We start from the raw sequence: 45,064 nt of genomic DNA, 5'->3' as shown, positions 1-45,064 counted from the left end.
GGGGGTCAGGCTGGGCTTCGGGCATGCCTTTCACGAACCGGAGCAGGCGTGATCGCATTCCCGGGCCGGCCGGCCCGGCCCGGGTGGTCAGCCGGTGAGCGCGGCCAGTTCGGCGGTGAGGTTGCGGCGGGCCGGCGCCTCCCAGTGCGCGGCCCCGTACGGGGTGCGGAAGAGGCGGGGCAGGTCGAGCAGCTGCCGCAGGACGGCGGCGCGGCCGGCGCGGAAGGCGTCGTCGGGGACGAAGCCGTATTCGGCGCGCACGGCGGCGGCGTACGCGGCGTAGGCGTCGGGGTCGGCGGCGAGGACGGCCAGGTCGGCGTCGCAGAGGACCTCGCCGTTGGTGTCGCCGGGGGCGGGGTCGTGGGTGGTGGTGAGCCGGACGAGGCGGGCCACCTCGGCGGTGCGGTCCTCGGCGATGCCGAGTTCGCGGAGGGCGCGTTCGGCGAGGGCGGCGCTGCGCTCCTCGTTCTCGGAGCGGTCGGGCCGGTAGACGGCGTCGTGGAACCAGGCGGCGAGCTCGACGGCGGCCCGGTCGGCGGCGGGCGCGTCCGCGGAGAGTACGTCGATCCGGGCGAGGACGTCGGCCAGGTGGGCGGTGGTGTGGTAGCGCCGCTGGGGCTCCGACCAGGCGGCGAGGAGGCGGTCGGCGTAGGGGCCGGCATCGCGGTCGGCGGGGGCGCCGGCGGAGGCGGCGGTGGCGAGCCAGCGGGAGCGGAGGCGGTCGGCGGAGTCCATGCGGACATTGTGGGTGGTGGCGTGAAGGTGCTGGTGATGGGTGGGGGTGCCCCGTACCCTTGATATTGGACTAGACCTATTTTTCCCATCAACAGTTTTCCCGAGGAGTGGGCCCAATGAGCAACCGTGCAGTCCTGGAGGTGATCGCCCTCGACGCGGAGGACGCGGTCGCGGCCCAGGCCGGTGGGGCGGACCGGCTGGAACTGGTCAGCGACATCGCCGCCGACGGGCTCACCCCCGCCCGCGAGGTGTTCGCGCGGATCCGGGCCGCCGTCGACATCCCCCTGCGCGTGATGCTCCGGGCCGCCGACGGCTTCTCCGCCGGCTCCGCGGAGGACCTGGAGCGGCTCGGCGCGCAGGCACGCGCGCTGCGTGCCGAGGGTGCGGGGGAGTTCGTCCTCGGGTTCCTGAACCCGGACGGCAGCCCCGACGTCGCCGCCGTCGAGGCGGTCGTCGCCGAGCTTGACGGCTGCCCGTGGACGTTCCACCGGGCGATCGACCGGGCTGCCGACCGGGAACAGGCGCGGAAGGCCCTCGCGGACGTGGCCGGGCTGGACACGTACCTGACCGCGGGTTCCGCGGACGGCGTCGACGACGGGCTGGCGGTGCTCGCCGCGGAGGCAGGGCGCAGCGGCGAGCCGGGCTACGGGGCACGGCTGATGGTGGGCGGCGGCCTGCGCCTGGAGCACCTGGAGGGGCTGCGGGCGGCCGGTGTCGACGCCTTCCACATCGGCGGCGCGGCCCGCCCGGACGGCTGGGGCGGCCCCGTCTCCCCGGTGGCCGTCGAGGCCTGGCGCACGGCCCTGGCGTAACGCCGTTCCCCCGCGGGCGCGGACCAGCGACGGCGTATCGGCACCCCCGCAGGCGGTGCCGGGCCAGGCGAGGCCTCAGTCCGGCGCACGGCCTGCGTGAAGGGCCCGCCGCGGGTGTGGCTCGTCGGGGCGCGGGCCCGGGGCGGGCCGGCGCCCCGACGGGATGCACGTGACGTCTACGGCCTCGCGCCCAGCGACGGCGTATTGGCACCCCGGCGGGCGGTGCCGGGCCAGGCGAGGCCTCAGTCCGGCGCACGGCCTGCGTGAAGGGCCCGCCGCGGGTGTGGCTCGCCGGGGCGCGGGCCCGGGGCGGTCGCCCGGCCGACGGGGCCGACGTCCGGTGCACGGTCCTGCGGGACGCACCCGCCGCCGAGGCTCGGCGCACCGTTCCGGCGTGACGCCTTCTCCGCGCGTGCGAGCCGCCGGGGCGTGCCGGCGTAACGGCGCCCGCGCGGGTGCGGGCGGCCGGCGCGCGGGCCGCCGGGCCTGCCGCCGCGGCGTCAGCCGGCCAGTGCGGCCGGCAGGGGCCGGGAGTGGACGGCGGTCAGGCCCGACACGGCTCGGGTGAGGCAGACGTACAGGCGGCGCAGGCCCGTCCGCTCGTCGGGCTCGCCCGCCACCACCGCGGCCGGCTCGTCCAGTACCACGTAGTCGTACTCCAGGCCCTTCGCCAGCGACGCCGGGACGAGCGTCAGCCGAGACTGAGCCGTCGTCTCCTCGCCCGGGGACAGCCACGCCATCCCGGCCGCCTCCAGCGCCTCCGCCAGCTCGGGGATGCGGGCGTCGGCCGCGATCAGGCCGATGGACCCCTCCCGTTCCAGCGACGCGCGGCAGGCGGCCAGCACCTCGTCCGTCTGCCGCTCCGGGTCCCCGACCTGCGCCACCACCAGCGAGCCGGGCGTCTCGCGCACCGACGAGACCGGCGCCAGCCCCGGCGAGATCGACGGCAGCAGCCGCGACGCGTACGCGATGACCTCCCGCGGCACGCGGAAGCCCGCCGTCAGCTCCTCGACCTGCGCGTCCGGCTTGCCCAGATGGGTCAGCGCCTCCGCCCAGCCGCGGGTCGCCCACGGCGTGGTGCCCTGCGCGAGGTCGCCCAGGACGGTCGCCGAGCCGGTCGTGCAGCGCCGGCCGACCGCCCGGTACTGCATGGGCGACAGGTCCTGCGCCTCGTCGAGGACCACGTGGCCGAGTGACGGGGTGCGCTCCACCAGGTCGGCGGCCTCGTCGATCAGCACCAGGTCCGCCGGCGACCACTTCGCCGACCGCACGCTGCGCGGCGGCTTCTCCCACAGCAGCAGCCGCTGCTCGTCCGCGGTGAGGACCCCGTCCGCGTGCGCGGCGAGGAACTCCGCGTCGGACAGCAGCCGCAGCACCAGCTTCGCCGGGTCGACCGCCGGCCAGACCGCCTTGACGGCCGCCTTCACCGCCGGGTTGCGGGCCACCGCGTCCTGGACCCGGTCGTCGGGCGCCTCGCCCGCCTGCTCCATCCGCACCAGCACCGTGTGCGCGATCCGCTGCGGCAGCGCGTCGCGGGCGGCCCCGTAGCGCATGTCCCGCGCGAGGAGCTCGGAGACGATCTCCTGGAGTTCGTACGCCGGCACCCGCCACCGGCGCGAGCCGCGGACGACGACCAGCGGCTCGGCCGGCTCGGACACGTGCGAGCGGACCGCCCGCCGCAGCACCTCGGCCATGCGGGCGTCGCCCTTGACGACGGCCGTCGCCGCCGCGTCGGCGCCGCGCACCTCCAGGCCGTCGCGGGCCACCAGGTCGTCGACGGTGGCCTGCTCGACCTCCAGCTCGCCGAGCGCCGGCAGGACCTGCTCGATGTACTGCAGGAAGGAGCGGTTCGGGCCGACGACGAGGGTGCCGGTGCGGGCGAGCCGCTCCCGGTGCGCGTACAGCAGGTAGGCGACGCGGTGCAGGCCGACGGCGGTCTTGCCGGTGCCCGGCCCGCCCTGGACGCACACGGAACCCGCGAGCCCGGAGCGGACGATCTCGTCCTGTTCCGGTTGGATCGTGGCCACGATGTCGCGCATCGGGCCGACGCGGGGCCGCTCGATCTCCTGCTGGAGCAGGCGGCTGACGGTCGCCGCCTCGGCCGGGTCGGACAGGTGCTCGTCCTCGTACGCGGTCAGCTCGCCGCCCGTGTAGCCGAAGCGGCGGCGCAGGGCGACGTCCTGCGGGTCCGCCTTGGACGCCCGGTAGAACGGCTGGGAGACCGGCGCACGCCAGTCGATCACCATGGGATCGCCCTCGGTGTCGTGGACGTGGCGGCGGCCGATGTAGAACTGCTCGCCCTCCCCGCCCTCGGCCAGGTCCGCGCCGGGCGCGTGCAGGTAGTCGAGGCGGCCGAAGAAGAGCGGGGTGTGCGCGAGGTCGGCGAGGGCCTTGATGCGGTCGTCGATCTGCGCCTGGAGGACGAGCGCGTTGACCCAGTTCGCGGTCACGTCGCGGATGTCGAGGGCCTCCACGTCGGCGCGCATGGCGCGCAGGGCGGCGCGGGACGCGGCGAGGTGCGCCTGTTCGCGGGCCAGGGGGGCCACGGCGCCGGACGCGGCGACTGCGGGCGCGGGGGCGGCGGGGACGGCGGACTCGGGGACGGCGGACTCGGGGGCGTGCGCGGGCACGGCAGGGCCTCCAGCTGCTGGTCTGCGGGGTTCGGGTGCGACAGCGGTGCGATGCGAATGCCCGCCGGTTTCCGTGCGGCGGGCGCTCTCCCCGATGGGGCTGCGGGAGGCGGCGGAAGCGGAGATTGTAATCAGCGCCCGGCAGTCACGCGAACGGAATTCGCCGTCCGGAAGGGCCCGCGGCGCGTTACCCCGTACGGGTCCCCTACCTCGGAGTGTCAGACCTGCGGGTGGGGGCGGCGGTCCGGCATGGGCCGACAGGAGGAGGCCGGACCCCGTGCGGTTCAGCCCCGGGAGCGATGCGCGCCCGGCCCCTGTGAACGCACCATGGAGACATGAGCACCGCAACCTTCTCCCCGGTCCACGGGGGCCGCCCGAGCGGCGCCACCGCAGCCACTTCCGGCCCCCACCGCCACCTCATAGGAAACGCGCTGCGCGCCGTGAAGGTGTTCGCCGCCGCTGCCGTGAGCGTCGTCGTCATGGGCGAATTCGCCGAGGACGCGGGCGTAGCCCGCCGCTGACCCCGGCGGCCCCCCGAACCCGCCTCGTGCGGCTCACCCGCACCTTCTCGGTGGCCCGCCCGCGCCTTCGGTGGTCCGCCTCCGCCTTCTCGGTGGCCCGCCCGCACTATCCGGGCAGCCCGCCCGTCTTTCGGCGGTCGGCCCGCGTCTCCGGGGCGGTCCGTCCGCGCCTCGTCGGCGGTCGGCTTCCGCCTTCTTGGCGGTCCGTCCGCGTTCTTCCCGGTGGTCGGCCCGCGCCCTGTCGGCGGTCCGCCCGCATCTCGGGGGTGGCCCGCCCGCGCCTCGTCGGCGGTCCGTCCCCGTCCTGTCAGCGGTCGGCCCGCGTCTTCGGGGTGGTCCGTCTGCGCCTCGTCGGCGGTTGGCCTCCGCCTTCCGGGCGGTCTGTCCGCTTTCCTCTGGGTGGTCGGCCCCGCGACTTGTCGGCGGTCGGCCCCTTCGAGGTGGCTGTTCGCACCTTGTCGGCGGTTGGCCTCCGTCTCCTGGGAGGTCCGCGCCGCGTCTTCTGTACCCCACAGGCGCCTTACGGGGTTCCCCCCTCCGCCTCTTGGGCGTCTGCCCGCCTCCTGAGCAGCCCGCCCTGCCTCGTGGGCAGGTCGCCCGCTTCTTCGGCGTCGCGCGGGCACGTCTTCGGCGGCGGCCGGCCCGGTCGTCGTTGACGGCCGGATTCCGGCGGGGCTCCTGCGTTGATCCACTAGGGTCGCGCGCGTGACCCTCCGCGCCCCTTCCCGCCCCGCGCCGGCACTCCTGGCCGGCGTGCTGGTCACGGCTCCGCTTCTCGCCCTCGGCGTCCTGTGCGTCCTGCTGCGGGTCCCCGCGGCGGACTCGCTCGTCGCGGGCCTTGCCGACGGGCTGTCCGCCGCCGAGTGGCGCCCGCCCGCCGCGTATCCGCCGTTCGCCGCGATCATGTTCACCCCGGCGGCCTGGCTGCCGACCGGCATCCTCAAGGCCGTCCTCGTCCTCGGCAACGCGGGGCTGCTCGCCCTGCTCGTGCTGCTGTCCTGCCGCCTCGCAGGGTTGCGGCCCGGGCCGGCAGGCGTCCTCGCCGCAACCACCGCCGGGCTGTGGGTGGAGCCGCTGTTCCAGACCCTGCTGCCCGGCCAGGTCAATCTGGCGCTGGCCTGCCTGGTCCTGTGGGACCTCGGCCGGCCGGGCGGCGCGCTCGGCAAGGGCTTCGGCGTCGGCACCGCCGCCGGGATCACCCTGGCGCCCGCGGTGTTCGTGCCGTACCTGTTGCTGACCGGCCGGGTCCGGGCCGGGCTGACCGCGCTTGCCGCCTTCGCCGGGACGGCATTGCTCGGGCTGCTCGTCCTGCCCGAGGAGTCCGCGGCGTTCTGGGCCCGTCTCGCCGCGGCCGGCCCGAACCTGCTGCCGTACTGGCCGCACCTGTGGGTCTGGGCCGTCCCGGCCCTCGCCTACGCAGCCCGCGCCGCCCTGCCCGCCGCAGCCGCGCCACACCACGCGGTGCCCCGGCCGGCCGAAGAGGTCGAGCCGGTCGGGGCAGCCGGGCCGACCGGGCCGGTCGGGCGGGCAGGAGGGTCCCGACCCGCCTGCCGCGGCCAGCGGTGGGGGCAGCCGGCCCGGTAGGGCGGCCGAGGCGTCCCGCCCAAAGCGCGCCCCGCCAAGGCGCACGCCATCGGGGTGTGCCCGGTCGGCCCGCGAGGTCAGGCCGCCCGTGGCGACGGCAGTAGGCCGCCGAGCCGGTCGGGCGGGGCGGGGTGTTTCCGGTCCGCCTGCGGTGGTCAGCCCAGAGAGCAGGCGGCTCCATAGGGGCGGCCGAGGCGTCTCGCCAAGGCGCAGGCCACCAGGGTGTATCCGTTGGCTGGCAGGTCAGGCTTCTCGAGCAGGCCTCGGTGTCCGGGTCCGCTCAGCCGCGTCCCGTGGCGATGACAGCCGGACTGGCCAGGCCGCCCGGGGCCCGCCGGGCCCGCCGGACCGGTCGAGGGGGCGGGGTGTCACGGCCCGGCCCACCTGCTGCGGCCGGCGGTGGGGGCAGAAACAGCCCATAGAGGCGACCGAGGCATCGCGCCATGGTGCGCTCGCCGAGGCGTGCGCCAACCAGGGGGTCCGGTCGGCCGGCGAGGCCAGGCCCGGTCGAGCAGGCCGGGGTGTCTGGGTCCGCCAGGCCAGGGCCCGTGGGCGCGGCAGTAGGCCTGGCCGGGCCCACTGGGTCGGCCAGGGCCGCCGGGCCGGTCGTCAGGGCGGGGTGTTTCCGGTCCGCCTGCCGCGCCCAGCGTTGGGAGCGGTCGGCCCGGCAGGGGCAGCCGAGGCGCCCGGCCAAGGCGCGCCCCCGGTGCGCCGGTCAGCCGGTGGGGCCGGGCCGGTCGGTGGGGTTTTCCAGCCCCTGGCGCAGTCAGCGGTGCGGGCAGTCGGGCCGGTAGGGGCAGCTGAGGCGCCCGGCCAAGGCGCGTCCCCCGGGTGCGTCCGGTCGGCCGGGGCCGACCGGCCGCGGCCAGCGGTGGGGGCAGGCGGCCCGGTAGGGGCGGCCGAGGCGTCCCGCCAGGGTGCACCCCGCCAAGGCGCGCCCCATCAGGCGGCGGCCGGTTCGGGCCGGGTGGCGCGGCTCGTCCCGCCGCAGCGCGCGGTGCGGGCGGCCGGCCCGGCTGTCCGGCCGGGCCATCCGCCGCCGGCCTCCGGGCCGCCGCCGCGCCGCCCGCTCCGGGGCGGCAATGGCCGGTTCGGCCCGGGGCCGCCGAAGTGGTCCGCTCGCGCGCCGGGGCCGGTCGGGGCGGCGTGTCCGAACGCGGGGCCGGGCGGGGGCCGTCCCTTCCGCCCGAGCGCGGGGGCGTGCAGGCGCGGGCCGTTCCGCCCTGGTGCGGGGAGGGCGGGCGCGGGGGCCGCCCCGCTCCGGGGTCGGTGCGGGGGGCTGGGTCAGTCCTCCGTCAGTACGTCGTCGGCGTCCATGATCCGGTAGGCGTAGCCCTGCTCGGCCAGGAAGCGCTGCCGGTGTGCGGCGAAGTCCTGGTCGATCGTGTCGCGCGCGACGACCGAGTAGAAGCGGGCCTCGTGTCCGTCCGCCTTCGGCCGCAGCACCCGGCCGAGGCGCTGCGCCTCCTCCTGCCGGGACCCGAACGTTCCCGACACCTGGATGGCGACGGTCGCCTCCGGCAGGTCGATGGAGAAGTTAGCGACCTTCGACACCACCAGGACGCTGATCTCGCCCTCGCGGAACGCGTCGAACAGCTTCTCCCGCTGCGCGTTGGAGGTCTCGCCCTTGATGACGGGCGCGTCGAGGTGCTCGCCGAGCTCGTCGAGCTGGTCGATGTACTGCCCGATGACGAGGGTCTGCTCGCCGCGGTGCTTGCGGACCAGCGCCTCGGTGACCTTCCGCTTCGTCGCCGTCGTCGCGCAGAAGCGGTACTTCTCCTCCGTCTCGGCGGTGGCGTACGCGAGCCGCTCCGACTCGGTCAGGTTCACGCGGACCTCGACGCAGTCGGCGGGTGCGATGTAGCCCTGCGCCTCGATCTCCTTCCACGGGGCGTCGAACCGCTTCGGCCCGATCAGCGAGAACACGTCCGACTCGCGGCCGTCCTCGCGGACGAGCGTGGCGGTCAGGCCGAGGCGGCGGCGGGCCTGGAGGTCGGCGGTGAACTTGAACACCGGCGCGGGCAGCAGGTGCACCTCGTCGTAGAGGATCAGGCCCCAGTCCCGGGAGTCGAACAGCTCCAGGTGCGGGTAGACGCCCTTCCTCTTGGTCGTCAGGACCTGGTAGGTGGCGATGGTGACCGGCCGGATCTCCTTCCGGGTGCCGGAGTACTCGCCGATCTCGTCCTCGGTCAGCGAGGTGCGGCGGACCAGTTCGTGCTTCCACTGGCGGGCCGAGACGGTGTTGGTGACCAGGATCAGCGTCGTCGCCTTGGCCTTGGCCATCGCTCCGGCGCCGACGAGCGTCTTGCCGGCGCCGCACGGCAGGACGACGACACCGGAGCCGCCGTGCCAGAACCCCTCGACGGCCTGCTGCTGGTAGGGGCGCAGCGCCCAGCCGTCCTCCTCCAGCTCGATCGGGTGCGCTTCGCCGTCGACGTAGCCGGCGAGGTCCTCGGCGGGCCAGCCCAGCTTGAGCAGCGTCTGCTTGATCTGCCCGCGCTCGGAGGGGTGCACGGCGACGGTGTCGGGGTCGATGCGTGCGCCGACCAGCGGGGCGACCCGCTTGGAACGCAGGATCTCCTCCAGCACGGGCCGGTCGGTGGTGGTGAGCACCAGCCCGTGCACGGGGTGCTTGGACAGGGTGAGGCGGCCGTAGCGCGCCATGGTCTCGGCGACGTCGACGAGGAGGGCGTGCGGGACCGGGTAGCGCGAGTACTCGACGAGCGCGTCGACGACCTGCTCGGCGTCGTGCCCGGCGGCCCGCGCGTTCCACAGGCCGAGCGGGGTGATCCGGTAGGTGTGGATGTGCTCGGGGGCCCGCTCGAGTTCGGCGAACGGGGCGATGGCACGGCGCGCGGCCCCGGCGAGCTCGTGGTCGACCTCAAGCAGGAGTGTCTTGTCGCTTTGGACGATAAGAGGCCCATTCACCTGGCGTGAGTCCTTCCGGCAGAGTGACCCCCCGTTTGCGGACGGCCAAACCTCCAGTCTGCCGCATCGCGGCCCGCGCCGGGGCGTACGCCTACCGGGCGGCCGGGGCCCGGCGGGGATGGTGCGGCGGGCGGAAAAATCGTTGGCGGGCCGGGGAAGGCCGCTGCCTAGGGTCGGCGCATGACTGATCGTGTTTCCCTTGTGCCGGACGGGTTCGAGGTGCCGCTGGAGCTGGCCGGCGACGGGTTCCGGCTGGAGCCGCTCGGCGAGCAGCACAACGAGCGGGACCTCGCCGCCTGGAGCGGCAGCATCGACCACATCCGTGCCACGCCCGGCTATCCCGACGGCTCCTGGCCGCCGGCCGAGGGCATGACCGCCGAGCGGAATCGCGCCGATCTGGCCCGGCACGCGCGGGACTTCGCGGACCGGTTCGGGTTCACGTACAGCGTCCTGGACGGCGACGACGTCATCGGCTGCGTCTACATCTACCCGAGCGACAAGCACCCGGACGGGGTGGAGGTCAGCTCCTGGGTGCGGGCCGACCGGGCCGAGCTGGACCGGCCGCTGTACGCGGCGGTGTCCCGGTGGCTCGCGGAGGCGTGGCCGTTCGAGCCGGGGCGGATCGTGTACGCCGCCCGGTGAACGCCCGGAGGGCCCGGCACGTGGGTGCCGGGCCCTCCGGGGCGCCGCGGGGTGTCAGGGGTGTGCGGCAGGGTGTCGAGCCGGGTCGGGTCGGTGGGTCAGGAGTGGGTCGCCTTGCGGCGGCGGGCGCCGAGCCAGGCAGCGGCCCCGCCGGCGGCGATCAGCGCCGCGGAGAGCGCGGCGAACAGGCCGGTGCGGGAGTCGGCTCCGGTCGCGGCGAGGGAGCCGGAGGAGCCGCCGGTGGTGGTCGTGGTGGTGGTCGTGGTGCCGGCCGTCGCGGTGGCCGTCGTGGACGGGCTCGGCGACGGGGAGGCGGACGCGGACGCGGACGTGCTCGCCTTCGGCGTCGGCGAGGGCGACGGCGAGGCCGGGGCGGCCGGCGCCAGCTGGATCTTGGTGACGGCGGAGGCGAACGGCACCGTGTTGCCCTCGGCGTGCGCGAACTCGGCGGTCACGTTGAACTCGGTGCGCTGCGTCGCCTTCGCCGTCGGGCCGAGCTTGACCTGGAGGCGGACGGAGCGCTCGCCGGAGGCCGCGCCGAAGCCCTTGGCGGTGCGCGGCAGCTCGAAGTTGCCGCTCTCGCCCTTCAACTGCCGCCACGTTCCGTCCACCCGGGCCCGCACCTCCAGGCCATCGGTGTCGGCGGGCTTGGGGCCGCCGATCCGCAGGAACGTCGCCAGTTCGGTGTCGAAGGTGCCTTCACCGTTGGCGCGGTACTTGAGGTCGAGCTCGCGGCAGTCGGCGCCCGTGCTGCCCTCGCAGGGGGTGGCCGGGGTGAACTCGGTGGTGAACTTCCCGGCCTTGACGGCCGGGTCCGTCTTGAAGGTGAGGGAGGCGCGACCGCCGGGCGCCAGCTCGCGGGCGTAGGTGGAGGCCTCCATCGTCAGGTCGCCGTTGTTGGTGGGGTAGCCCTTGCCGAGGCCGACGGTGACCTTCCAGCTGAGCTTGCCCTTCGCGGGGACCTCGAAGCCGTCGCCGACCTTCTTGCCCTGCGGGTGGAACAGGCCCTGCCAGCCGCCGTCCTGCTGTCCGACGGCCGCGTCCGTCGCCGGGGCGTCGACCGCCTCGACCTTGAAGGACACGTCCTCCGCCCGGAGGTGGCTGGGGCCGGCGGGCAGGCCGTGGATCCACGGGTGGAAGGGCGCGGCCTTGTCGGAGGGGTTGGTCACCGTCAGCTCGAAGGTGCTCGCCGTGCCGCCGCGGGTGAGCGGGCCGCTCGGGGCGGGCGTGCCCAGCGAGATCTTCAGGGCGCCGCCCTCCTCGGCCGGAGCGGCGTACGCGGCCGGCTGCATCAGCACGGTGCCGGCGACGGCGGCGACGAGTGCGGTGGCGGCAGCGGCGAAGGCGGGGCGGCGGGCGGCGGTGCGAGCGGACATGGCGGTTCTTTCCCGGGGATCGGATGGGGTGGGTGTGCCGAGAGCGGCGGACTCGCCGGGGCGGGGGTGCGGGGTGCGGGAGGTCACTCCCGGCCGGGCCCTGCCTCCGGGGCGGCCGCCTTTGCGATGTTCCGATCTTCACACGCGGCTGATCCCCATTCCAACCCCCGTTTGTCACTGCTGTGCAACAGCCCCGGAGGTAGCAGCCACCGCCCCTGACCTGCAAGAACGGTATGAGCCAGTCCGCTTTCGGCGGGTCCCGTCCTACGCTCCCAGGTGCTCCAGCGTCCCCGCCGGATACGGCGTCTCGACGGGCAGCAGCGCCCGCGCCGCGCCCAGGTCGCCGGCCTGGACGAGCGCCCGGATCTCCGCGGCCAGCGGCGTCACGTCGCGGATCGAAACGGTCCACTCGTCGGCGTACGCGCGCGAGGCGGGCCCGGACAGGCCCAGCTGGAGCGAGCGGTGGGGCAGCGGGTTCAGGCGCAGGTCCCGCTCGGGGTCCCACTGGACGCGGACCGGCGAGCGGCGCACCGCCTCCTGCCACGCCTCGCGGTCGCGGTGGGTGCGGGGCTCGTAGTGCGAGAGGCAGGCCCGGCGCAGTGCGTCGTCGAAGCCCTCGCGGGTGATCTCGACGGCGAGGACGGTCTCCTGGTCGGTCTTGGTCGCCCAGCCGCAGCGGTACATCATCCACAGGAACGACGGCTTGATCCAGGTCATCCGCTCGCGCTTCCAGGCCGGCGGGAAGCGGCCGTCGCGGGCCGCGGGCAGCCCGAGGGAGGGCGCGTACGCCTGGTAGACGGTGACGGTGCCGGCGGTGTGGGCGGCGCGGATCTGCCGGTACGGGACGGGGGCGGCGGCCTTGTCCGGCGCCGGGCCTGCGGTGTCGTGCATGGGGCCAGCCTGCGGGGCGGCGGCGTGCGCCGGCCACCGGTTTTCGCTGCGGTCCCTTCTCCCGCGGGCCCGTTGACGTGCCCTCAGACCTGGTCGTCGGCGAGTTCGGCGACCCCGGTGATGCGGTGCAGGGCGAACGTGCGGACCTCGTCGGCGGTGTGGTCGTAGCCGGTGACGAAGCCGCCCTCCACGCGCACCGGCGCGATGACGCGCTGGCTGGCCGCGCCCTCCGCGTTCACGTACCCGATCCACACCACCGACCCGGTCAGCGCGGCCGCCTGCACGGTGGCGAGGGTCTCCGCGGCGCTGGTGCGCGGCAGCTCGCCCGCAGCGGCCCCGCCCCCGCCGGCCGTCGCCGCGGCCGCCGCCGGCTCCTTGCGCACGGCCGTCGCCGCCAGGTCCCCGGCGCGAATGGCCCGTACGGCCGCGGCCAGCAGGGTCTCGTCCGGCAGCGGCGGCCCCTCCGGCACCGGGACGGGCTTGGCGCGCGCCGGGGTGCGGCGGGCGTCGGCCCGCGCCACGAGCACGTCGCCGGTGTGCGATTCGGCGGCCGGGGCGTAGCCCATGGCCCGCAGTCCGTCGAGCAGCGCGCCCGGATCGGCCTGCGCGGCGAGCACGGTCGGCGCGAGGCGGCGCAGGCCCAGGGAGGCGGAGCGCTTGTCGGCGAGGATCTCGCCGAGCAGGGCGTCGTCGTCGCAGCGGACGTACGAGGATGCGGCGCCGACGCGCAGCCGGCCGTGGCGCCGGGCCACGTCGTCGATCAGGTACGACAGCGGTTGCGGGACGGGGGTGGCGCTGTGCTCGGCGAGGAACGCGTGCAGGTCGGAGGCGGTGTGCCCGCCGTCGAGGGCCCGGCGCACCGAGCCGGGCGTGAACCGGTAGACGGTCGCGCCGCCCTTGGACTCCACGTCGGCGAGGACGGCCAGCACGTCCGCGAGCGGCCGGGCCAGCGGGCCGGGCGCGACCGCCGTCAGGTCGGCCTGGAGCAGGACGCGGTCGACGGGCTCGGGCAGCAGCGGCGCCAGCGGCTGCGCCGGGTCCCGGTGCTCCAGCAGGGCCCGGCCGGGCGCGGAGAGCGCCCCGCGGCCGGTGACGCCGAGGAGTTCGGCCTCGGTCAGGGTCAGGCCGGCGAGGCGGGCCCGCAGCTCGCTCGTCCCGCGGACGGGCCGCTCCCAGGAGAGCCGGTCGAGGAGGGACTGCGGGTCGGGGGAGGCGCCTTCGGGGAGAGCGGCGAGGAGTTCGAGGACGCGCCGGCGGACCTCGGGGGCGGCGGACCGGTCGAGGCCGGGGCCGAGCGGGGCGAGGGTGCGGCCCTTGGGGTCCTGCTCGCCGACGGCGCCCGCGGCGCGGGTGGCGGGCAGCCACGCCCCGGCGAGGGCCGACCACCGCTCGGCGGGCGGCAGCTCTCGCCAGTCGTCGAAGGCGGGAGTGGGGCCGTACCGTTCGTCGACCTCGCCGTCGGCGGCCAGGAGCCCGGCGGCGTAGGCGAGTTCGATCCAGAAGGCGGCGGTCGGCTCGTCCGCGTCGAGTGCGGCCGCGGTGCGCTTCAGGTCGCGTACGGACAGCCCGCCGGCGCGCAGGACGGGCGGTCCGGCGTGCTCCCAGGACTTCACCAGCTCCTCGACGGTCGCGAGCGCGGCCAGGGCCTGCCCGGCCGCGTTGGCGTCGACGAGCGGGGGACGGTGCTCGCGCTGCACCGCCACCTCCGGCGCGACCGGCTCCGGGGTGCGGTGCGCGAGGCCGCCGCGCAGGTGGAGGGCGACCTCGCGGGGCAGCACCACGGTCCGGGTCGTCGCGGGCAGCAGCAGTCCGCGGTCGCGCAGCCAGCGCACGGGCGGCGCCGGGTTCGCGGTGACCTCCCCGTACGGCGGCCCCCACACGAGCCGGTCCAGCACCTGGCGGGCCTCCGGCGGGGCCTGGTCCAGCAGGGCGGACATCCGCGCCGGATCGGTGAACAGCCCGGTCAGCGCGGCCACCGCCGACACGGGGTCGTGGGTGGCGGGCAGCCCGGCCGCCGCGACGATCTCCTGGATCCGCGTCGGCGACATCCCCGCGGTGGCCTCGGCGACGGTCGGGCCGAGACCGGTAGGGGAGGGGCGGGAGGCGGAGGGGGCGAGGAGCTCGCGGGCGGTGCGCACCAGCCGCAGCTGCTCGTCGCCGCCCCATACGAGGGCCTGGTCGCGCAGCGTCGCGAGGGCGCGGGGGAGCGCGGCGCGGGTCCCGTTGCCGGGGGTGCCCCCGCCGGTGCCGGCGAGGAGGGATTCCAGCACCCCGTACGGGCAGGGGTCCGGGGCGACGGCGAGCGCCTCCGCGGTCTGCAGCGCGAACCGGTCCAGCCGGTCGAGGGCGCGCACCACGGAGGCGCGGGTCCCGGCGCGGGTGGCGAGCTGCGTCACGTCGCCCGGGACGGGGCTGAGGAGGTCCGGGCGGGCGTGCAGCAGGGCCGCCAGCGCCGCGTCGTCACGGGCGCGCAGCGCCTCGGCGAGGGAGCGCGGGGCGCCGTTCGCTGCGGTGCTGCTCGGTTCAGGCACGGTCGCCTCCTGGTCGCATGGGCCGGTCCCCATCCGGCCAACGGTATCCGCTGCGCCGTCGCGGGCTCCACGGGCGCACGCGCTACATTGCGGGCAGGGCGCCGGGGAGGATGCGGGCATGGGGATCGAAAGCGACCACCTCGTCTACGAATACCTGAGCCGGGTCGGGGACTTGGCACAGCAGCGGCAGCTGCCGTCGGGCGACCGGATGCGGCTGGTGGCGGGGCTGCGGGACGAGATCGACCGGCGGCGGGCCCGGTACGAGCCGGAGACGCCGGCCGCGGTGCGGCGCATCCTGGAACGGCTCGGCACCCCGGAGGAGGTAGTCGACGGCGCGGGCCCCGGTCCCGGCCAGGCCGCGGACCCGGAGGAGGCCGCGGCGTCCGTACCCGCCCAGCGGGGACCCGACCGCCCGGACCGCCCGGCCCGCCGACTCCGGGCCAAGCCCGCGCCGCCCGAACCGCCCGCGGCGCAGGCGCCGGCGCCGCCGCACCTGGCGGGCCTGGCCGAACTCGGCTCCGACGACGGTGCGGAGCCCGACTGGTGGCGGGTCGCGCCGGGCCCGTACGGGACGGGACCGCAGGTGGAGGGCTTCGCCGGCGGCATCGAGATCCCGGAGCTGTTCTCCCGCCCGGAGGACCGGAACGGCGAAGGCGCGGCCGCGGCGAAGGTGCCGCCGCAGCAGGAGCAGAAGGAGAAGCAGACCCTCCTGCGCCACCTGTGCGAACGCCGCCGCGCCCGCAAGGCCGCCCCGGCCGCCCCCGCCGCTCCGGCCGCTCCGGCCGCGGCGCCGGCGCGCCCGAAGCCGCACGCGTTCCTGCTGCTCGCCGCGGCCGTCCTCGTCGCCGGCGCGGCCGCCGGCTCCTGGCTGCTGCTCGCCGGCGGCTGGCTGCTGGCGTACGCCTCGCGCGTGCTCGGGCCGGCGGAGCGCAAGGCGGTCGTCTTCGGGGTGCCGGGCGCGGTGTTCGCCGGGGCGGTGGTGTGGCTGTGGGGCCGGCTGGAGGGCCGGTGGGGCGCACCCCTGGCCGACGGCAGCGCGGGCGCGGTGTTCCAGGACATGTGGCCCTGGCTGGCCAGGACGGCCGCCGTCGCCTCGGCGGCCTACCTCCTGTGGCGCTCCCGCCGCCGCTGACGGCGTACGCCCTGAGCCTTCCCGCCCCTGACGGCCCGCGCCCCGAGCGGGCATCCGCCGCCGGGCCTTCACCGGTACCGGTCCGGCCTCGCGCCCCGGTCCGGCGCCCGCCGCCGGGTAGGCGCCCGCGCCGCGAGCCGGCATCCGCCGCCGGGCCTGCCGTGAGGCGGTATACCGGTACCAGGACGGATCCCGCCCTGCCGGCGCCCGCGCCCCCTTCGGCACAATGGCGCGCATGACCTCCGAGACGACCGCCGCCCCCGCCGGGTCCGCCGACACGGGCGTGCCCGCCCCTCTGACGGTCGGGTTCGACCTCGACATGACCCTCATCGACTCGCGGCCCGGCATCAGGGCCGCGTACGTGGCGCTGTCGGCGGAGACGGGTGTGTACGTCGACGCCGACGCCGCGGTGTCCCGGCTGGGGCCGCCGCTCGCCGAGGAGCTGGCGCACTGGTTCCCGCCGGAGGAGGTGGAGGCCATGGCGGACCGCTTCCGGGCTATCTACCCGGCCTTCGCGATCGAGCCGACGCACGCCCTGCCCGGCGCGCGGGAGGCGGTGGAGGCGGTGCGGGAGCTCGGCGGCCGCACCGTCGTCGTCACCGCCAAGCACGAGCCGAACGCCCGCCTGCACCTGGACCACCTCGGGATCCGCCCGGACGCGGTCGTCGGCTGGCTGTGGGCCGAGGCGAAGGCGGTGGCGCTGCGCGAGCACGGGGCGCAGGTGTACGTCGGCGACCACGTCGGGGACGTCCGCGGGGCGCGGGCGGCCGGCGCGGTGTCGGTCGCGGTGGCGACGGGGCCGTGCCCGGAGCGGGAGCTGCGGGAGGCGGGGGCGGACGTCGTCCTGCCCGACCTGACGGCCCTGCCGGCCTGGCTGGCCGAATTCGCCCGTATCCGGAACCCCTGACGGCCCCTCGGTCCGGGCCCTCGCCGGACCCGGGCCCGCACGCGGGCTACGCCCGCCCGTCCGCCCCGACGGCCGCGCGGGCTGCCCGGCGCTGGGCCGCCGCCGACCGCAGGACCCCGGCGGCGGAGATCGCGAAGCCGACGCCCATCAGCATGCACACCGCCCAGGCGTACGGCGGGAACGGGTCGATGTCCAGGAACAGCGGGGCCATCGTGGCCAGCGTGGCCAGGGCGCCCGCGATGAACACGACGCCGCCGGCCTTCACGAGGCCGTCGCCGGGCCGCGGTTCGTCGGGGTGAGGAGTAACAGTCACCCCACCAGGGTAGTTCCCTGGCCTGAGCGGCCGACAGCCGAAGACCCGGTGAAGGACCGGGGAACGTCTTGTCACCTGCTCAACGCCCACTAGCCTGGAGTCGGCGGGTCACCCATGGCCCGCTGCGCTGTTATCCGGAGCCGCCGCGGCGGCCCCGGACCCGACGAGCACAAGGACAGAGGACGGACGTGCCCACCGGCAAGGTCAAGTGGTTCAACAGTGAGAAGGGCTTCGGCTTTCTCTCCCGAGACGACGGCGGCGACGTCTTCGTGCACTCGTCGGTACTCCCGGCCGGGGTCGACGCCCTCAAGCCGGGCCAGCGGGTCGAGTTCGGCGTCGTCGCGGGGCAGCGCGGCGACCAGGCGCTGTCCGTGACGGTCCTGGACCCGGCGCCGTCGGTGGCGGCCGCGCAGCGGCGCAAGCCCGACGAGCTGGCGTCGATCGTGCAGGACCTCACCACCCTGCTGGAGAACATCACGCCGATGCTGGAGCGCGGCCGCTACCCCGACAAGGGCCACGGCACGAAGATCGCGAACCTGCTGCGCGCGGTCGCCGACCAGCTGGACGTCTGAGCCGCCGCCGGCCCCGCGCCGGCCGCCTCCCGCCCGCCCCGGTGCCCCGCCGCTCTCCGCGAGCGGCGGGGCACCGGCGTACGCACGCACGGGCGCGGGGCGCGGCCTACGGGAAGGCCAGCGCGTCCGGCGCCACCGCCGGGACCAGTCCCTCCGCCGCGGCCCGCGTCAGCAGTCCGCGGACCGCCGCGTACCCGTCCTCGCCGAGGTCGGCGGTGAACTCGTTCACGTACAGCCCGATGTGCTGGTCGGCGACGGCCGGGTCCAGCTCCTGCGCGTGCGCGCGCACGTACGGCCGGGAGGCCTCCGGGTCGTCCCACGCCATCCGCACCGAGGTCCGCGCCGACTCCGCCAGCGCGCGCAGGGTCTCGGCTCCCAGCGAGCGCCGGGCGATGATCGCGCCGAGCGGGATCGGCAGGCCGGTGGTGGTCTCCCAGTGCTCGCCCATGTCGGCGAGGCGGTGCAGCCCGTAGTCCCGGTACGTGAACCGCGCCTCGTGGATGACGAGCCCCGCGTCGACGCGGCCGTCGCGCACCGCCGGCATGATCTCGTGGAACGGCAGCACGACCACCTTGCCGATCCCGTCCGGCAGCACGTCCGCCGCCCACAGCCGGAACAGCAGGTAGGCCGTGGAGCGCTCGCTCGGCACCGCGACCGTCCGCCCCGCCAGGTCCAGGCCCGGCTCGCGGGCCAGCACCAGCGGCCCGCAGCCCCGGCCGAGCGCGCCGCCGCACGGCAGCAGCGCGTACTCGCCGAGCACCCACGGCAGGACGGCGTACGACACCTTCAGCACGTCGAGCTCGCCGCGCTCGGCCATGCCGTTGGTGACGTCGATGTCGGCGAAGGTGACGTCGAGGGCGGGCGCGCCCGGCACCCTCCCGTGCGCCCACGCGTCGAAGACGAACGTGTCGTTCGGGCACGGCGAGTAGGCGATCCTCAGCGCGGCGCCCGGGTCACGGTCGGCCGCGGTGCTCACGGCGGTGCTCATGCTGCTCTCCCCAGTGGACGAGTACGGGCCCCAGCGCGCGGAATCCCGCGGTGAGGGCGGCGAGCGCGTCCCCGATCCGCCAGGCGTCGCGGTCCCGCGGGCCGACGGCGTTGGAGATGCCGCGGACCTCCAGGACCGGCAGCCCGTGCGCGGCGGCGGCCTCGGCGACCCCGAAGCCCTCCATGGCCTCGGCGCCGGCCTGCGGGTGCCGGGCGGCGAGGGCGGCGGCGCGCTCGGCGGTGCCGGTGACGGTGGAGACGGTCAGGACGGGCGCCGGCAGCGCCCCGGCGGCCTCCGCGGCGTGCGCGGCGAGCTCGGCGGGCGGCAGGTGCACGCTCCGCCCGAAGCCGAGCTCCTGCACGGGGACGAAGCCGTCCGCGGTGTCGGCCCCGAGGTCGGCGGCGACGATCGCGTCGGCGACGACGAGGGAGCCGGGCGGCGCGGCCGGCTGGAAGCCCCCGCCGATCCCGGCGGAGACGACGAGCGCGTAGTCGCCGAGCGCGAGCGCCGTCGCCGTCGCGGCCGCCGCGGCGGCCGGGCCGACACCGCCGGCGAGCACGTCGGCGGCGAGCCCCGGCAGGTCGCGGCGCAGGACGCGGTAGCCGCCCGGCAGGGTGCGCGGCTCCGGCACCGCCGGATCCGGATGAGGGGTGAGCCCGGCGGCGACGGAGTCCGCCTCCGCCGCCACCGCGGTCACGATGAGCGCGCGCACCGGTGCCTGCGCGGCTACTTCAGCTTGACGTTGTAGGCCCAGACGGCGAGCGGCTTGCCCTCCGCGCTGACCTGGACGATGTTCAGCTTCTTCGAGGACGGGGCCTCGCCCTGGCCGCCGGTGGCGAAGATGTCGGCGCCGGGGAAGCTGCGGTAGGTGTTCGAGGACGGCTCGGTGATCGGCTGGCCGTCCAGGACCGCCTGCCAGCGCTTGCCGTCCTCGACGACCTCGGGCTCGACGCCCAGGCGCAGCGTGTCGCCGCGGCCGTACTCGACGGTCTTGGCGTCCTGGATGTCGGTGAGGCACTCCTGGACCTTCTCCATGGAGAGTTCCTTGGAGTCCTGGCAGGCGGCCTCGGCGGACACCGACGACGTGCCGACCGTCACGGTCGCGAGCGGCGTCGGCTTGTCGCAGGCCGAAAGGAGGAGGAGGCCGGCGGACACGGCTCCGAGAGCCGCGACGCTGCGGCGGCCCTTACCCGAGATAAGCGGTGCGGTCATGAGCCGAAGGCTATCGGGCCGGTCGCCCCGGCCGCCGCACGGGGTACCGCCGACCTGCGGCGTGCCGCCGCGCTCCGTCCCCCGCCCGCCGCAGCCTCCACCCGCCTGCCCGCCTGCCCGCCTGCCCGCCTGCCGCCCGGCCGCGCCTGCCCGCCCGGCCGCGCCTGCCCGCCCGCGCCTGCCCGCCCGGCCGCCTGCCCGCCCGGCCGCGGCTGCCCGCCATCTGGCGCCCGCCTGTCGGCCGTCCGCCTGTCGGCTCCCCCGCACACCGCCGCCCGGACCGCGTCATGCGACGCGCGCCCGGGCCGGCCCCCGGACGGCGTCACGCGGGCCGCGTGCGGGCCGAGCCCGGGCGGCTGGGGCCGGGCGCCGACAGCAGGCCCCGTACGGCCATCGCGGTGCCCGAGGCGACGATCGCCGCGGCCACCGACATGCCCAGCACCCCGTTCAGCGGAAGCACGATCCCGATCGCGCCGCCCAGCACCCACGCCACCTGCAGCAGCGTCTCCGAACGGGCGAACGCGGAGGTCCGGACCGACTCGGGGACGTCCCGCTGGATGGTGGCGTCCAGCGACAGCTTCGCCAGCGCCTGGCAGAACCCGGCCGTCGCCCCCAGCACGGCCACGAACACCCCGCTGAAGAACACCGCGGCCAGCACCGCCACCCCCAGCGCCAGAGACAGCACCGCCGCGATGATCGCCTCAGGGGCCCGTGCCCGCAGCCACGCCCCGACCGCCGTCCCCGACGCGTTGCCGATGCCCGCCGCCACGCCGACGATGCCCAGCGACACCGCCGCGCTCTGCCCGGACAGCGGGTGCTCCCGCAGCAGGAACGCCAGGAAGAAGATCAGGAAACCGGACAGGGCGCGCATCGCCGCGTTGGCCAGCAGCCCGCACAGCACCGAACTGCTGACCGTCCGCAGGCCCGGCCGGCGCGAACGCGGCTCGTGCGTCGACAGCACGACCCGCCGCTCGCCCTTGGCCTCGTCCACCTTGTGCGGCAGCCGGAACGCCGCGACCGTGCCCCCCACGAAGATCACGCACGCCCCGTACAGCGGCCACGGCGGCCCGATCGTGTGCAGTCCCGCCGCCACCGGCGCGGCCGCGCCCGTCGCGAGCAGGCCCGCGAGCGTCACCCGCGAGTTCGCCTTCACCAGGGAGAACCCGGCCGGCAGCAGCCGCGGCACCACCGCACTGCGCACCACCCCGTACGCCTTCGACGCGACCAGCACGCCCAGCGCCGCCGGGTACAGCTCGATTCCGCCGGTGGCGACCGCCCCGGACATCGTCAGCGCGAGCAGCGCCCGTGCCAGCATCGCCCCGGCCATCGCGGCGCGCCGCCCGTGCGGCAGCCGGTCCAGCAGTGGGCCGATCACCGGCGCGAGCACGGTGAACGGCGCCATCGTGATGGCGAGGTACAGGGCGACCCGGCCGCGGGCCTCGTCCGTGGGAACGGAGAAGAACACCGTCGACGCCAGCGCCACCGTGATCATCACGTCACCCGCGCCGTTGACGGCGTGCAGCTCGATCAGCTTGCCCAGGCCCGACTCGCCGGCCCCGTGCGCGTGCGTCGCGCGCCGGATCCCGCGCGCCGTACCGGTGACCGGCAGGTGCAGGGCACGCCCGACGGCCCGGCCGGCCCGCCTGGCCGGTCCCGGGCCGCCGCGCGACGACCGTACGGGTGCCACACCCGACATACTGCCCCACCGCCCCGGCGCCGACCCGCCGCCCCGGGGCTCCCGGGCGCGCCCCGGCACCCCCGCGGGGGCCGCCCGCGGCCGCGGTCCGGTCCCGTCCGCGCCGCCGCCTTGTCCGCGAATCGGACCTTGCATGTGGGCGAGGGGCTCCGGAGGAGGTAGCGTGCGTAGCGCGCCACCGGCGGTTGCTCTTGGCGGCGCGCCTCTTCGCGATCCCGCAGAATGGATGGCAGGTAGGTGCGCCCGGGACCGATCGGGTGCGGACGTCGACGCGGCCCCCAGGTCCGCTCCGCCCGCGCTTCGCACGGACAGGACCGACGGGTCGTTGTGGACGACGGTACGGACGGCGCACTCGTGAGACGGCGTAGGAGAGAACGAGACCTGTGAGTGCTGCGACGACGCGAAGCCGTACCCCCGACCGCCTGTGCGCCGAGGCGGTGGACCTCGCCCGCGGGGCGGCCGAGGAGCTCGCCGCGCCAGGAGTCGTGGGCGAGCACGTGGGCATGGTCGCGGAGGGCGACCGCGTCGTCACGCACTTCTTCGAGTGCAAGGACCCCGGCTACCGCGGGTGGCGGTGGGCCGTCACCGTGGCGCGCGCCTCCCGTGCGAAGTACGTCACCCTCGACGAAACGGTGCTCCTCCCCGGCTCCGACGCCCTCCTCGCCCCCGAATGGGTGCCGTGGAGCGAGCGCCTGCGGCCCGGCGACCTCGGCCCCGGCGACCTGCTGCCCACCGACGCCGACGACCTGCGGCTGGAGCCCGGCTTCACCGGCGAGGACGCGCCGCCGCCGAACTCGGCGGTCTCCGCGGAGATGGCCGAGCTCGTCGAGGCGGAGGACGCCGACGTCACCGACCGCACCGCCGTCCCGGTCCGCGGCTCCATCGCCGCGGTCGCCGAGGAGCTCGGCATGCGGCGCGCCCGCGTCCTGTCCCGGTACGGGCTGCACTCCGCCGCCGACCGCTGGGACGAGGCCTACGGCGCGAAGACCCCGATGGCGCAGGCCGCGCCCGCGTCCTGCGTCTCCTGCGGCTTCCTCGTCGCGATCGGCGGCTCCCTCGGGCAGGCCTTCGGAGTCTGCGCCAACGAGTTCGGGCCCGCCGACGGCCACCTGGTCTCCCTCTCGTACGGCTGCGGCGGGCACTCCGAGGCCGCCGTCATGCCGAAGCCGCTGCGGCCCGCCCCGCCGGTGCTCGACTCGATGGCGGCGGACGAGTTCCCGCTGCGGCCCGCCCCCGACACCGGCTCGGTGCCGTCGACGGACCTCCCGGCCGCGGACCTCGGCCACTCGTAACCGCCGGGCCGGGAGGCCCGAACGGCGCCGCACCGCGCGTCCGTTGGCGGCCCGCGGGCCAACGCGGCGGCCGCGCGCGGCGATTCGCCCCGTCACGGCCCACACGCCGTCGCGGCGCGCCGGGTTGGCCCAGGGGACGCCCGTACGCCGCGCCGGGCGCAACCCCGACCGGGGGGCGAACCCGGGACCCGCGGCCACAGCGCCTCGGCGCGGGAGTCCCCCGTACGCGGCCCGGGGCGCGCCCCGGGCGGATCGGCGGGCGGGCCCCCGCACGCGCGGGCTACGCTCGCGCCATGAGGCTGTTCGCCGCGGTGCTGCCGCCCCCGCAAGCCGTCGCCGAGCTGCGCCGGGCCCTGGAGCCCGTCCGCGACGACCGGCTGCGCTGGACCGGGGAGGACGGCTGGCACTTCACGCTCGCCTTCATGGGCGAGGTCGGCGACGCGCTCCTGCCCGACCTGCACGCCCGCCTGGAGCGGGCCGCCCACCGCACCGACCCCTTCACCCTCCGCCTGCACGGCTTCGGCCGCTTCGGCGACCGCGCCCTGTGGGCGGGCGCCGCCGGCGGCATCGACGCGATGCGGATGCTCGCCGAGCGGGCCGACGCGGCCGCCCGCCGGGCCGGCGTCCCCATGGACCGCCACCGCCGCTACACCGCCCACCTCACCGTCGCCCGCAGCGCCGGCGGCACCGGCCTGCGCCCGTACGCGGAGGCCCTCGCCGGCTTCGAGGGCACGCCGTGGCAGGTCACCGAGCTCAGCCTGGTCCGCAGCAACCTCCCGACGAGCGGCGTCCCCGGGGAGCGGCCGCGCTACGAGGTGGCCGGCGCCTGGCCCCTCGGCGGCTGACACCGGTCCGCGGAGGCTGCGGCCCGGCCCCTCGGTACGGGGACCGGCGGCGGCCGCGTTACGCTCGACGGGTGGATCCCAAGACCCGAAACCGCGTGATGGCCGGTGTGCTCGTGCTGATGTTCTTCGTCGTGGCAGTGGCGGCCGCCGTCGGACAGTAGAGCCCGCCGCCGGCGGCCGCCGTGCGCCGCCGGCCCTACCAGGCGAACGCCTCGGGAGCGGGGCCCGGCCCCGGGAACACCTCGTCCAGCCCGTCCAGCACCTCCTGGGACAGGTCCAGCTCCACCGCCCGCAGCGCGGACGCGAGCTGCTCCGGCGTCCGCGGCCCCACGATCGGCCCGGTCACCCCGGGCCGGGTCAGCAGCCACGCCAGGGCCACCTCGCCCGGCTCCAGCCCGTGCTTGCCGAGCAGGTCCTCGTACGCCTGCACCTGCGCCCGCACCGCCGTGTTCGCCAGCGCGTCCGCGGACCGGCCCGAGGCGCTGCGCCCGGAGGTCGCCGCCTTGCGGATCGCCCCGCCGAGCAGGCCGCCGTGGAGCGGGGACCACGGGATGACACCGAGCCCGTACTCCTGCGCCGCCGGAATCACCTCCAGCTCGGCCCGCCGCTCGGCCAGGTTGTACAGGCACTGCTCGCTGACCAGCCCGAGCCGCCCGTGGCGCGCCGCCGTCTCGTTGGCCTGGGCGATCTTCCAGCCGGGGAAGTTCGAGGAGCCCGCGTAGAGGATCTTGCCCTGCCGGACGAGGACGTCGACGGCCTGCCAGATCTCCTCGAACGGGGTCCGCCGGTCGACGTGGTGGAACTGGTAGAGGTCGATGTAGTCCGTCTTCAGCCGCTTCAGGCTGGCGTCGACGGCGCGGCGGATGTTCAGCGCCGACAGCCGGTCGTAGTTGGGCCAGGGCTCGCCCTCGGGGGCCATGCTCGCGTAGACCTTGGTGGCGAGGACGGTCTTCTCGCGGCGCCGGCCGCCCTGCGCGAACCAGGTGCCGATGATCTCCTCGGTGCGGCCCTTGTTCTCGCCCCATCCGTAGACGTTGGCGGTGTCGAAGAAGTTGACGCCGGCGTCGAGCGCGGCGTCCATGATGGCGTGGCTCTCCGGCTCGCCCGTCTGGGGGCCGAAGTTCATCGTGCCGAGTACGAGTCGGCTGACCTTGAGACCGGTGCGTCCGAGCTGTGTGTACTTCATGGGCCCAGCCAACTGCCTGCGTCCCGCCCGGGGCAAGTGCCCCCGCCGGGCGGTGCGTTACGGGCGGGCGTGGTCCGGGGCGGGCTCGTAGGGGGCGCCGATGCCCCAGGCCTGGTGGAGGACCGAGGCGAACTCGCCGGCCAGGCGGTGCTCGCCCGAGGCGTTGGGGTGGGTGCCGTCGTAGGTGTCGCGGTGGATGTCGTACCCGGCGGGGCGCGCGCCCAGCAGGATCGGCGAGGCGGGCGTCGACAGGTCGGCGACGGCCTTGGCGAGGAGCTCGTTGAAGCGGTCGACCTCGGCGGCGAACGGCGCGTCCGACTCGGCCCGCACGTTCGGGATGACGGGCAGCAGGACCATGCGGATGCGGGGCCGGGCGGCGCGTGCGGCGGCGATGAAGCGGCGGGCGTTGGCCGCTGTCTCGTCGGCGGCGGTGTAGAAGCCGAGGTCGATCAGGCCGAGGGAGACGAGCAGGACGTCGGCGCGGCTGTCGGCGACGGCGCCGCCGATGAGGGGCGCCATGTGCTGCCAGCCCTCGCCCCAGCCGGCGAGGTGGCGGCGGGCCCGCTCGGGGAAGCCGGGGTCGGCGTAGTCGTGGCTGGTGGGGGCGTCGTCGCGGGGGTCGTAGAGGCCCGTGCGGGGGCCGACGACGGCGTACGGGCCGCCGAAGGAGGCGTTCAGGTGCTGCCACATCCGGTAGCGCCAGGTGTAGTCGCCGGCGCGTCCGATGGTCATGGAATCGCCGACGAACATGAAACGCATCCGGTCATCATCGCGGATCACGCGCCGCGCGCCCCTGTGATGCCGGACACGCCGGGCGCCCCTGGCAGGCTTGGGCACATGCGCCTGCTGCCGTCCCCGCCCCCGCCCGTGTCCGCGCCCCCGCCCCGGCCCGCCCGGCGGGCCGCCGCCGTCGTCTGCGCCGTCGCCGTCCTCGCGTCGGCGCCGGCCGGTCCGGCCGCGGCGGCGGGAGGGGCGGCCGCGGCGAGCCAGTCCCCGGCCGCCGCCACCGGCTTCACCATCGCGGACCCGCGGATAAAGGAGTCGAGCGGGCTGGCCGCGAGCCGCGCCCACCCGGGCGTGTACTGGACGCACAACGACAGCGACGACGGCCCGTACGTGTACGCGGTCGACTCGGCGACGGGCAGGACGGTGGCCCGGCTGACCCTGGCCGGCATCGGCCGCCCCCGCGACGTCGAGGCGATCTCGCTCGGCCCCGACGGGCAGCTGTACGTCGGCGACATCGGCGACAACAGGGACGGCACCTGGGACCACGTCTGGATCTACCGCTTCCCCGAGCCCGCGAAGCTCGGCGACGCCACGGTGAAGGCCGAGCAGTTCACGGTGCGCTACGCGGACGGGCCGCGCAACGCGGAGGCGCTGATGGTGCACCCCGTGACGGGCCGGGTGTACATCGCGAGCAAGAGCGAGGAAAAGGGCGGCCTGTACGAGGGCCCCGAGAAGCTGTCCGCGTCGGGAGCCAACGTCTTCCGGCGGGTGGCGGACCTGCCGTGGGTGACGGACGGCGCGTTCTCCCCGGACGGTGCGAGCCTCACCCTGCGCGGCTACTTCTTCGCGAAGACCTGGGCGTGGAAGGACGGCCGGCCGCAGGGCGAGGGCGTGTCCGTGGCCGCGCCGTGGCAGGGCCAGGCGGAGTCCGTGACGTACAGCGCGGACGGGTCCTCGCTGATGTTCGGTGCGGAGGGCGCGAACAGCCGGGTGGTGGCCGTCCAGGTGCAGCCCGCGGCGGCCGGGGTGCCGGCCGGGCCGGGGGCGACTGCGGCGCCGGGCGCGCCGCCGGCCGCCGCTCCGGAGGGCGGTGGGGGCGGGGCGGGCGGCATGGGCCGCGGTGCGGCGGTGCTGGCGGTCGGCGCGCTGCTCGTCGTGGCGGGCCGGCGGCTGTTCCGCCGGCGCCCCCGCTCCTCGTAGAGGCCCTTGATCCCGCGGCCTGCCCCCCCGCGGCCGGTGACCCGTCCCCGGGCCCGGCTCAGGCCGCCTTGACCAGGTGGCCGCGGGGCCCGGCGGGGACGAAGACGACGCCGCGGCGGCTGACGCTGAGCCGCAGGTTGCCGACCCGGGAGAGGACGACGCCGATCGCGGCGGCCGCGGCGAGGGACACGAGGCCGCCCGCGGCCATGCCGGTGCGGGCCCCGTAGGTGTCGGTGACCCAGCCGACGAGCGGTGCGCCGATCGGGGTGCCGCCGGAGAACACCATCATGAACAGGGCCATGACCCGGCCCCGCATCTCGGGGTCGCAGGCCGTCTGGACGCCCGCGTTGGCGGTGACGTTCACGGTCAGCCCGAACATGCCGATCGGGACGAGCAGCGCCGCGAACAGCCAGAACGACGGCGCGAAGGCGGCCGCGACCTCCAGGACGGCGAACAGCACCGCCGCGGCGACCAGCATCCGCAGCCGCGAGGTGCCGCGCCGGGCCGCGAGGAGCGCCCCGGCGAGGGAGCCGGCCGCGAGCAGGGTGTTGAGCAGGCCGTAGGTGCCGGCGTCCGCGTGGAAGACGTCGGAGACGAAGGCCGTCAGCCAGATCGGGAAGTTGAACCCGAAGGTGCCGACGAAGCCGACGAGCACGATCGGCCAGAGCAGCTCGGGCCGCCCGGCGACGTACCGGACTCCCTCGCGGAGCTGGCCCTTGGCGCGGGGCTGCGGCGTGGTGCGGTGCAGTTCGGCCGGGCGCATCAGCAGCAGGGCGGCGACGGGCGCGGCGAAGGACAGTCCGTTCAGCAGGAAGGCCCAGCCGGAGCCGACGGCGGTGATCAGCAGGCCGGCGACCGCGGGGCCGACCAGCCGCGCGGACTGGAAGTTCGCCGAGTTCAGGCTGATCGCGTTGGCGATCTGGTCGCGGCCGACCATCTCGGAGACGAAGGTCTGCCGGGCAGGGTTGTCCACGACGGTGATCAGGCCGATCAGCAGCGCGGCGACGTAGACGTGCCAGACCTGGACGTGCCCGGCGAGCGTGAGCACGGCCAGCGCGACTCCGGTCAGGCCCATCAGGCTCTGCGTGGCGACGATCAGCGGCCTCTTGGGCAGCCGGTCGGCGAGGACGCCGCCGTAGAGGCCGAAGACCAGCATGGGCAGGAACTGCAGCGCGATGGTGATGCCGACCGCGGAGGCCGAGCCGGTCAGGGACAGCACCAGCCAGTCCTGGGCGATGCGCTGCATCCAGGTGCCGGTGTTGGACACGACCTGTCCCGTGGCGAAGAGCCGGTAGTTCCGGATCTTCAGCGAGCGGAACATCGAGGACTTCGTGCTCCGGCCCGCGGCGCGAGTGGTAGTGGTGGGTGTATGGCCGGGTGCGGAGGATGCTCCGTTTCCCGTACTCAAAGGCGTTCGCCTCCCGGTGTGGTTCCTACAGGTGGGCGAGCTTCTCCAGGACGGGCGCTGCTGCGCGCAGGCGTGCCCATTCGTCCTCGGTGAGCTCCGCCGCGAGCCCGGCCAGGAAGGCGTTGCGCTTGCGGCGGCTCTGTTCGAGCATCGCCTCGGCCTCCTCCGTCTGGCTGACCACCTTCTGGCGGCGGTCGTCGGGGTGCGGTTCGAGCTTGACCAGGCCCTTGGCCTCCAGGAGCGCGACGATGCGGGTCATCGACGGCGGCTGTACGTGTTCGCGGCGGGCGAGTTCGCCGGGCGTGGCCCTGCCGCACCGGGCGAGGGTGCCGAGGACCGACATCTCGGTCGGGCTCAGCGATTCGTCGACGCGCTGGTGCTTCAGGCGCCGGCCCAGCCGCATGACGGCGGAGCGCAGGTCGTTCACGGCGGCGGCGTCGTCGCCATGGGTCAGGTCAAGCATGTCCTTAGCGTAACTCATTACTCTCGCTAAAGACCAATCGGTTTTCCGCCCCGCCCGGCGGTGCCCGGCTCCGCGTCACTCATACGGGTGAGCCTGCGCCGAAAAGCGACTCGCGCGCGCGTCCTGTGCGGTGACCCTTTCGCCATGGGGACACAGGTGCTCAGCATGCGCATGGACGGGGAGCTGCTCGACCGCCTCCGCACTCATGCCGCCAAACGCGGAATGAGCGTCCAGGACTATGTCGTCCGGACGCTCATCCGCGATGACTTCGACGAGCGCTTCAAGGCGGCCGTCGAGGAGACAGAGGAGTTCTACGGCCGCACCTGAGGCCGTCGGGGGGCCTACGAGGTCAGGCCGAGGGCCGGCATCGCGTAGTAGAAGACGAACACCGCCGAGACGGCGTACATGGCCGCCGGCACTTCGCGGCCCCGGCCGGTCGCCAGCCGCAGCACGCTGAAGCTGATGAAGCCGATGCCGATGCCGTTGGTGATCGAGTACGTGAAGGGCATCGTCACCATGGCCAGGAAGGCCGGGACGGCGATGGTGAAGTCGCTCCAGTCGATGTCCTTGACCGAGCCCGCGAGGATCAGGAAGCCGACGGCGACGAGGGCCGGCGTGGCCGCCTGCGAGGGGACCATGGTGGCGAGCGGGGTGAGGAACAGGGCGGCGGCGAAGAGGCCGCCGGTCACCACGTTGGCCAGGCCGGTGCGCGCGCCCTCGCCGACGCCCGCGGTGGACTCCACGAAGCAGGTGGTGGCCGAGGAGGACGTCGCGCCGCCGGAGGCGACGGCGAGGCCGTCGACCAGCAGGACCTTGTTGATGCCGGGGAAGGTGCCGTCCTTCTCGATGAGCTTGGCCTCGTCGCCGACGCCGAGGATCGTGCCCATCGCGTCGAAGAAGCAGGACAGCAGCACGGTGAAGACGAAGAGGCAGCCGGTCAGCAGGCCGACCTTCGAGAAGCCGCCGAAGAGGCTGACCTCGCCGACGAGCCCGAAGTCGGGGGCGGCCACCGGGCTGCCCGGCCACTCGGGGACGGTCAGGCCCCAGCCGGAGTCCGGGAGCTTCACGACGGCCTGGACGGCGACCGCGACGGCGGTCATGGCCACGATGGAGATGAGGATCGCGCCGGGCGTCTTGCGGATCAGCAGGGCCAGGGTCAGCAGCACGCCGGCGATGAAGATCAGCACCGGCCAGCCGAGCAGGTGGCCGCCCGTGCCGAGCTGGAGTGGGACGGTGGTGTGCGCGGCGTCGGGGATGCGGGTGACGAAGCCGGAGTCGACGAGGCCGATCAGCATGATGAACAGGCCGATGCCGATCGCGATGCCCTTGCGCAGGCCCAGCGGGACGGCGTTCATGACGCGCTCGCGCAGGCCCGTCGCGACGAGCAGCATCACGACGAAGCCGGCGAGGACGACCATGCCCATCGCGTCGGGCCAGCTCATCCGCGGGGCGAGCTGCAGGGCGACGACCGTGTTGACGCCGAGGCCGGCGGCGAGCGCGATCGGGACGTTGCCGATGACGCCCATGAGGAGCGTGGTGAGGGCCGCCGTCAGGACGGTGGCGGTCACGAGCTGGCCGCCGTCGAGCTGGTGGCCGTACATGTCCTTCGCGCTGCCGAGGATGATCGGGTTCAGCACGATGATGTAGGCCATCGCGAAGAAGGTGGCGAAGCCGCCGCGCACCTCGCGGGCCACGGTCGAGCCGCGCTCGGAGATCTTGAAGAAGCGGTCCACCCCGGAGGCCCCGGAAGCCGGGGGCCGGGCGGGGGAGGCGGGGGCCGGAGCAGGGGCCGACGTGGTCATACGGTCCTCATTGCGTGGGCATTTGGGGGTTCATACGAGAGAAATGGGCCATGCCCAAACCGTTTCAGTATGAACACATGAACGAAAGCGCGTCCATCTCCGCGCGTAGACCTCGAATTCCGCGGCCTAGACTGGTGGCCATGGCGAAATGGACAGCGAAACACGAGGCCCCCGAGCCCCTCGAAGGCCCGGTCGTCGCGACCGTCACCGGTGGCACGATCCTCTGGTTCGCCCTCTTCGTCCTCCAGCTGCCCTTCTACGGCTGGTTCGCCGACCGCGGCCTGCTGTGGTGGGTGTGGTGCTGCGCCGCGGGCGGCGTCCTCGGCCTCATCGGCATCCGGTACGTGCGCGGCCGTGACGCCGCGCTCAAGCGGCACGCCGCCGAGCGGGCGGCTCGGGACGGCGCCTGATCCGCCCCTGGGCCGCCCCTGAACCACTCCCTGAGGCCGCAGCCCGGAGCCCCTTCGACCCGAGGACGATTTCCCTCATCCCGAAGTCGGATCTTCCTACCGCTCGGCGGGTGAAGCCGCAGTTCCGGCTCTAACGTCGAAAGCATGACGCAGCGGGCGAAGATCGAATCCAACGGTCCCGAACCGGGCGGCGGAACCGGAACGGGAACGGGAACGGGCACGGGAACGGGAATCGGCACGGGGACCGGCACCGGAAGCGGGACCGGAACCGGGGCCGACAGCAGCGGCGGCATCGACGCCGGCGCCGAACTCGACCCCGTCCACCCCGTCAGCCCGCCCGCCCCCCGCTTCCGGCCCGCCGGGCTGACCACCGCGGAGGTAGCCGAGCGCGTCGCCCGCGGCGCCGTCAACGACGTGCCCGTCCGCTCTTCCCGCTCCGCCGCCGACATCGTCCGCGCGAACGTCTTCACCCGCTTCAACGCCATCATCGGCGTCCTCTGGGTCATCATGCTCATCGTCGCGCCGGTCCAGGACAGCCTCTTCGGCTACGTGATCCTCGCCAACACCGGCATCGGCATCATCCAGGAACTCCGCGCCAAGAAGACCCTCGACAGCCTCGCCGTCATCGGCGAAGCCAAACCCAGCGTCCGCCGCGACGGCCGCACCGCCGAGGTGTCCACCTCCGCGATCGTCCTCGACGACGTCATCGAACTCGGCCCCGGCGACAAGGTCGTCGTCGACGGCGTCGTCGGCGAGGCCGACGGCCTGGAGATCGACGAATCCCTCCTCACCGGCGAGGCCGACCCCGTCCTCAAACGCCCCGGCGACCCCGTCATGTCCGGCTCCTTCGTCGTCGCCGGCGGCGGCGCCTTCACCGCCACCAAGGTCGGCCGCGAGGCCTACGCCGCCCAGCTCGCCGAAGAGGCCACCCGCTTCACCCTCGTCCACTCCGAGCTGCGCTCCGGGATCTCCACCATCCTCAAGTACGTGACGTGGATGATGGTCCCCACCTCCATCGGCCTCATCGTCAGCCAGCTCGTCGTCAAGGACACCAACCTCAAGGACTCCATCGCCCGCACCGTCGGCGGCATCGTCCCGATGATCCCCGAGGGTCTGGTCCTGCTCACCTCCGTCGCCTTCGCGATCGGCGTCATCCGGCTCGGCCGCAAGCAGTGCCTGGTGCAGGAGCTGCCCGCGATCGAGGGCCTCGCCCGCGTCGACGTCGTCTGCCTCGACAAGACCGGCACCCTCACCGAAGGCGGCATGGACGTCACCGAGCTCCGCCCCCTCGGCGGCGCCGACCCCGCCTACGTCAAGAAGGTCCTCGGCGCGCTCGGCGAATCCGACCCGCGGCCCAACGCCAGCCTCCAGGCGATCATCGACGCCTACCCCGACAGCGCGGACTGGCGCTGCACCGAGTCCCTGCCGTTCTCCTCCGCCCGCAAGTACAGCGCCGCCTGCTTCAGCGAGGGCGACGGCGAGAGCTCCACCTGGCTCCTCGGCGCCCCCGACGTCCTCCTGCCGCCCGGCGACCCCGCCCTCGACGAGATCGACACCCTCAACGAACAGGGCCTGCGCGTCCTGCTCCTCGCCCGCGCCGCCCGCGAACTCGACGACGACCGCGTCGCCACCGGCGTCCGCCCCACCGCCCTCGTCGTCCTGGAGCAGCGGCTGCGCCCCGACGCCGCGGACACCCTGCGCTACTTCGAGGAGCAGGACGTCCGCGCCAAGGTCATCTCCGGGGACAACGCGGTATCCGTCGGCGCGGTCGCCGGCAAGCTGGGCCTGCCCGGCGCCGAGAACACCGTCGACGCGCGCCGCATGCCGGCCGAGCGGGACGGCATGGCCCGCGTCCTCGACGGGAACGCCGTGTTCGGGAGGGTCACCCCGCAACAGAAGCGGGACATGGTCGGCGCCCTCCAGTCCCGCGGCCACACCGTCGCCATGACCGGCGACGGCGTCAACGACGTGCTCGCCCTCAAGGACGCCGACATCGGCGTCAGCATGGGCTCCGGCTCGGAGGCCACCCGGGCCGTGGCGCAGATCGTCCTGCTGAACAACAGCTTCTCCACCCTGCCGTCGGTGGTCGCCGAGGGCCGCCGCGTCATCGGCAACATCACCCGCGTCGCGACCCTCTTCCTGACGAAGACCGTCTACTCGGTGCTGCTGGCGATCCTGGTCGTCTGCTCGCAGGTCGAGTACCCGTTCCTGCCGCGGCACCTCACGCTCCTGTCGACGCTGACGATCGGCGTCCCCGCGTTCTTCCTCGCCCTCGCCCCGAACAAGGAGCGGGCCCGCCCGCACTTCGTGAAACGGGTGATGCGGTACGCGATCCCCGGCGGCCTGGTGGCAGCCCTGGCCACGTACACCACGTACCTGGTCGCCCGCGCCCACTACAGCGGCCCGGAGGCGCTCCCGGCCGAGACGAGCGCCGCGACGCTCACGCTGTTCCTGACCTCGATGTGGGTCCTGGCGATCGTCGCCCGCCCGTACACGTGGTGGCGGGTCGCCCTGGTGGGGACGATGGGCGGGGCGTTCCTGCTGGTGCTGGTGGTGCCGTGGCTGCAGGACTTCTTCCAGCTGAAGCTGGTCGGCACGCAGATGCCGTGGACGGCGGTCGGCATCGCCGCGGCGGCCGCGGCCCTGATCGAGGGCCTGTTCCGCTGGGTGGACCACCGCTTCCCGGCATGAGCCCGGCCCCTACGCCTCGCGGCGGGGCCGCGGCCTCAGCGGGCGCAGGGGCACCCGCTCGCACCCGGCATGCACCCAGCAGTCCGGCAGCGCCCCCGACGCCGAATGCCGCACGATCCGGATCCCCTCCCCGAGCACCGGCTCCTGGCAGACGACGCAGACCCGCCCCGCAGGCGTCACCGCCCACCCGCCGGCGGCGGACAGGCGAACACGTCGGCGTCGAGCAGCATGGCCCCGTCCCGCCCCAGAACCGGCCCCCGGTAGACGGCCCCCACCCCGAGCGCCTTCCCACAGGCGACACACGCCCGCCCGAGCGCCTGCTCGGCGGTCAGGTCCCAGAAGTCGTCGGGCAACGGCGCCTTGTGACAGGCGGGCACGCTGCCGTCCGTGGCGGGCTGTGCGTCGCGGGGCGGCGATGCCTGCCACCGTCCGGCCATGTCGGTCCTCCTCGATGATGACGTGCCGTCACCGTACGGGCCTACAGGGCGCGAAGGGGGGACAGTTCGTCCCCCTCACCCTGGCTGTCCCCCTCGCCTACGCGACGGCCACGCCCACCGCCTCCGCCAGGCGGCCGGCCTCCGGCCGCAGTGCCCGCGGTGCGTCCCGCCACAGGTCCAGCACGGCGGCCCTGGCCGCCGGTGTGTACGCCACGGTCTCCGAGCTGATTCGATGGGCGATCTGCATCACATGCAGTGCCGCCGTGCGGTCGCCGCGGGAGAGGTGCCCACGGGCGACCTCCACCCACAGGCGGGCCCGCCGCTCGACGGACGGCATCGCCGCCGGGTCGACCTCGTCGGCCAGGTTCAGCGCCTGCCGGGACGCCGACAGGTCGGTGGCCACGCTGATTTGGTGGAAGTCGACGTTCGCCCGGCCGAACATCGTCGAGGGGTGGACGTACCCCGCGGGCAGCGACTTCGCGACCCGGTCGCCGGCGTCCCAGAACCGCCAGGCGGATCCCGCGAGCCCGGCCCGGGCCGCGGTCACCGCGGCGTGCAGCTGGAGCGCGCCGTAGACGCCGTGCCAGTCGTCCGGTGCTCCGTCGAGGTGCGGCTTCAGAAGGGATGCAGCGTCCTGTACGACGGCGACCGCCTCGTCCGGGTGCGCGGTCGACCTGAGGATGTTGCCCAGGCTCCAGGCCGCGGCGGCGATCTGCGCCGGGTCGTCGGCCGCCTGCGCGGCGGCGAGCGCCCGGTCCGCGACCACCCACGCCATCTCTGCGGGGGCGATGTACGCGGTGGCCTGCGCCGTCAGCCGGTACGCCTCCGACAGTGCGACGAAGGCCGTGCGCCGACGGTCGCCCTCCGTGGCTCTGGCGGCGGTCTCCGCGTCCCGGATCAGGGCGGGCAGCAGCTCACCGACCTGTGTGCGCTGGCGGTCGGACGTGTGCCACAGCCGCCACGCCTCCGATGTACGGGCGTGGAGGGCCGCCGGGTCGGGCGGAGTGTCGGGGAGCGGCCACGCCAGGGGCCGGGTCATCACCGCCTGCCAGATGTCCGGCATCGCCGGGTGGGCCAGCCGACCTGGCCGTACGGGCTGCGCGACGGCCTCGCTGCCGCCGGTGATCAGGGACACATCACCGATCTGGAGTGCTGCGGCGAGCCGCATCAGCAGTGTGTGGGACCGCAGTTCGCGTTCGCCGGACTCGATCTTCTTCAGCCAGTCGGGTCCGCGCCCGCACAGCCCGGCCAGCACGGGACGGGACATCCCGCGTGACTCGCGAAGCAGCCTGACGCGCTCGCCGGTGGTGAGGTTGCTGGGGATGTCCACGGTAGTGCCCCTTCTCCTAGCCGTGGCGCCAGCGTACGACCGCGGCCCGTGCTGCGGAACGCGAATGGCCCCTTCCCCACCGGTGGGCGACCGTCCAACCGCATTGCCCGTTAGGGAAATCGGTTCGCCTCGGCGATGCGGCGGGTGGCAGGGTGCCGCGTATGGCGCCGCAGTACCAGATAAGAGCCGACCACGACGCGCACACCATCGTGGTCTACCAGGCGTACCCACCCGCCATCGCCGATGCGGCGCTGCGGGCGGGGCGGTTCGTCGCGCCGTTCTCGTTCCGGCGGATGACGTGGGTGAAGCCGTCGTTCCTGTGGCTGATGCACCGCAGCAACTGGGCCCGCAAGCCCGGCCAGGAGCGCGTGCTCGCGGTCCGCATGACCCGGGCGGGCTGGGAGGAGGCGTTGGCGCGGGCCGTGCTGACGACCGCCGACCCGGTGGCCGTCGCCCGGGCGGCCGTGCACGTCCAGTGGGACCCGGAGCGGTCGCCGCGCGGGGCGGCGCTGAACCACTACAGCATCCAGGTCGGCATCGGCCGCCACCTGATCCGCACGTTCGCCGACGACTGGGTGGTCGGCCTGACCGACCTCACGCCCCGCGTCCGCAAGGCCGCGGCACTCGTCCAGGGAGGCCAGGCCGCGAAGGCACAGCGCCTGCTCCCCGCCGAGCGGCCGTACCCGCTGCCCCCGGCACTCGCCGCGGCCGTGTGCCGGGGCGGGTGACACTTCCGCCGTCCGGACAGCCGCAGGCAGTCACGCGGCAAACGGCGCGCAATCTCGGCCTGTTGGGAGGCAAGAGGGTTCGTGTGGGAGCTGCCTGGCGCCAGCGTCAGCCAGTAAGGACCCTGTCGATCGTCACCCGGTGCGGCGCCGCCGTAGTTCCTCCAGCCATTCCTGTACCTGTTCGTTGTCGTGCAGGTACGGCTCCTCGGGTCCCATCCGCAGGTCGATCCCGTACAGGAGCCCCAACGCCCACCAGGACAACTCGTCCCATGCAAGCGTGTCGTCGACAACCCAGCGTTCGGCCCACCGGTCAGCTGCATCCCGGCTCAGACGTCCCTCGACCACGGCAGCAAAGCATGCCTCGATCTCGTCCAGGTCTGGCCCGCCACCCCAGCTCATGGACCCCAACACGGCCACGCCAGGGCGAACGTCGCCTGATGCAGCACTAGTCGAACCAGCGGTCGCGGGCCAGTTCCGCCGTGCGGGACGGGTCCTCCAGGAGGGCGGCCACCTCGAAGCGGCGGGGCCATTGGCCCGCGGACCAGGCGAGGCCGGCTGCGACGCCCTCCAGGGTGGAGGCGTGCAGGACGCCGTCCGGGGTGCGGCGCCAGTCCAGTTCCACGCCGCCTGCCACGAGTTCGGCGTGTTCCAGGTACGTGCGCGGGGTGCCGGGGCCGAGGAGGATGCGGACTGCTTCCGGGACCTCGTGTTCCTCGCCCGGGGAGCTGACCTCGGCCGGGACCGTCTCCGACAGGCGGCGGACCTGGAGGAGGTCGGCCAGGTCGGCGGCGCGCGTCGGGGCCACGGGCAGGAGGGGCATGCCCGATGTCAGCGGGAGGAGGTCGGGGGCGTCGGCGATGACCGCGTCGGCGGCGTCCACCACCGTGACCTCGCCGTCGACCACGGCGCGCAGGTCGTCGGGGAGGGTGACCTGCTCGGGGTCCAGGTCGGCCAGGGCGCCGTACAGGGCGTGGAGTTGGCGGTCGGTGACCTCCCGGTCGGGGTCGGCGAGGCGGCCGAGGAGTTCTGCCGCGCCGCCGGGTTCGGCCAGGAGGGCGGACACCGAGGTGCGGACGCCGAGGGCGCGCAGGACCTGTTCGTCCTCGAAGCCGGTGGCGTCGGCGGAGGTGTAGAGGCCGACCAGCAGCGGGTCGGTGCCGGCGGCGCGCAGGCCGGCGGGGCGGCGGCCGTCCAGTACGGGGTGCCCGCGCAGCCACCAGGCGGTGTACGGGCGCACGGAGCGGGTGGTGCCGTCCGGGAGCAGGATCCGCACGGGCTGGGTGAGGGCGTCGCGCAGCGGCGGCTGCGCGAGCATGGCGAGGGCCTGCGGCCAGCAGTCGTCGTCGACGAGGTCGAGGTCGCGGACGGCGGTGATCTCGGTGGCGACGGGCGGCAGTGGCGTGTCGGGGAGCTGGTCGAGGACGTCCTCGCACCACACGTCGACGGCGTCGAGGAGGCCGACGTCGTCCGGTTCGGCGTAGTCGGTGTCGCGGGGTTCGAGCTCGTCGGGGTCGAGGACCACGTCGGTGGCGCGGACCAGCTGGAACTCGGCGAGCACGCCGCAGGCGGTGAGCGGCTGGGCGCCCCAGCGTTCGGCGAGTTCGGCGTCCACGTACGGGATCTCGTCCTCGCGGAGGACGGAGGCGAGGGCGGAGCCGGGCAGCAGGAGCTCGCCGGCGGGGGCGGGCTCGCCGTCCTCGTCGGGCAGGGCGAGGGCGCCGAGCCAGGGCTCGTCGCCGGGGGCGAGGTCGGCGTCGCGGACCAGGCCGAGCACGACGTCGGCGAGTTCGTCGGGGTCGAGGGCGTCCTCGTCCCACACTTCGCCGGCGTCGAGGGAGGCGGCGACCGCGGCCCGCACCTGCGGGGTCGTCAGGATCGCGCGGGGTGTGGCGGGCAGGGCGCCGAGCTTCTCCAGCAGCGGGTGCGCGGCGTCCGGGTGGGCGACCTTCAGGCCGAGGCGGGCCAGGTCCTTCGGGGTGTCGGCCTCGGGGAGGAGGACGTGCCGCGGCCCGATGGTGGTGCGGCCGTCGGCGAGGGGGACGGGCAGTCCGGAGAGCCGGTCGGGGTCGACGCCGGCCAGGGTGCCGTAGAGCCGGTGCCACCACTCGGGGGTGCGCTCGATGCCGGCGATCCGCTCGATGGCGTCGCCGAGCGGCAGCCGCCCGACCCCCAGGGTGCGCAGTTCGGTGCGGCGCTCCAGCCCGCCGGGGAGCAGCGTCGGCAGCACCTCGGCGAGGACGCGCACGGTGTCGGCTCCGGCGCCTTCGACGACCTCGGCTTCGAAGGGGCGCAGCGCGGCCCGTCCCGGCCCTTCGTCGGCGGCCTCGGCGCCGGGGACGGCGGGCGCGGCCGGGGCGAGGAACGCGGTGCGGGGGAGGCGGGCGAGGACGGCGGTGCGGAGGGCGCCGTCGAGGGCGCCCTTGCCGAGGGGGCCGGGGACGAGGTCGAGGAGGCCGGTGGAGACGGGCTCCCAGGTGCCGAGGAGTTCGGCGTACGCGTCGGCGGCGCGCTCGGTGAGGAAGTCGGTCAGCGGCCCGGGCGCGGGGTGCCGGCGGGCGGTGTCGAGGGGGAGGGTGGCGATGAGCAGGGCGGGGATGCCGAGGGGCTCGTCGGTGGGGGTCGGGGCGTGGACGACGGGCGCCGTGTCGGGGCGCTGCGGTGCGCCGTCGGGGTCGACGGGGACGGCCCAGGTGACGGTCCAGGAGGGGCGGAGCCGCTCTTCGACGGGCCGGTCCGCGAGCAGCGCGGGCGGGGTGGGGCCGGTGTGGCGGACGGTTCGCCAGCGGCGGGTTGCGCCGCGGGAGTCCTCGATCACGGTGTGGGAGCCGTCGGCGCCGCGGCGCAGGGTGCGGGTTCCGTCCTGCGGGGTGTCGACGGTGATCTCGTGGAGCCCGGGCAGGGTGAGCAGCAGGGCGTCGTCGATGCCGGACAGCAGCCGCTGCACCAGGTCCTCGGCGGCGGCGTCGCGCAGCGGGAGGACGACGACGGTGTCGTAGCCCTCGGGGGCGGTGCCCTCGGCGGGCAGGGGGAGGCGCAGCAGCGGGACGTGGCCGTCGCGGCGGCGGAGTTCGTCGCCGAGGCCGGGGCTGTGCGCGGCGGTTTCGCGGGCCAGTTCGCGGGCTTCGGCGAGGGACCAGCGGACGCCGCCGTGGCGGCCGAGGACTGCGGGCTCGTCGGAGACGGCGAGGACGGCGGCGAAGCCGACGCCGAAGCGGCCGACGGTGTCGCCGGAGGCGGCCGACTCGCGTTTGGCGGAGGCGCGCAGGGTGCTCAGCGATTCGACGCCGGCGGCGTCGAGGGGGGCGCCGGTGTTGGCGGCGGCGAGGACGGCGGGGCCCTGTTCGGCGGCGTGCAGGGTGAGCCGCAGCCGGCCGGGGACCCCGGCGCGGGCGGCCGCGTCGGCCGCGTTCTGCGCCAACTCGACGACGAGCCGGTCCCGGTAGCCGCCGAGGGCCAGGTCCTCCTCGGCGTTGGCGTCCTCGCGGAAGCGGGCCGGGCCCGCACCCCACGAATCGAGGACCCCGCGCCGCAGCCGGGCCGTGCCGAAGGGGTCCACTCCGCCGGGGGCCGCCGTCACTCGCACGCTCACGCCGCTTCCTCCAAGAATTGCCGAGGTCTTGAAGGTATCGCGTGCGCAACCCGCACGGCGGGGCGGCCGGGCCCGGCGCCGCCCCGGGCGGGGCGGGCCGGGGGGCCGGCGGGACGGGGATCCGTCAGAGCTTCTCGATCACGTGGTCGATGCAGGCCGTCAGCGCCTCGACGTCCGCCGGGTCGATCGCGGGGAACATCGCGATGCGCAGCTGGTTGCGGCCGAGCTTGCGGTACGGCTCGGTGTCGACGATGCCGTTGGCGCGGAGCACCTTGGCGACGGCCGCGGCGTCGACGTCGTCGGAGAAGTCGATCGTGCCGATGACGGAGGACCGCTTGGCGGGGTCCGCGACGAACGGGGCGGCGTACTTGGAGGCCTCGGCCCAGCCGTACAGCGTGCGGGCGCTGGCCGCCGTGCGGGCGGTCGCCCAGTCCAGGCCGCCCTGGCCGTTGATCCACTTCAGCTGCTGGTCGAGCAGGAACAGCGTCGACAGGGACGGCGTGTTGTACGTCTGGTTCTTCAGCGAGTTGTCGATCGCGGTCGGCAGGGAGAAGAACTCGGGGATGTGCCGGCCGGAGGCGTGGACGCGCGCGGCGCGCTCCAGGGCGGCCGGGGAGAACGCCGCGAGCCACAGGCCGCCCTCGGAGGCGAAGGACTTCTGCGGGGCGAAGTAGTAGACGTCGGTCTCGGTGATGTCGACGGGGAGGCCGCCGGCGCCCGAGGTGGCGTCCACCAGGACGAGCGAACCGGCGTCGGCGCCGTCGACTCGCCGGATCGGGGCGGCGACGCCCGTCGAGGTCTCGTTGTGGGTGTACGCGTACACGTCCACGCCGGCCTCGGCGACCGGGTCCGGGTGGGTGCCGGGCTCGGAGGAGATCACGGACGGCTCGTCCAGCCACGGCGCCAGCTTGGCGGCCTTCGCGAACTTCGAGGAGAACTCGCCGAAGGTGAGGTGCTGGGACTTGCGCTCGATGAGGCCGGCGGTCGCGATGTCCCAGAAGGCGGTGGAGCCGCCGTTGCCGAGGACCACCTCGTAGCCCTCGGGCAGGGAGAAGAGGTCCCGGATGCCCTGGCGCACCGAGCCGACCAGGTTCTTGACCGGGGCCTGGCGGTGGGAGGTTCCGAGCAGGGAGGTACCGGTGGCGGCGAGGGCGTCCAGCGCCTCGGTCCGCACCTTGGAGGGGCCCGCGCCGAAGCGTCCGTCGGCGGGCTTGATGTCAGCGGGAATCTGGATCTCAGCCACGGCCGGAGCGTATCCGGTCGCGGACCGTCCGTCGGAGGCGCGTCCACCCGGTGAGACGAGCGTCGCACGGTGGAAGGGTGGGGGTGTGAGCGATTCCGGTGACCTTGAGCGGACATTGCGGGGCGCACTGCGCGGGGAGGTGGACTTCGGGGCCGGGGCGCGCGCCCTGGTGACGATGGACGCGTCGAACTACCGGCGGGTCCCCCTCGGGGTGGTCGCCCCGCGCGACACGGCGGACGTGTCGGAGGCGCTGCGGATCTGCGCGGACGCCGGCGTCCCGGTCGTGCCGCGCGGCGGCGGCACCTCCATCGCCGGCCAGGCGACGGGCACGGGCGTGGTGCTGGACCTGGCCCGGCACATGGACGCGCTGGTGTCGGTGGACCCGGCGGCCCGGACCGCCGTCGTCCGGCCGGGCCTGGTCCTGGACCGGCTCCGGGAGGCGGTGCGGCCGCACGGGCTGGCCTTCGGCCCCGACCCGTCCACCCGCTCGCGCTGCACCCTCGGCGGGATGATCGGCAACAACGCGTGCGGGGCGCACTCGGTGGCCTGGGGGACGACCGCCGACAACGTCGCCGAGCTGGAGGTCGTCGCGTACGGGGGCGCCGTGCACCGCATCGGCACCGGCTGGGCGGGGGCTCCGGCGGGGCTGCGCGAACTGGTGGCGGGAAACCTGGAGGTGCTCCGGACGGGCATGGCCGCCGCCGGCCCGGGCGCGCCGTTCACCCGGCGGATCTCCGGCTACGGCGGCCTGGACGCGCTGCTGCCGGAGCGCGGCGTGCAGCTCGCCCGCGCCTTCTGCGGCAGCGAGGGCACCCTCGGCGTGGTGACGGAGGCGGTGGTCCGCCTGGTGGAGGCGCCGGTCGCGCCCGCCCTCGCGGTCCTCGGGTACGCCGACGAGGGCGCGGCCGCGGACGCGGCGGCGGGCCTGCTCCCGTACGGGCCGCTCACCGTCGAGGGGATGGCCGAGGACCTGGTCCCCGGCGCCGCGGGAGCGGGCCTGCTGCCCCGGGGCGCGGCCTGGCTGTTCGTGGAGATGCCCGACGAGGCGGCCGCGCGGCGCCTGGCCCGCGCGGCGGACGCGCCGGACGCGCTCGTCGTCGCCGACCCGGCCGGGCAGCGGGCGCTGTGGCGGATCCGGGAGGACGCCGCCGGCACCGCGACCCTGCTGCCGGGCGGCGGCCTGGCCTGGCCCGGCTGGGAGGACTGCGCGGTGCCGCCGGCCCGGCTCGGGGCGTACCTGCGGGAGTTCCGGGCGCTGCTCGCCGCGCACGGGCTGCGCGGGACCCCGTACGGGCACTTCGGCGAGGGCTGCGTGCACGTCCGGATCGGCTTCGACCTGGTGTCCCGGGAGGGGGTGGCGCGCTTCCGGGCGTTCTCGGGCGAGCTCGCCGACCTGGTCGTCGCGCACGGCGGCTCGCTGTCGGGGGAGCACGGGGACGGGCAGGCGCGGGCGGAGCTGCTGCCGCGGATGTACGGGCCGCGGGTGATCGACCTGTTCGGCCGGTACAAGGACGTGTGGGACCCGCGCCGGGGCATGAACCCCGGCATCCTCGTGCGGCCCGCCCGGCTCGACGAGAACCTCCGCTTCGAGGTGCTGCCGCGCACCGGGCTCGCCGCGGAGGTCGCCCGCTGCGTCGGCGTCGCCAAGTGCCGGTCCGCGGACCCGGGCGCGGCCGGGGTGATGTGCCCCTCGTACCGGGTCACGGGCGAGGAGCGGCACTCGACGCGCGGCCGGGCGCGGCTGCTGCACGAGATGCTGGCGGGGGAGCTGCTGCCGGACGGCTGGCGCTCGGCGGAGGTCGCCGAGGCCCTCGACCTGTGCCTGGGTTGCAAGGGCTGCCGCAGCGACTGCCCGGTGGGCGTGGACATGGCCGCGTACAAGGCGGAGTTCCTCGACCGGCACTGGGCGGGCCGGATCCGGCCGCTCGCCCACTACACCCTCGGCGGGCTGCCCGGCTGGCTGTGGGGGCTCGCCGCGCTGCGGCTGGCGCGGCCGGTCGGGGCGCTGGCCCGGCTGCCGGGGGCGGCGCGGCTCGCCGGGCTGGAGCCGGGGCGGCGGCTGCCGGCGCCGGCCGCCTCCACGTTCACCCGCTGGTGGGAGGCGCGCGGCGGTGCGGCGGGCGCGGCCGGGGAGGGCGTCCTGCTGTGGCCGGACACCTTCACCGAGTACCTGGCGCCGCAGGCCGGGCGGGCGGCCGTCGCAGTACTGGAGGCGGCCGGGCTGCGGGTCGGCGTGCCGCGGGGGCGGGTGTGCTGCGGGCTGACGTACGTGTCCACCGGCCGCCTGGACCGGGCCCGCGCCGTGCTGCGCCGCACCCTGGACGCGGTCGGCCCGGTCCGCGGCCCGGTCGTCGTCCTGGAGCCGAGCTGCGCGGCCGCCCTGCGCGCCGACCTGCCGGCGCTGCTGCCGGGCGACCCGCGGGCGGCGCGCCTCGCATCGGCCGTGCGGACGTTCGCCGAGGTGCTGGAGGAGTACGCGCCCCACTGGCGGCCCCCGCGCGTGGACCGGCCGGCCGTCGGGCAGACCCACTGCCATCAGCACGCCGTCCTCGGCGACGCCGCCGACCGGCGGCTGCGCGCGCTCGCGGGGCTGGAGGGCGGGCTCAGCGGCGGCTGCTGCGGCCTCGCCGGGAACTTCGGCTTCGAGCGGGGCCACCGGGAGGTGTCGCTCGCCTGTGCGGAGGAGCAGCTGCTGCCCTCGCTGCGCGCCGCTCCGGCGGGGGCGGTCGTCTTGGCCGACGGGTTCTCCTGCCGGACGCAGATCGCCGAGCTGGGCGGCGGCGTGCGGGCCCGGCACCTGGCCGAGGTGCTGGCCGGCGCCCTGCCGGAGCGGAACCCTCCGAAAGAGCCCGCGGGGCGGTCGCTGTAAGGAAGCACATGCTGCGACGCTCCTTACGGGGGCCTAGGCTGGAGGGATGCCCGTACCACCCGCCGGCCCGCCGGCAGCCAGCTCAGCGCCCCACTCCGCCCCCGTCCGCCCGGCCCCCCGCGGGACTGGCCCTGCGGCCGAGCCCGCCGGTCCGGCCGCCCCCGCCGGCGCGGAACCGGAAGCCGCGGCAGCCGCCGCGGGGCCCGCCCGGGCCGCCGGCCGGGGCGCCCGCCTCGGACCGGTCGCCCTGGTCGTCGCCGCGGGCGTGTCCGTGCAGTTCGGCGCCGCCCTCGCCGTGGTGATCATGCCGCGGGCGGGCGCCTCGGGCGTGGTCGCACTCCGCCTCGCGGCCGCCGCGCTGGTGCTGCTGCTCCTGTGCCGCCCGAAGGTCCGCGGGTACTCGCGGGCCGACTGGGGCACCGTCGTCGCCTTCGGCGTGGCCATGGCCGGCATGAACGGGCTCTTCTACCAGGCCATCGACCGGATCCCGCTCGGCCCGGCCGTCACCCTGGAGGTGCTCGGCCCGCTCGTGCTGTCCGTCGTCGCCTCCCGCCGCCTGGTCAACCTGCTGTGGGCCGCGCTGGCCCTGGCCGGCGTCGCCCTGCTCGCCGGACACGGCGGGGGCGGCTTCGGCGGCCTCGATCCGCTCGGCGCGGCCTTCGCGGTCGGAGCGGGCGCGATGTGGGCGGCGTACATCGTCTTCAGCGCCCGCACCGGCCGCCGCTTCCCGCAGGCGGACGGGCTGGCCCTCGCCATGGCCGTCGCCGCGGTCCTCGTCCTCCCGCTGGGCGTCGCCGAGGCCGGCTCCGCGCTGCTGGAGCCCGGCACGCTGGCGCTGGGCGCGGGCGTCGCCGTGCTGTCCTCGGTCCTGCCGTACACGCTCGAACTGCTCGCGTTGCGCCGGCTCCCCGCCCCGACCTTCGCGGTCCTGATGAGCCTGGAGCCGGCCATCGCGGCGACCGCCGGGTTCCTGGTCCTCGGGCAGGCGCTCGGCGCGCTCGACGCACTCGCCATCGCGCTGGTCATCGCGGCGAGCATGGGCGCGGTCCGCTCCCGCGCGGGCGCGGACCGGCCCGCCGCCTGACCGCGGCCGCCGCCGCGGCCCGGCGGCGGCGGCCGCGCCCTCAGCCCAGCGGCAGCTCCAGGTACGAGGGCGTCTCCTCCGGCGAGGTGAAGGCCAGCGTGGCGCGCGGCGGGTTGACGTCCCCGTAGAACGGGTCGCGGGCGGCCGCCACCAGCATCAGCCGGTTCCCCCGCGGCACGTCGTACGCGGTCGCCTGGAGCTCGATGTCCGCGGCGACCAGGCTGTCCGGCGCCGAGTCCAGGTCGGCGTACGGGGCGTGCGTGACGAGGCGGCCCGTCCCGTCGGGCGCCA

General features: G+C 75.6%; 38 protein-coding genes. 16 read left to right on the top strand and 22 right to left on the bottom strand.

Features of this window, described 5'->3' with window-relative positions:
* Nucleotides 1–87: 87 nt before the first annotated feature.
* Nucleotides 88–735 carry an HD domain-containing protein gene (locus IE170_RS13505; RefSeq protein WP_189809592.1) on the bottom strand — a complete coding sequence of 216 codons (648 nt, stop codon included), beginning with the start codon at nucleotides 733–735 and terminating at the stop codon, nucleotides 88–90.
* Nucleotides 736–851: 116 nt separating this feature from the next.
* Between IE170_RS13505 and IE170_RS13500 the strand changes: the two genes are divergently transcribed.
* Nucleotides 852–1,547, top strand: coding sequence for a copper homeostasis protein CutC (locus IE170_RS13500; protein ID WP_189809591.1), 696 nt, complete (start codon nucleotides 852–854; stop codon nucleotides 1,545–1,547).
* A 500-nt stretch (nucleotides 1,548–2,047) separates the two neighbouring features.
* Here IE170_RS13500 and IE170_RS13495 read toward each other — a convergent pair whose 3' ends face one another.
* Nucleotides 2,048–4,177 carry a HelD family protein gene (locus tag IE170_RS13495; protein WP_373298984.1) on the bottom strand — a complete coding sequence of 710 codons (2,130 nt, stop codon included), beginning with the start codon at nucleotides 4,175–4,177 and terminating at the stop codon, nucleotides 2,048–2,050.
* Between the two features lie 335 nt (nucleotides 4,178–4,512).
* Here IE170_RS13495 and IE170_RS13490 point away from each other — a divergent pair, with 335 nt between their 5' ends.
* Together IE170_RS13490 and IE170_RS13485 are read left to right on the top strand one after the other, a co-directional pair.
* Nucleotides 4,513–4,698: a hypothetical protein gene (locus tag IE170_RS13490; RefSeq protein WP_114058050.1), complete on the top strand. Its 186-nt coding sequence runs from the start codon at nucleotides 4,513–4,515 to the stop codon at nucleotides 4,696–4,698.
* A 705-nt stretch (nucleotides 4,699–5,403) separates the two neighbouring features.
* Nucleotides 5,404–6,282 (top strand): glycosyltransferase 87 family protein, encoded by an 879-nt coding sequence (locus IE170_RS13485; protein ID WP_189809590.1) that lies wholly within the window; start codon nucleotides 5,404–5,406, stop codon nucleotides 6,280–6,282.
* Nucleotides 6,283–7,566: 1,284 nt separating this feature from the next.
* Here the strand turns inward: IE170_RS13485 and IE170_RS13480 are convergent.
* Nucleotides 7,567–9,210 carry a DNA repair helicase XPB gene (locus tag IE170_RS13480; protein ID WP_189809589.1) on the bottom strand — a complete coding sequence of 548 codons (1,644 nt, stop codon included), beginning with the start codon at nucleotides 9,208–9,210 and terminating at the stop codon, nucleotides 7,567–7,569.
* 180 nt (nucleotides 9,211–9,390) lie between these two features.
* Here IE170_RS13480 and IE170_RS13475 point away from each other — a divergent pair, with 180 nt between their 5' ends.
* On the top strand, nucleotides 9,391–9,852 hold the full coding sequence (locus IE170_RS13475; protein WP_189809588.1) for a GNAT family N-acetyltransferase: 462 nt from the start codon (nucleotides 9,391–9,393) through the stop codon (nucleotides 9,850–9,852).
* A gap of 98 nt (nucleotides 9,853–9,950) precedes the next feature.
* Here IE170_RS13475 and IE170_RS13470 read toward each other — a convergent pair whose 3' ends face one another.
* The 3 genes from IE170_RS13470 to IE170_RS13460 all read right to left on the bottom strand — a co-directional run bounded on the left by IE170_RS13470 (nucleotide 9,951) and on the right by IE170_RS13460 (nucleotide 14,683).
* Nucleotides 9,951–11,228 (bottom strand): hypothetical protein, encoded by a 1,278-nt coding sequence (locus tag IE170_RS13470; RefSeq protein WP_189809587.1) that lies wholly within the window; start codon nucleotides 11,226–11,228, stop codon nucleotides 9,951–9,953.
* Between the two features lie 264 nt (nucleotides 11,229–11,492).
* The gene (locus IE170_RS13465; protein WP_189809586.1) at nucleotides 11,493–12,119 is read right to left on the bottom strand and encodes a DUF4291 domain-containing protein; all 627 of its coding nucleotides are present in this window, start codon (nucleotides 12,117–12,119) and stop codon (nucleotides 11,493–11,495) included.
* A gap of 83 nt (nucleotides 12,120–12,202) precedes the next feature.
* Nucleotides 12,203–14,683: a helicase C-terminal domain-containing protein gene (locus tag IE170_RS13460; protein ID WP_189809585.1), complete on the bottom strand. Its 2,481-nt coding sequence runs from the start codon at nucleotides 14,681–14,683 to the stop codon at nucleotides 12,203–12,205.
* 85 nt (nucleotides 14,684–14,768) lie between these two features.
* Here IE170_RS13460 and IE170_RS13455 point away from each other — a divergent pair, with 85 nt between their 5' ends.
* Nucleotides 14,769–15,782, top strand: a complete 1,014-nt coding sequence (locus IE170_RS13455; RefSeq protein WP_189809584.1) for an HAAS signaling domain-containing protein — start codon at nucleotides 14,769–14,771, stop codon at nucleotides 15,780–15,782.
* Between the two features lie 235 nt (nucleotides 15,783–16,017).
* The gene (locus IE170_RS13450; protein ID WP_223856232.1) at nucleotides 16,018–16,689 is read left to right on the top strand and encodes an HAD family hydrolase; all 672 of its coding nucleotides are present in this window, start codon (nucleotides 16,018–16,020) and stop codon (nucleotides 16,687–16,689) included.
* Between the two features lie 46 nt (nucleotides 16,690–16,735).
* On the opposite strand, the gene IE170_RS13445 is transcribed toward IE170_RS13450, so the two are convergent.
* Nucleotides 16,736–17,002, bottom strand: coding sequence for a hypothetical protein (locus IE170_RS13445; RefSeq protein WP_189809582.1), 267 nt, complete (start codon nucleotides 17,000–17,002; stop codon nucleotides 16,736–16,738).
* Nucleotides 17,003–17,190: 188 nt separating this feature from the next.
* On the opposite strand from IE170_RS13445, the gene IE170_RS33375 reads away from it, so the two are divergent.
* Nucleotides 17,191–17,574: a cold-shock protein gene (locus tag IE170_RS33375; protein WP_189809581.1), complete on the top strand. Its 384-nt coding sequence runs from the start codon at nucleotides 17,191–17,193 to the stop codon at nucleotides 17,572–17,574.
* Nucleotides 17,575–17,680: 106 nt separating this feature from the next.
* Here IE170_RS33375 and IE170_RS13435 read toward each other — a convergent pair whose 3' ends face one another.
* From IE170_RS13435 to IE170_RS13420, 4 genes are all read right to left on the bottom strand, one after another.
* Nucleotides 17,681–18,562 (bottom strand): 1,4-dihydroxy-6-naphtoate synthase, encoded by an 882-nt coding sequence (locus IE170_RS13435; protein WP_189809580.1) that lies wholly within the window; start codon nucleotides 18,560–18,562, stop codon nucleotides 17,681–17,683.
* Nucleotides 18,528–19,274: a futalosine hydrolase gene (locus IE170_RS13430; RefSeq protein WP_189809579.1), complete on the bottom strand. Its 747-nt coding sequence runs from the start codon at nucleotides 19,272–19,274 to the stop codon at nucleotides 18,528–18,530. The genes IE170_RS13435 and IE170_RS13430 overlap by 35 nt, the downstream gene beginning before the upstream one ends.
* Nucleotides 19,275–19,288: 14 nt before the next feature.
* Nucleotides 19,289–19,774 (bottom strand): DUF2771 domain-containing protein, encoded by a 486-nt coding sequence (locus tag IE170_RS13425; RefSeq protein WP_189809578.1) that lies wholly within the window; start codon nucleotides 19,772–19,774, stop codon nucleotides 19,289–19,291.
* 322 nt (nucleotides 19,775–20,096) lie between these two features.
* Nucleotides 20,097–21,470, bottom strand: a complete 1,374-nt coding sequence (locus IE170_RS13420) for an MFS transporter (protein WP_189809577.1) — start codon at nucleotides 21,468–21,470, stop codon at nucleotides 20,097–20,099.
* A 383-nt stretch (nucleotides 21,471–21,853) separates the two neighbouring features.
* On the opposite strand from IE170_RS13420, the gene IE170_RS13415 reads away from it, so the two are divergent.
* The gene (locus tag IE170_RS13415) at nucleotides 21,854–22,762 is read left to right on the top strand and encodes a DUF3027 domain-containing protein (protein WP_189809576.1); all 909 of its coding nucleotides are present in this window, start codon (nucleotides 21,854–21,856) and stop codon (nucleotides 22,760–22,762) included.
* Between the two features lie 293 nt (nucleotides 22,763–23,055).
* The gene (gene thpR / locus IE170_RS13410) at nucleotides 23,056–23,607 is read left to right on the top strand and encodes an RNA 2',3'-cyclic phosphodiesterase (protein ID WP_189809575.1); all 552 of its coding nucleotides are present in this window, start codon (nucleotides 23,056–23,058) and stop codon (nucleotides 23,605–23,607) included.
* 196 nt (nucleotides 23,608–23,803) lie between these two features.
* On the opposite strand, the gene IE170_RS13405 is transcribed toward thpR, so the two are convergent.
* The gene (locus tag IE170_RS13405) at nucleotides 23,804–24,793 is read right to left on the bottom strand and encodes an aldo/keto reductase (RefSeq protein WP_189809574.1); all 990 of its coding nucleotides are present in this window, start codon (nucleotides 24,791–24,793) and stop codon (nucleotides 23,804–23,806) included.
* Nucleotides 24,794–24,850: 57 nt separating this feature from the next.
* Nucleotides 24,851–25,552: a GDSL-type esterase/lipase family protein gene (locus tag IE170_RS13400; protein WP_189809573.1), complete on the bottom strand. Its 702-nt coding sequence runs from the start codon at nucleotides 25,550–25,552 to the stop codon at nucleotides 24,851–24,853.
* A 78-nt stretch (nucleotides 25,553–25,630) separates the two neighbouring features.
* On the opposite strand from IE170_RS13400, the gene IE170_RS13395 reads away from it, so the two are divergent.
* Nucleotides 25,631–26,719 (top strand): WD40 repeat domain-containing protein, encoded by a 1,089-nt coding sequence (locus tag IE170_RS13395; RefSeq protein WP_189809572.1) that lies wholly within the window; start codon nucleotides 25,631–25,633, stop codon nucleotides 26,717–26,719.
* A 58-nt stretch (nucleotides 26,720–26,777) separates the two neighbouring features.
* Here IE170_RS13395 and IE170_RS13390 read toward each other — a convergent pair whose 3' ends face one another.
* On the bottom strand, nucleotides 26,778–28,127 hold the full coding sequence (locus tag IE170_RS13390) for an MFS transporter (RefSeq protein ID WP_189809571.1): 1,350 nt from the start codon (nucleotides 28,125–28,127) through the stop codon (nucleotides 26,778–26,780).
* Nucleotides 28,128–28,152: 25 nt separating this feature from the next.
* The gene (locus tag IE170_RS13385) at nucleotides 28,153–28,590 is read right to left on the bottom strand and encodes a MarR family winged helix-turn-helix transcriptional regulator (protein WP_114058029.1); all 438 of its coding nucleotides are present in this window, start codon (nucleotides 28,588–28,590) and stop codon (nucleotides 28,153–28,155) included.
* A 144-nt stretch (nucleotides 28,591–28,734) separates the two neighbouring features.
* Between IE170_RS13385 and IE170_RS13380 the strand changes: the two genes are divergently transcribed.
* Entirely contained in the window at nucleotides 28,735–28,917 is a 183-nt protein-coding gene (locus tag IE170_RS13380; protein WP_189809570.1) for a ribbon-helix-helix protein, CopG family, read from the top strand.
* A gap of 14 nt (nucleotides 28,918–28,931) precedes the next feature.
* Here the strand turns inward: IE170_RS13380 and IE170_RS13375 are convergent, their stop codons facing one another.
* Nucleotides 28,932–30,392: an NCS2 family permease gene (locus IE170_RS13375; RefSeq protein WP_189809569.1), complete on the bottom strand. Its 1,461-nt coding sequence runs from the start codon at nucleotides 30,390–30,392 to the stop codon at nucleotides 28,932–28,934.
* A gap of 140 nt (nucleotides 30,393–30,532) precedes the next feature.
* On the opposite strand from IE170_RS13375, the gene IE170_RS13370 reads away from it, so the two are divergent.
* Nucleotides 30,533–30,802: a DUF2530 domain-containing protein gene (locus tag IE170_RS13370; protein ID WP_189809568.1), complete on the top strand. Its 270-nt coding sequence runs from the start codon at nucleotides 30,533–30,535 to the stop codon at nucleotides 30,800–30,802.
* Between the two features lie 144 nt (nucleotides 30,803–30,946).
* A complete protein-coding gene (locus IE170_RS13365) occupies nucleotides 30,947–33,493 on the top strand; it encodes an HAD-IC family P-type ATPase (RefSeq protein ID WP_223856233.1) in 2,547 nt (848 codons plus the stop codon).
* A 176-nt stretch (nucleotides 33,494–33,669) separates the two neighbouring features.
* On the opposite strand, the gene IE170_RS13360 is transcribed toward IE170_RS13365, so the two are convergent.
* Nucleotides 33,670–33,930: a hypothetical protein gene (locus IE170_RS13360; protein ID WP_189809567.1), complete on the bottom strand. Its 261-nt coding sequence runs from the start codon at nucleotides 33,928–33,930 to the stop codon at nucleotides 33,670–33,672.
* A 97-nt stretch (nucleotides 33,931–34,027) separates the two neighbouring features.
* Nucleotides 34,028–35,260, bottom strand: coding sequence for a helix-turn-helix domain-containing protein (locus IE170_RS13355; RefSeq protein WP_189809566.1), 1,233 nt, complete (start codon nucleotides 35,258–35,260; stop codon nucleotides 34,028–34,030).
* A gap of 161 nt (nucleotides 35,261–35,421) precedes the next feature.
* Between IE170_RS13355 and IE170_RS13350 the strand changes: the two genes are divergently transcribed.
* Complete coding sequence (locus IE170_RS13350) at nucleotides 35,422–35,988, top strand: DUF4291 domain-containing protein (RefSeq protein WP_189809565.1); 567 nt, start codon at nucleotides 35,422–35,424, stop codon at nucleotides 35,986–35,988.
* 132 nt (nucleotides 35,989–36,120) lie between these two features.
* Here IE170_RS13350 and IE170_RS13345 read toward each other — a convergent pair whose 3' ends face one another.
* The 3 genes from IE170_RS13345 to serC form a co-directional block, all read right to left on the bottom strand.
* Nucleotides 36,121–36,387 carry a YxzC family protein gene (locus tag IE170_RS13345; RefSeq protein ID WP_189809564.1) on the bottom strand — a complete coding sequence of 89 codons (267 nt, stop codon included), beginning with the start codon at nucleotides 36,385–36,387 and terminating at the stop codon, nucleotides 36,121–36,123.
* Nucleotides 36,388–36,433: 46 nt separating this feature from the next.
* The gene (locus IE170_RS13340; RefSeq protein ID WP_189809563.1) at nucleotides 36,434–39,577 is read right to left on the bottom strand and encodes a sacsin N-terminal ATP-binding-like domain-containing protein; all 3,144 of its coding nucleotides are present in this window, start codon (nucleotides 39,575–39,577) and stop codon (nucleotides 36,434–36,436) included.
* 124 nt (nucleotides 39,578–39,701) lie between these two features.
* Nucleotides 39,702–40,820, bottom strand: a complete 1,119-nt coding sequence (gene serC, locus IE170_RS13335) for a phosphoserine transaminase (protein ID WP_189809562.1) — start codon at nucleotides 40,818–40,820, stop codon at nucleotides 39,702–39,704.
* An 85-nt stretch (nucleotides 40,821–40,905) separates the two neighbouring features.
* On the opposite strand from serC, the gene IE170_RS13330 reads away from it, so the two are divergent.
* Both IE170_RS13330 and IE170_RS13325 read left to right on the top strand, forming a co-directional pair.
* A complete protein-coding gene (locus IE170_RS13330) occupies nucleotides 40,906–43,689 on the top strand; it encodes an FAD-binding and (Fe-S)-binding domain-containing protein (RefSeq protein WP_229884716.1) in 2,784 nt (927 codons plus the stop codon).
* Nucleotides 43,690–43,735: 46 nt separating this feature from the next.
* Nucleotides 43,736–44,773 carry an EamA family transporter gene (locus IE170_RS13325; protein WP_189809560.1) on the top strand — a complete coding sequence of 346 codons (1,038 nt, stop codon included), beginning with the start codon at nucleotides 43,736–43,738 and terminating at the stop codon, nucleotides 44,771–44,773.
* Between the two features lie 40 nt (nucleotides 44,774–44,813).
* Here IE170_RS13325 and IE170_RS32585 read toward each other — a convergent pair.
* The coding region (locus IE170_RS32585) for a CocE/NonD family hydrolase C-terminal non-catalytic domain-containing protein (protein ID WP_308428388.1) at nucleotides 44,814–45,064 on the bottom strand (251 nt) is incomplete at its 5' end.

It is taken from the genome of Streptomyces toxytricini (assembly GCF_014649915.1).
Lineage (GTDB): Bacteria > Actinomycetota > Actinomycetes > Streptomycetales > Streptomycetaceae > Streptomyces > Streptomyces toxytricini.
This window is presented reverse-complemented; position numbering and strand designations above follow the sequence as displayed.

What these genes read in the sequence shown, in the direction of transcription:
- IE170_RS13425 (WP_189809578.1), bottom strand. Translation starts at nt 19,774, where the DNA reads ATGACCGCACCGCTTATCTCGGGTAAGGGCCGCCGCAGCGTCGCGGCT.
- thpR (WP_189809575.1), top strand. Translation starts at nt 23,056, where the DNA reads ATGAGGCTGTTCGCCGCGGTGCTGCCGCCCCCGCAAGCCGTCGCCGAG.
- IE170_RS13505 (WP_189809592.1), bottom strand. Translation starts at nt 735, where the DNA reads ATGGACTCCGCCGACCGCCTCCGCTCCCGCTGGCTCGCCACCGCCGCC.
- IE170_RS13405 (WP_189809574.1), bottom strand. Translation starts at nt 24,793, where the DNA reads ATGAAGTACACACAGCTCGGACGCACCGGTCTCAAGGTCAGCCGACTC.
- IE170_RS13385 (WP_114058029.1), bottom strand. Translation starts at nt 28,590, where the DNA reads ATGCTTGACCTGACCCATGGCGACGACGCCGCCGCCGTGAACGACCTG.
- IE170_RS13350 (WP_189809565.1), top strand. Translation starts at nt 35,422, where the DNA reads ATGGCGCCGCAGTACCAGATAAGAGCCGACCACGACGCGCACACCATC.
- IE170_RS13470 (WP_189809587.1), bottom strand. Translation starts at nt 11,228, where the DNA reads ATGTCCGCTCGCACCGCCGCCCGCCGCCCCGCCTTCGCCGCTGCCGCC.
- IE170_RS13375 (WP_189809569.1), bottom strand. Translation starts at nt 30,392, where the DNA reads ATGACCACGTCGGCCCCTGCTCCGGCCCCCGCCTCCCCCGCCCGGCCC.
- IE170_RS13325 (WP_189809560.1), top strand. Translation starts at nt 43,736, where the DNA reads ATGCCCGTACCACCCGCCGGCCCGCCGGCAGCCAGCTCAGCGCCCCAC.
- IE170_RS13380 (WP_189809570.1), top strand. Translation starts at nt 28,735, where the DNA reads ATGGGGACACAGGTGCTCAGCATGCGCATGGACGGGGAGCTGCTCGAC.
- IE170_RS13420 (WP_189809577.1), bottom strand. Translation starts at nt 21,470, where the DNA reads ATGTCGGGTGTGGCACCCGTACGGTCGTCGCGCGGCGGCCCGGGACCG.
- IE170_RS13345 (WP_189809564.1), bottom strand. Translation starts at nt 36,387, where the DNA reads ATGAGCTGGGGTGGCGGGCCAGACCTGGACGAGATCGAGGCATGCTTT.
- IE170_RS13455 (WP_189809584.1), top strand. Translation starts at nt 14,769, where the DNA reads ATGGGGATCGAAAGCGACCACCTCGTCTACGAATACCTGAGCCGGGTC.
- IE170_RS13395 (WP_189809572.1), top strand. Translation starts at nt 25,631, where the DNA reads ATGCGCCTGCTGCCGTCCCCGCCCCCGCCCGTGTCCGCGCCCCCGCCC.
- IE170_RS13475 (WP_189809588.1), top strand. Translation starts at nt 9,391, where the DNA reads ATGACTGATCGTGTTTCCCTTGTGCCGGACGGGTTCGAGGTGCCGCTG.
- IE170_RS13435 (WP_189809580.1), bottom strand. Translation starts at nt 18,562, where the DNA reads ATGAGCACCGCCGTGAGCACCGCGGCCGACCGTGACCCGGGCGCCGCG.
- IE170_RS13360 (WP_189809567.1), bottom strand. Translation starts at nt 33,930, where the DNA reads ATGGCCGGACGGTGGCAGGCATCGCCGCCCCGCGACGCACAGCCCGCC.
- IE170_RS13465 (WP_189809586.1), bottom strand. Translation starts at nt 12,119, where the DNA reads ATGCACGACACCGCAGGCCCGGCGCCGGACAAGGCCGCCGCCCCCGTC.
- IE170_RS13490 (WP_114058050.1), top strand. Translation starts at nt 4,513, where the DNA reads ATGAGCACCGCAACCTTCTCCCCGGTCCACGGGGGCCGCCCGAGCGGC.
- IE170_RS13460 (WP_189809585.1), bottom strand. Translation starts at nt 14,683, where the DNA reads ATGGGGACCGGCCCATGCGACCAGGAGGCGACCGTGCCTGAACCGAGC.
- IE170_RS13500 (WP_189809591.1), top strand. Translation starts at nt 852, where the DNA reads ATGAGCAACCGTGCAGTCCTGGAGGTGATCGCCCTCGACGCGGAGGAC.
- IE170_RS13450 (WP_223856232.1), top strand. Translation starts at nt 16,018, where the DNA reads ATGACCTCCGAGACGACCGCCGCCCCCGCCGGGTCCGCCGACACGGGC.
- IE170_RS13400 (WP_189809573.1), bottom strand. Translation starts at nt 25,552, where the DNA reads ATGCGTTTCATGTTCGTCGGCGATTCCATGACCATCGGACGCGCCGGC.
- IE170_RS13365 (WP_223856233.1), top strand. Translation starts at nt 30,947, where the DNA reads ATGACGCAGCGGGCGAAGATCGAATCCAACGGTCCCGAACCGGGCGGC.
- IE170_RS13370 (WP_189809568.1), top strand. Translation starts at nt 30,533, where the DNA reads ATGGCGAAATGGACAGCGAAACACGAGGCCCCCGAGCCCCTCGAAGGC.